A 57671-nucleotide genomic window follows, 5' to 3' on the forward strand; every position below is an offset into this window, starting at 1 on the left:
GTACACGTCCGGCTGGGTCGGTGGCTATCTCAACCGCCAGGGCTACTACTCGGCCTGCATGGACACCGCCAAGAACTTCATGACGGCCGACGAGTGGGGCTACTGGATCGAGGGCAAGGCGGCGCAGGGCGATATCCTGTCTCCGGAAGGCAAGGTCATGGAAAAGGCCGGTGCAGTCCGCGACGGCGGCTCCTTCGAAGAGCGCATGGGCCACGTCGCCTGCTGGAACTCCGTCATGGATGAGGACCGCTACATGGTCCGCCGCTGGAACGAGTTCATCGCCGCTTGAGGTGATTGCGGCTTTCCCCTCCGTTCGGGGAGGGGAGGTCTTGCCATGAAGCACCCCCCTCTGCCCTGCCGGGCATCTCCCCCACAAGGGGGAGATCGACCAATGGCCCGCTTCTCGCCACTCATCGAAGGTGGAGTGAGCGGGCGCGCCCAGCCAATCTCCCCACCTGTGGGGGAGATGCCCGGCAGGGCAGAGGGGGGCGCCACCGAGTGCAATGCTAACTGGAAAAGAGATCAGCAATGGCGACGATCGCTTCAGCAGAGACACACGAGAAGGTTGACCGCGTCCGACGCCGCAGCGCCCGTCTGCCGTCGGTGGCGATATCCTATCTGCAGGCGCTGCCGCTCTTCGTCATTCTCGGAGCCTTCTTCCTGCTGCCGATCGCGATGATAGCCGTCGTCAGCTTCTGGGACTACGATTTTGCCGGTCTCTATCCGGCCTTCCTGACCATGAACTACACCGATACGCTCGGTTCCTGGGTCACCTGGAAGACCTATCTCAACACGCTGAAATTCACCGTAATCGTCTGGGCGCTGACGCTCTTCATCGGCTTCTGGGTCGCCTATTTCCTGGCGTTCCATATCCGCAAGACCTCGACGCAGATGATCCTGTTCCTTGTCTGCACCGTCCCCTTCATGACCTCGAACATCATCCGCATGATTTCCTGGATCCCGGTGCTCGGCCGTAACGGCCTCGTCAATCAGGCGCTGGTCTCCGCAGGCATCGTGCCGCAGCCGGTCGAGTGGCTGCTCTATTCCGATTTTGCCGTCGTGCTCGCCATGGTCCACCTCTACACGCTATTCATGGTGACGCCGATCTTCAACACGCTGATGCGCATCGACCGTTCACTGTTCGAAGCGGCGCGCGATGCCGGCGCCAGCGGTTGGCAGGTGCTGTGGAATGTCGTGCTGCCGCTCGCAAAGCCCGGCATGGCGATCGGTTCGATCTTCGTGATCACCCTTGTCATGGCGGATTTCTCGACTGTCCAGGTCATGTCCGGCGGCCAGAGTGCCTCGGTGGCGCTGATGATGAAGAACCAGATGTCGCTGCTGCAATATCCGGCGGCGGCCGCCAATGCCGTCGTCCTTCTCGCCGTCGTGCTCCTGATGGTCGCCGCCATCCTGCGCGTCGTCGATATCCGCAAGGAGCTCTGAGATGAACCGCGAAACGCGCAGCCTCGAATTCTACGTGCTCGCCCTGTTCTTCATCGTCTTCGTGCTGTTTCTCTATGGCCCGCTCTCGGCGATCCTGATCCTGTCCTTCCAGGGGCCGGATGGCGGCCTGACCTTCCCGCTGAATGGCGTCTCGGTACACTGGTTCTTCAATCTCTTCGAGAAGCAGGCGGTCGGCGATTTCGGCGCCTCCTTCACCCGCTCGTTCACGCTTGGCCTGATGGTCATGGTGGTGACGGTCGTGGTCTCGCTGCTCGCCGGTCTCGCTTTCCGCCGGAAGTTCCGGGGATCCACCGCGCTCTTCTATGCAACGGTTGCGAGCCTCGTCGTGCCCTCGATCATCATCTCGCTCGGCATCGGCGTCGTCTTCCAGCAGAGCGGCCTCAAGCCCGCCTGGTATTCGTCGGCCTTCGGCGCCCATCTCACCTGGACGCTGCCCTTCGGCGTGCTGATCATGTTTGCCGTGTTCAACCGCTTTTCGCCGGCTTACGAAGAGGCGGCGCGCGATCTTGGCGCCAGCTCCTGGCAGACGTTCCGCCATGTGGTTCTGCCGATGATCCTGCCAAGCCTGATCGGCGTCGGCCTGTTCGGCTTCACGCTTTCCTATGATGAGTTTGCCCGCACGCTGATGACGTCAGGCAGCTACAACACGCTGCCGCTCGAAATCTACGGCATGACGACCAACGTCACGACGCCGGTGCTCTATGCGCTGGGAACGGTCACGACGGTCTTCTCCTTCACTATCATCCTTGGCACGCTCGGCATCATGACAATGCTCGGCCGCCGTCAGGCAAAGATCAAATAAGATGCGCATATTGCTGGTTAATCCGAATACCACGGCCTCGATGACCGAAAAGGCTGCGGTTGCCGCCCGCGTGGTCGCCGCATCCGGAACAGAGATCATCTCCGCCACCTCCCGCATGGGGCCGGTGTCCATCGAAGGGCATTATGACGGCGCCCTGGCGATCCCCGGCCTGCTGGCAGAGTTGAAGGAGCGGCAGCCGGACGGCTACGATGCGGCGATCATCGCCTGCTTCGACGATACCGGGCTGGAGGCGGCCCGCAGCTTCTGCGATGTGCCCGTGCTCGGTCTCTGCGAATCCGCCGTGGCGACCGCCGGCTTCCTGGCGCAACGCTTCACGGTGGTGACGACGCTGGAGCGCTCGCGCGTGCTGATCGACAATCTCGTGCGCCGCTACGGCATGGGCGACCGGGCCAAGGTTCGCGCCTCCGATATTCCGGTGCTCGAGCTCGAAAACGAAGCTTCGGGCGCGATCGGCAAGCTGCGCGCCGAGATCGAGCGGGCGCTTGCCGAAGATGGCGCGGAGGCCATCGTGCTCGGCTGCGCCGGCATGACCGATCTCGCCCGGGAACTCCAGGCGCATTACGGTGTGCCCGTCGTCGATGGCGTCGCCGCCGGCGTCAAACAGGCGGAAGCGCTGGTTTCGCTCGGTCTTTCGACGAGCAAGCGCGGCTCCTACGCCTCGCCGCTGGCGAAGTCCTTCACCGGCGCAATGAGCCATTTCGCAACGGCCGGATGATGCCGGCCGCGTCACCTTGACGCCCTAGCCGCATCCCCGATCACTCTCTCCTCGACAGCTTCCGCGTCAGATGCTTTCCTGATGCCTCGCGCGCACTATCTTCACTGCGCCGAAGCCCAAGACGGAGGATCAGGTCAGTGTCGCAGCCATCCACCCCTCCGGGCGCGCCGGGCATAGAGCCGCGCTGGACCTCCAGCGACAAGACCGCCGTCGGACGGGCTGCGGGGGAGGCGGGCAATCTCTGGTTCACCGCCAGCCACGGCATCCTCAACGAGGTCTACGCGCCGCGTCTCGACCAGGCGAGCATCCGCGATTTCGGTTTCGTGGTCACAGCCAAGGACTATTTCTCGGAAGAGAAGCGCGATGCCGATCATCTTGTCGAAACGCTTGAAGACGGCGTTCCCGCCTTTCGCCTGACCAACACATCCAGAGACGGCCGTTACCGGATCACCAAGGTGATCCTCGCCGATCCCGATCGTGAAGTCGTGCTGCAGGACATCCATTTCGAAGCGCTGCTCGGTGATCTCCAGGATTATCAGCTGCACGCGATCGTCTCGCCACATCTCGTCAATGGCGGCGCCAACAACACCGGCTGGTACGACGATTTCAAGGGGCATCCGATGCTCTTTGCTTACGGTACCGGCCGCTCTCTGGCGGTTGCCTCGTCCGTGCCGTGGCTTGCGCGCTCGGTTGGCTTCGTCGGCTTTTCCGATGCGTGGCAGACTTTGTCGCGAGGCCAAGGTCTGCGCGAGGACTATCAGCGCGCCGAGGACGGCAATGTCGCGCTTGGCGGTACGATCGACCTGTCTCAGACGGGTGGGCGCGCCCTGCTTGCGCTCGGCTTCGGAACGCAGCCCGAGGAGGCGGCCTTCCGTGTGCTGCTCAGCCTGCAGCAGGGCATCGAACCGGCGCTGAAGACATTCAAGTCAGGCTGGCGGGAATGGCAGGGCAAGCTTCTACCGCTCGACGAGCCGCATGATCCGCGTGAGCTCAACCGCTACCGTGTCAGCACCGCTGTCCTCGCCACCCATCGCGACGATGCCTCGGGCGCGATCATAGCCAGCCTGTCGATCCCCTGGGGTTCGGCGAAGGGAGACGACGATCTCGGTGGCTACCATCTGGTCTGGACGCGCGATCTCGTGGAGACGGCAGGCGGACTGCTGGCCGCCGGTGCCAAGAAGGATGCGCTTGCCGTTCTCGATTATCTCGTGGCGACGCAGGAGGCCGATGGTCACTGGGTGCAGAATTCCTGGCTGGACGGGCGTGCCTACTGGAAGGGCATCCAGATGGACGAGACCGCCTTCCCGATCCTGCTTTACGATATGCTGCTGCGGGCAAAGGTGATCAGCCCCGCCGATGCAGGCCGCTACACGGCGATGATCCGGGCTGCCGCCCGCTATATCGTTCGGAACGGTCCCTGCACCCAGCAGGACCGGTGGGAAGAGGATGGCGGCTATTCGCCTTTCACGCTTGCCGTCGAGATCGCCGGGCTGCTTGCTGCCGCCGATGCCATGGATGCTTCCGGCAAGGCGGATGTGGGGCGCTACTTGCGTGAAGTCGCCGATAGCTGGAACGAGCAGATCGAAAGCTGGACCTACGCGACCGGCACGGAGCTGTCGAAAAGCCTCGGTATCCACGGCTATTACATGCGGATCGGCAGTTTCACCGGTGAAGGGCACAAGCGCTCCCCGGCGCTAGTGCCAATCAAGAATCGCAGCAATGCGGACATGACGCTGGAATCCGGACTATTGGTTAGCCCGGATGCACTGGCGCTTGTCCGCTTCGGCCTGCGGGCGGCTGATGATCCGCGGATCGTCAATACGGTGAAGGCGATCGACGCGCTGCTGAAGCGCGATCTTCCGGCCGGTCCCTACTGGTATCGCTACAACGAGGATGGCTACGGCGAGAAGGAGGACGGCTCGCCCTTCGATGGGGCCGGTATAGGCCGCCTCTGGCCGCTTCTGACCGGCGAGCGGGCGCTTTTCGAGATAGCTGCCGGGCGGACCGCAGAAGCCACCAGGCTGCTGGCGACGCTGGAAGCATCCGCGAGCCCCGGCGGGCTGCTGCCGGAGCAGATCTGGGACGAGGCCGATATCGCCGACAAGGAGCTGTTCCTCGGCCGCCCCTCGGGCAGTGCGATGCCGCTCGTCTGGGCGCATGCCGAGCATATCAAGCTGTTGCGCTCGCTGAAGGACGGCGCCGTTTTCGACATGCCACCGCAGACGTTGGCGCGCTACGTCAAGGGCAAGCCCGCGCCGGCGCCATGGATCTGGCGCACCAACTCGACCTACGACACCATTTCGGCCGGGCGCCTGCTGCGCTTCGAGCTGTTCGAGCCCGCCTATGTCCACTGGTCGGCGGATGGCTGGAAGACGGTACATGATGTGACGGCGCGGGACACGTCGATGGGCACCTGGATCGCCGACCTCCCGACGGACGGTATCGCTGTCGGCTCGGTCATTTCCTTCACGATCTTCTGGACCGGCCGAAACGACTGGGAGGGCCGGGATTTCCAGATCGCGGTCACGACCTAGTTCTTCCCTCCCCGGCCTATCAACGCGACATTTCAAAGCAGGATTTCCCCATGGACGCCCCCTCCGATAGCTCCACCACGCAGAAGACGGTCCTCGCCATCGATCTCGGTGGTTCGCATGTCAAAGTGCTCCTCAGCACCGGTGGCGAAAAGCGGGCGATGGTCTCGGGTCCGGACATGTCGCCGGACAAGATGGTCAAGGCCGTCAAGGAAATGGCGAAGGGGCTGGAATTCGACGTGATCGGCATGGGCTATCCCGGCCCGATCGAAAATAACCGGCCGTCGCTCGATCCGCATAACCTGGCGCCCGGCTGGAAGGACTATGATTTTGAAAAGGCCTTCGGCAAGCCGCTGAAGCTCGTCAACGACGCGCTGATGCAGGCGATCGGCAGCTATGAGGGCGGGCGCATGCTGTTTCTCGGTCTCGGCACCGGCCTTGGCGCGGCGATGGTCGTCGACAAGGTCTGCCTGCCGATGGAGCTTGCGCATCTGCCCTACAAGAAGAAGCAGACCTTCGAAGACTATGTCGGCCTGCGTGGGCTGGAGGCACATGGCAAGGCGAAATGGCGCAAGTCCGTTGGCGATGTCGCCGCCCGGCTGAAGGCGGCGCTGCAGCCCGACTACATCGTCATCGGCGGCGGCAATGTCGACAAGATCAAGGACCTGCCGGAAGACTGCCGCCGCGGCGACAACGAAAACGCCTTCAAGGGCGGCTTCCGCATCTGGCAGGATCCCGAGCTGAAGCTGTGACCCCGCCGGTGCGGCCGGCTATTGGCCGGCCGCTGGCAGCACCTCGAACTTCCAGAATTTCTCCGGCTTGAGATAGTCGTTGGCGAAGGCGCGGACGTCCTTGGCCGTGATCGTGTCGTAGCCGGTAAGATTGGCGCGCACGCGATCGAGACCACGCGGATCCGTCTGCGCGTTCTGCAGATATTCGATCCAGTATTCGTTGCTCTGCTGGCGGTGTTTCAGGGTTTCGATGATCGGCGCCCGGGCCCGGGCGAGCTCGTCGTCCGAAATGTCCTTTGCCTTCAGGTCGGCCGAGACTTGGTCGACGAGCTCGAAGAAGCGGGGGAGCTTCGCCGGCGTGGTGTCGACATAGATATAGGCATAGCCGTAGCCCGGAATGTCCTTCGACAGATCGACATCCGCCTGCACGCTGTAGCTCGCGCCCTCGGCGATGCGGAACTGGTCGATCAGCCGGTTCTGGATGACCTGCGAGGTCAGATTTGCGGTGAAGGACCGCGGCAGATCGGAGAGCATGTCGCCGACTGGCGTAGCGACGATCGCCGCGGCATTATCCGGGCGTCCCGTATGCGTGCCGATCGCAGGCGCCGCCTGGGCTGCCGGGAAGCTCGCCGTCTCGTCATGCGGAGCGCTGTCGGGGCGGGCGGGCAGGGCGCCGAATGTCCGCGCCGTCAGCGCGATCGCTTCGTCGGCCGTGATGTCGCCGACCACGGTCAGGCTGATCGGCCCCGTCGTGACCGCCGGCTTGAAGAGTTTCTCGAATTCGCCCGGCTGCGAGGAGGCCAGCTCGGCTCGTTCCGGGAAGGTCCAGCGTGGATCGCCGCCGTGCACCAATCCGGCAAAGTCGCGGCTGATGACGCCGCCGGGCGTTGCGGCATATTGGTTGAGCCCGTTCAGATAGGCCTGCTTGACGCGGTCGAAGACCTCCGGGCGGTATGCCGGGTCAGACGTATAGGCGGTCATCAGCTGCAACTGGATCAGGAGATCCCTGGTCCGCGTCTGGCCGTTGAACCGGAACGCACCGTCCTCCACCGAGAAGTCGATGTTGAACATGTTGGCTGCCAGCGCCCGTTGAATGTCAGGATAGTCCAAGGCTTTCACGCCTGAGAGAACGACGGCGGGCGACGCCCAGAGCACGGATGCCTGATCCTTCGGCAGGCTGGTGCGGCCATAGCCGATATCCTCGCGCACCAGAACCTCGTCGGCTCTCAGCTTGGTGGGTTTGACTGTCAGGCGCACGCCATTGGCAAAGCGCACCATCGTCAGGCCGAGATCGCTGACCTCACGGCGCTCGGCAACCGTGCCGGGCGTGCCGAAATCGGTATAGGGCCAGACGAGGTTTGCAGCGGTTTCGGGGGGCGGCGACCGTCACCGCACGGGAGGCCTCGTAGGCTTTCTTGATCTCATCGGTACCGCCGTTCGGCGGCTCCGCCGTCATCAGCACGACCTGTGGGCCGTTGCCGGAAAAGGTGGTGGGCAGGGCGTCGTTGACTTCCTTGGCGCTGATATCCTTCGTCATCTTCTCGAACAGCGCGAGATCGTCGGCCGGAGACGTAAAGACCTGGTCGCTATCGACAGTGTAGGCGAGCGAAGAGGCGAGATCGGTGCTCGTACGCGTCGCCGCACCCGAGGCCGCTGATTGCAGGTAGGCGCGATATTCGGTGACCTCGCGGTCGAGCTCCTGCTGCGATACGCCGAATTGCAGGAGACGGCGCTGCTCCTGTTCGATGCTGCTTAGGGCAACCTGCCACTTTTCCGGATCGCTGTTTGCGGTGATCATCACCGCGTGGGCAGATTCCAGAATGTCCTGCGAGCCGGCATTGGCGCCGGTAAAGGGCGCGTTGGGCTTGCTGGCGATCGTCGAGAAGCGCCGCCGCAGCACGGAAAGACCAAGATCTTCCACCATCTGCTGGCGCCGTTTGGCGTAGGTGTCCGGGGCGGCATCGAAAGGACGCGTCCAGACGATCTGGGCGCTCGTCATGCCACTCGGGATGGTCAGGAGATCGACGGTTTCCGTCTTCGGTTTCAGGGCGCCGAGATCAGGTGCAGGTGCTGGAGCACCATGAGCCTGCCAGTCGCCGAACCGCTTGCGGATATCGGCCTCCAGCGCGGCCGGATCGACGTCGCCGACGACCATCAAGGCCGCCCGGTCCGGACGGTAATTGGCGTTGTAGTAGTCGCGGACGCGATCGACCGGTGCCGTCTTGATGATATCGACCTTGCCGATCGGCGAGCGCGAAGCGGCGCGCTGTCCCTCAAGCAGGATGTTGGTAATGCCGATCGCCGCGCGATATTGCGGCGTGTCGCGTAACCTTTCTTCCGACAGGATCACGCCGCGCTCGCGATCGAAGGCGCCGGCATCGAGCGTCAGTTCGCTGGCGGTTTCTCGCATCAGCATCAGGCCGGTCGAGAGCGTGTCGCTGTCGACCTCCGGCAGATCGAGCGAATAGACCGTTTCGTCATAGGCGGTATTGGCGTTGGTATCGGGGCCGAAGGCCAGTCCCTTGCGCTGCAGGATGCGAATCATCTCGCCTTCGGGAACATGGGCCGAGCCCTTGAAAGCCATATGCTCGAGAAAATGCGCCAGTCCCTGCTGGTCGTCGTTTTCATCGAGCGAACCCGAACCGATGCGGAAGCGAATCGCCGCCTGCCCGGGCGGGGTGGCGTTGTGCATGATCGCATAGCGCATGCCGTTCGGGAGAACCCCGAAGCGCACATCCGGGTCTGCGGGAATATCGCTCTGCGTCTGCGGCCACGGGTGGGACGGCTGTTCCGCAAGGACCGGAGTGCTCGAGACCGCAATGGTGCCGAGGGCGACTGCTGCGATGAGGCGCAAACAGCTGAGGTAACGCATCTGGATCAAGTCCTGCCATTGATGGGAACGGTGTCAGGCGTGAAACCTCGCATAGCCCTTGGCGCGCAGCAATATGCGCCATTCGAAATGGATAAAGCTTGGTAACGAAATTCTCAATTTAAGCGATACAGAAAATGTCGCTCTACAACCGTTTTCGTGCGGCAGTTGCTCGGCCGAAATGGAGCTTAGATCGCTTTGAAATGCTAACTAAAACTGATTTTTTGATATAAAACAAAAAGCTTGATTTAAAAAATCTCCCAGAATAGCGTGGCAAAAAATCAAATTCAATAAACGAGGAACACCAAGCATGCGGGCTAAAGCCACCCTGAACCGGGAATTCACGATTTCGAACGTCGACAAGCGCGTCTATGGCTCATTTCTCGAGCATATGGGCCGTGCCGTCTACACCGGTATTTATGAGCCGGGTCACGAAAAGGCTGATAAGGACGGTTTCCGTACCGATGTTCTTGATATGGTGCGCGACTTGGATATGCCGATCGTGCGTTATCCGGGCGGCAATTTCGTTTCGGCCTATCACTGGGAAGATGGCATCGGCCCGCGCGACCAGCGTCCGACGCGCCTCGATCTGGCCTGGCGTACCCGCGAAACCAACCAGATGGGCGTCAACGAATTCGCCGACTGGTCGAAGCTTGCCAAGACCGAGATGATGCTGGCGATGAACCTCGGTTCGCGCGGCCTGAACGACGCCCGCAACTTCCTCGAATATTGCAATCATCCCGGCGGCACCTACTGGAGCGACCTTCGCGCCAAGCATGGCTACAAGGATCCGCACAATGTCCGCATCTGGTGCCTCGGCAACGAGATCGACGGTCCCTGGCAGGTCGGCCACAAGACGGCTGCCGAATACGGCCACCTCGCCAACGAAGTGTCCAAGGCTTTCAAATATTTCGACAAGACGCTCGAAACCGTGGTCTGCGGCTCGTCCAACGACAAGATGAAGTCCTATCCCGAATGGGAAGCGACCGTTCTCGACGCGAGCTATGACAGCGTCGACTACATCTCGCTGCACAAGTATTTCGGCAACGAGGAAAACGATACGCTGAACTACTACGCCAAGGCGATAGAGCTCGACCGCTATATCGTCACGATCGGCGGCGTCATCGATTACATCAAGGCCAAGAAGCGCTCGAAGCGCGACGTGAAGATCTGCTTCGACGAATGGAACGTCTGGTATCACGACCGCAAGGAAGACGACCAGCGCTACAAGAACTGGGATTGGCCGGAAGCCCCGCCGCTGCTCGAAGAGCTCTACAATCTCGAGGACGCGATCTTCGTGGCGTCGCTGATCAACGTCTTCATCCGCCGCTCCGACCGCGTCAAGATCGCCTGCATGGCGCAGCTCGTCAACGTCATTGCGCCGATCCTGACCAAGGCCGGCGGCCCGGCATGGCGCCAGTCGATCTACTATCCGCTGCAGTTCGCCTCGAAATATGGCCGCGGCACCGCGCTCTCCGTTTCTGCGTCAGGCCCGACTTACGATTGCGACGTGGCGCAGGACGTTCCCTATCTCGACCTCTCGGCGGTTCTGCATGAGGACGGCAAGACGATCGCCGTCTTCGCCATCAACCGCAGCCTCGACGAGGCGATGGATATCGACCTCGATCTCCAGGGCTTCAAGGGCGCAAAGATCCTCCAGCATCACACGATGGCCGGCGATGATCTGAAGGCGCGCAACTCGGTCGAGGACCAGAACCGCATCGTTCCCAAGGCGGGTTCCGGGCTGCAGATCACCGATGAGGGCAAGCTCACCGGCTCGCTGCCGGCGAAGTCCTACCATTTCATCCTGCTCTCTGTCGCTTCGGCGTGAACTGATTGCCATCGGGGCAGCGGAGGAGGCTGCCCCGATGGGAGTTCCAACCGGGAGGACATATGTCTGGGATCAAACTGACCGAGGTCAGCAAGTCGTTCGGAGCCTTCAAGGTCATCCACGGCGTCGATATCGAGATCGAGCAGGGCGAGTTCGCCGTCTTCGTCGGCCCGTCCGGCTGCGGAAAGTCGACGCTTCTCAGAATGATCGCCGGGCTCGAGGAAACGAGCGGCGGCCAGATCAGCATCGAGAACGAGGACGTCACGCATCGCGAGGCGTCGAAGCGCGGCGTGGCGATGGTCTTCCAGTCCTACGCGCTCTACCCGCATCTCTCGGTCTTCGAGAACATGGCCTTCAGCCTGTCGATCGCCAAGCGGCCGAAAGCGGAGATCCAGCAGAAGGTGAAGGCTGCGGCCGATATCCTGCGGTTGACCGACTATCTGCAGCACAAGCCAAGCCAGCTCTCCGGCGGCCAGCGCCAGCGCGTGGCGATCGGTCGGGCGATCGTGCGCGAGCCGCGCGTCTTCCTGTTCGACGAACCGCTCTCCAACCTGGATGCCGAACTGCGCGTCAAGATGCGCATGGAGATTGCCCGCCTGCACCGGCAGATCGGCGCCACCATGGTCTACGTCACCCATGACCAGGTCGAGGCGATGACGCTGGCCGACAAGATCGTCGTGCTGAAAGACGGCGTCGTCCAGCAGGTCGGCGCGCCGCTCGATCTCTACCGCGATCCGCAGAACATGTTCGTGGCCGGCTTCATCGGCTCGCCGGGCATGAATTTCCTGAAGGGCAAGGTTGTTGCGGCAGGGCAGGGCTCGGCCCGTGTCGAACTCGACGATGCACCTGGCCAGGCCTTCGATCTGCCGACGCGGGCGCCGGTCGAAGCCGGCGCGCCCGTCCATGTCGGCGTTCGCCCTGAACATATCGGCCTTGGCGCCGGAGAGGGTGGCGTGACGCTGCCCGTGACGGCTGAATTTACTGAGGAGCTCGGCGGCACGGGCTATCTGCATGTGCTGACGGCAACCGGTGCGGAAATGACGGTCGAGTGCCGCGAGAGTAGGCCTCAGCCGAAGGAGAAGATCAGCCTCTCGCTGAGAGTGCCTGAAATGCTGGCTTTCGATGCCGAAGGCAGAAGGCTCAGCTGACGGATGGCCGCCGAGGGGATCGGCGGCCGGAGCATGAATGCAGAAATGTGATCCGCAAACCTTGGAGGAGGCGCGCGGAAAGCGCCATCCCGCGACCCGGGGTGACCCGTAACCCATGTTTAAGAGGAGGAACAAACGTGAGAAAGCTAGTGAAACTCGCCGTTTCGGCGGCCATTGCATTGCTGCCCTCGGCGGCCGCATTCGCGCAGACAGATGTGACCTGGTGGGACTTCCTGAGCGGCGGCGACGGCGTTCGCATGAAGGCGCTGATCAAGGAATTCAACGACACGCACCCCGATATCAAGATCAACGCCACGACGCTGGAATGGGGCGTGCCCTTCTATACCAAGGTGCAGACGGCAGCTGCCGTCGGCCAGCAGCCCGATATCATGACCTATCACATGTCGCGCTATCCGCTGGCCGTTCCGACCGGCATCCTGCGCCCCTTCAGCGATGAGGAACTGGCATCCGCCGGCATCAAGAAGGAAAACTATGTCGATGCGGCCTGGAAGCAGGCGACCTTCGACAACAAGGTCTATGGCATCCCCTTCGACGTCCACTCGATCGTTCTTTACTACAACAAGAACATCCTGAAGGAAGCCGGTCTCCTCGGTGACGACGGCCTGCCGAAGGGTCTCGACGGCCTCGACAATTTCAATGCCGCGCTCGAGAAGATCAAGGCAACCGGCAAGGTCGAATATCCGCTGTCGCTGCATACCGATGAAGGCGGCTCGATGTGGCGCGTCTTCTATACGCTGATCGCCCAGCAGGGCGCCAAGTTCATGGACGGCGACCAGATCCTTCCAGGTGATGCCGGCGTCAAGGCGCTGCAGACCATGGCGAACTGGGTTTCGACCGGCTATTCGCCGAAGCTGATCTCCTATGAAGCCTCCATCGCGCTCTTCACCTCCGGCAAGGCTGCGATGCACGTCAACGGCGTCTGGGAAGTGCCGACTATGGCTGACCTCGCCAAGAAGGGCGAACTCGGCTTCGAATGGGGCGCGATCGAAATCCCGAACCTGATGGGCACGCAGGCCACCTGGGCTGACTCCCACTCCTTCGCCGTGCCGAACAGCGAGAGCAAGCCGATCTCCCCCGAGAAGCTGAAGGCCGTGCTGCAGATCATCGCCTGGATGAACGAGCACAGCATTTCCTGGGCCAGCGCCGGTCACATCCCCGCTTATAAGCCGGTGACCGACAGCCAGGAATTCAAGGGCATGCAGCCGAACGCCACCTATGCAAAGCTCGCTGATACCGCCGTCTTCGACCCGGTTTCCAAGCTCGCAGGCGTTGCCGGCCCGATCTACGAGGCAACCCAGAACTTCGTGGTTCCCGCCCTCAACGGCCAGCTCGATCCGGCAGACGCGATCGATCAGATGCGCGAAGAGCTGGAAAGCCAGAAGTAACGAGCGGCTGGCCGGGGGGGCTTCCCCGGCCAGCACTTCCGCCGTGGGAGATGATCTGTGGTCAATACCGAGAAGAGACGCAAGACGCTGACGGCGATCGCCATGATTGCGCCGTTCCTGATCGCCTATGCGACCGTCTTTGCCTATCCAGTCTACAAGATGTTTGAGCTGAGCTTCACCGATGCGCCGCTGGTCGGCGAGGGTCAGTGGGTGGGCTTCGACAATTACGTGAAGCTCTTCCACCAGAAGCTCTTCTATACGTCTGCCTGGAATACCGGCTATTTCGTCGTGCTGACTGTCATTCCGAACACGCTGATCGGGCTCGGCCTGGCGCTGATGGTCGTGCGTCTCAAGGGCTGGGTGCAGAGCCTGATGCTGGTGCTCTTCTTCATCCCCTATATCCTTCCCGTTTCCGTCGTCACGCAGATTTGGAAATGGGTTCTCGACCAGCAGTTCGGCGTCGCGCAGTTCGTCATCGAGGCCGCGACCGGTAAGCGCGTCAGCGTCTTTCGCGATCCGATCTGGGCCATGCCGATGGTGGCGCTGGTGACCGTCTGGTGGACCAACGGCTTCAACCTGCTGCTCTTCATCGCGGGGCTCCGCAACATTCCGAACGATTATTACGAGGCGGCGATGCTCGATGGGGCGACGCGCTGGCAGTGCTTCAAGCGCATCACCTGGCCGCTGATATGGCCGGTCACGGCGCTGGTGCTGACGCTGCAGCTGATTCTGCAGCTGAAGATCTTCGACCAGGTCTATCTCCTGACCGAGGGCGGGCCGTTCAATTCGACCTACGTGCTTCTGCAGCTCGTTTATCGCGAAGCCTTCCGCTCGAACCATGGCGGTACGGGCTCGGCCGTCGCTGTGATCCTGTTCATGATCATCGTCGTCGTATCGGTGCTGCAGTACCAGCTGCTGCGTGTAAGGGAGCGCTGAGATGCCCGGCAAGACAATCGGCAATGCGCTGCTTCTCGTCCTGACGCTCCTGATCGCCTGCATGTGGGCCTTCCCGATCTATTGGGCGGTCATCACCTCGATCAAGCCGGAACAGGAGGTCGTGGCAAAGACGACCTTCATCCCCGACGTCCTGAACTTCTCGGGCTATTATTACGCGTTGTTCGAGACCAAGCTCTCGACCTGGTACCTGAATTCGATCGTGACCTCGGTCACGGTGACCATCGTCGTCATCCTGATCAGCGTCATGTGCGCCTATGCGCTGTCGCAGATCGTCTTTCCCGGCCGCAAGCTGCTTTACGGCATCATCCTGGCGAGCTTCATGGTGCCCTCGCAGGCGCTGGTGATTTCGCAGTTCGTGCTGATGCACAAGCTGAACCTGATCAACACCTGGGGCGGCATCATCCTACCGCAGCTGATCGTCCCCGTCGTCGTCATCGTCTACAAGCAGTTCTTCGATTCCGTGCCGAAAGAGCTGCGCGAAGCCGCCAAGCTCGATGGCTGCGGCGAGTTCCAGATCCTCTTCAAGCTCTATCTGCCCCTGAACTGGGGGATCACGACGGCGCTGGCGATCATTACCTACATCATGGCGTGGAACGCCTTCCTCTGGCCGTTCCTCGTCACCAACTCCGACGACATGATGACGATCACGGTCGGCATCACGCAGACCCGTGATGCCTTCGGCGTCAAATATGCGCGCGACATGGCGGTCGCCATTCTCGCCGCGATGCCGGTGGCCGTTGCCTATCTGCTGTTCCAGAAGCGGGTGACGCAGGCGCTGATGCTGTCGTCCGGCATCAAGGGGTGACGTGCATGAGACTTTGCTTCCGGGCCGAGGTGAGAAGGCCCCTGCCGGTCCGCGAGAGTTCTCCCGAGGCGCGGACCGGCCCCTAGTAAAATTTGAGCAGCGACACAGTGCATGTGGCCATGATATCAGCTGAAACCAACAAGAAAGACTGGAGAACCAGTATTATAATATGGAGACGAAGCTTCTAACCGTCGATCCGATGAGGGACGCCGATGTCGTCCAGGCACTCGGTTCTCCGACGCGCATCGAAATCCTCAACCTGCTGCGCCAGAAGGGGCCGCTGAATGTCAACGACATCGCGGCACAGATGGGCCTGCCGCAATCGACGACGGCGACGAATTTGAAGTCGCTCGAGCAAGCGGGCCTGATCCAGACCCAGACGATGAAGGCGACGAAGGGCAACCAGAAGGTCTGCTCCAGCATCTATGACGAGATCCTGATCCGCTTCGACAGCAGCGGCACCAAGGCGAGCGAAGACGTCGTCACCGTCAGCATGCCGATCGGCCTCTTTACCGAGTTCGAGGTGGGGGCGCCCTGCGGCCTCTGTTCCGTCAACAATGTCATCGGTATGCTCGATGTGCAGGAGGTCTTCCTCGATCCGCAGCGCATGCAGGCGGCATTGCTGTGGTTCACCCGCGGCTATGTCGAATACAAGTTCCCGAACAATGCCAAGGTTTCCGGCAAGAAAATCCGCAAGGTCGAATTCTCCGCCGAGCTCAGCTCCGAGACGCCGGCGACCAATGCCAACTGGCCGTCCGACATCTCGATCTGGATCAACGGCATCAAGGCCGGACACTGGACCTCGCCCGGCGATTTCGGCGACCGCCGCGGCATGTATTCGCCTGCCTGGTGGAAGCTCTCGGGTTCGCAATACGGCAAGCTGAAGACCTGGACGATCGACGAAACCGGCACCTGGATCGACGGCGCCATGGTCTCCACCCAGACCATCGCCTCGCTCGGCATCGCCGACCACCACTCGATCCGCTTCCGTATCGGCATCGACGAGAAAGCAGACAATCCCGGCGGCATGAATATCTTCGGCAAGGGTTTCGGCGATTTCGACCAGGACCTGTTGATGTCGATCTATTTCTGAGCCTGGGCGTTCGCACATGCCGGCTCGGAGGCTGCCGCTAGGCCCGGCCTGGCGGAGCCGTGGCTCTTTCCTCGCCCATCCTCATTAAGGCTCTCGATCGAAGGGACGCGCGCCAGCGGACGTGCGCCCGCTTCGGTCGGCTGACGCGGTGATTTCCGGTTGTCCCGGCGGCCTTGAAAGTTCAACTTACATTCCGACTAGTATGTATTTACATTCCGACTGATATGTATTTATATCGCCTCATGACCGATCAGCCCCGCCAAGTCAGACGTACCCAGGCAGACCGCAGCGCGGAGACGCGGGTCCAGCTGATCCGCGCGGCAACGACGCTGCTGCACAAGATCGGCTTCTCGGGATTGACGACCGCCAACGTCGCCAAGGAGGCGGGGCTGACGACCGGTGCGCTGCACCACCATTTCCCGACCAAGTTCGAACTGCTGTTCACGGTCTATGATCACCTGGCCGAACGGGTACTCGACGACTTTACCAAGCAGAAGAACCTCGCAGCCCACGGGCGGCTGAATGTCGGCAAGCTGGTGCGCTATTTCTGGGGCGTCTACGGCGATCCGGAATATTGGGCGATCTGGGAGATCCTGATCGGCACGCGCGCCGAGGCCGAGGTACGGCCAAGCACCGTTTCGGACCGCATGGAAGCGATCCGCGAAGTCCGCTACCGCTGGCTCGAAGAGCATGTCGACATGGGCAAGAACAAGAGGGAGATCTTCGAACTCCTGGAGTTCACGCTCATCGCCATCCGCGGCCTCAGCCTGGAGCGGCTGTTCCACAAGGAGGAGGCCTATTTCGAACGCCACCTCCAGACACTGACCTCCGTCATCTCGGCCCGCTACGAGGCGCTGACAAGCGAGGCCGGGATCACCTCGATCAGACCGGCACCGCGCGAGAGGAACCGGTCGAAGACATGATGGGCTAACACCAGCATCCGGTCGCCCGCTTCGCAGAACAGGTCGGCCGGCAAGTCACGGCAACTGCGGAGTAGTGTTGAGCGATGAGTAAAATCAGCAGTAATTTCGATTCCGGGCGCATCAAGGTCATCGACGAAAGCGATTGGGCGGCGATGCGGCTGGCGATCCTTCCCGACCGCGAAGGATCCGACGAGTTCATGGGCTTCTATTTCGCCGCCACCGGCGCAAAGGGCAGGGACTGTCACTATACGCTGGAGGATGCCGGCAAGAGCCGTTGGTCGCGCGGCTTCAAGGACTACCGGATCGTCGCCTCCTATGACCGAAAGGACTGGTTCCGTATTCCCGCGACATTCGACGGCTCCTCATTGAAATGGAGCCACCGGCCGGAGCAGGACCGCGTCTCCTACGCCTATCATGCGCCCTATACCGAGACGGAACGCTTCTCGCTGATCGAACGCTGCGCGGCGAGCCCGCTGGCGCAGGTCGAAAGCGTCGGCAAGACGCTCGAGGGGCGCAGCATCGATCTCGTCACCGTTGGCAAGCCCGGCCCGGGCAAGAAATCCTGCTGGGTGCTGGCGCGCCAGCATCCCGGCGAGTCGATGACCGAGTTTGCCGCCGAGGCGCTTCTCGACCGGCTGATCGATGCCGCCGACCCCCTGTCGCAGTCGCTGCTTGAGCGCGCCGTCTTCTACGTGGTTCCGAACATGAACCCGGACGGCAGCATCAAGGGCTTCCATCGCTACAATGCCGGCTATGTCGATCTCAACCGTTCCTGGAGCACGACGACCGTCGAGGAAAGCCCGGAGACCTGGTTCGTGCGCGAGCGGATGCGCCAGACCGGCGTGCATTTCTGCTACGACATCCATGGCGATGAGAGCAATCATCATCCCTGGCCGGTACGGCCGGTTGGCGTGCCGTCCTGGTCGAACAAGCAGGCGACCCTCTTGAAGCGTTTCGAGGATGCCTTGCTCGTCGCCTCGCCGAACTACACGCCCGACCTGCCGAAGCCGAACTACGACCATGCGCCCGGCACTGATCCGCTCGCCATGGCGATCTCCTGGACAGCAGAAACCTTCGGCTGCGTCTCCTTCATCATCGAGCTGCCCTTCCTCGACGACATCTTCCATCCCGACGAGCGGAACGGCTGGTCGCCGCGGCGCTCACGGCTGTTCGGGGCGGCTTCTCTGGATGCGCTCGCGGCCGTCGTCGACGACCTCTGAGAGACTGCAGGCTCCGGGGGCGGAGCCTGTCCGGCAACAAGCATAAAGCGGGAAGCCGGCGTGACCAGGCAAAGCCGGGCCTGGATCATGCCGGAAGCAGGCAGTGGATAATAAAACCCAACTCACTGACGACTGGGAGACTTCGATGTTTCAGAAAATAGCCTTGGCCGCAGCGATTGTGCTCGCGCCGGCTTGGGCCACGAGTGCGAGCGCAAAAACCTTCGTCTACTGTTCGGAGGCCTCGCCCTCCGGCTTCGATCCGGCGCTGAGCACCAGCGGCACCACCTATGATGCCGTCGGGCAGACGATCTTTGACAGGCTCGTCGAGTTCAAGAAGGGAACGACCGAGGTCATTCCGGCGCTCGCAGAGAGCTATCAGGTGTCGGATGACGGGCTGCAATATACGTTCAAGCTGCGCCCGAACGTGAAATTCCAGACGACGGACTATTTCACGCCGACACGCGACATGAATGCCGACGACGTGATCTTCTCCTTCGTGCGCCAGTGGAAGGCCGACAATCCCTGGCATCAATATACCGGCGCCGCCACCTGGGAATATTTCGACGCGCTGGGGATGGGCGATCTGATCCAGTCGATCGACAAGGTCGACGACATGACGGTGCGCTTTGTCCTGAAGCGCAAGGAGGCGCCGTTCATCGCCAATATAGCCACGCCTTTCGCCTCGATCCTGTCGAAGGAATATGCCGACAAGCTGCAGGCTGATGGCAAGATGGCGCAGATGAACCAGCTGCCTGTCGGCACAGGTCCCTTCGGCCTCGTCAGCTATCAGCAGGATGCCGTCATCCGCTACAAGGCCAATGCCGGATATTGGGCGGGCAAGCCGAAGATCGACGATCTGGTCTTTGCCATCACGCCCGATGCCACGCAGCGCTACCAGCGGCTGACCGCAGGCGAATGCAATCTGATGTCCTATCCGAACTCGGTCGATGTCGCGGCGATGAAGGCCAATCCCGATCTCAAGGTCTCCGAGCTCGCCGGCTTGAATGTCTCCTTCCTCGCCTACAACACGATGCAGGCGCCGTTCGACAAGCCGGAGGTCCGCCGGGCGCTCAACATGGCGATCAACAAGCAGGCGATCGTCGATGCGGTGTTCCAGGGGGCGGCGACGGTCGCCAAGAACCCGATCCCGCCGGGCATGTGGTCCTATAACAACGCCATCAAGGACGATCCCTATGATCCCAAGGCGGCAAAGGCGGCGCTCGATGCCGCCGGCGTCAAGGATCTGTCGATGAAGATCTGGGCGATGCCGGTCTCGCGGCCCTACATGCTGAACGCGCGGCGCGCAGCCGAGCTGATGCAGTCGGACCTCGCTGCCATCGGCGTCAAGACGGAGATCGTCACCTACGAATGGGCCGAGTATCTTAAGCGGGTCAAGGCGAAGGATCGCGACGGCGCCGTCATCCTCGGCTGGACCGGCGACAATGGCGACCCGGACAATTTCTTGGGTGCGATGCTGAGCTGCGATGCCGTCGGCGGCAATAACTGGGCGCAGTGGTGCAACAAGGACTTCGATGCGCTGGTGATCAAGGCGAAGGAAACCACCGACACCGCCGCCCGCACCAAGCTCTATGAGGAGGCGCAAGCCCTCTTCAAGCGCGAAGCGCCCTGGGACACGCTGGACCATTCGCTCGCGGTCGTGCCGATGCGCAAGAATGTGGTCGGTTTCGTCCAGAGTCCGCTCGGCGCCTTCCAGTTCGATACGGTCGATCTCTCCGATTAAAGCCATCGGCCCGGCAACCGGACACCGGGCCGGTCGTCTTCCAGGATGCTTCGCTCCGCCCGGGCATCCTGGAAGACATTTCACGGTGGCTGTTCGGATCAAGGTGGCTGTTCAGCGCGCTGCGAAACATCTATGGGAGGAGAAAAACGGGAGGATGAGATTTGACCGACAAGAGCGCCGAACTCGCCGGCACGCTGGTTGCCGAGCATCGCAGCGGCACGAATTTTCACCGGCTTGAGGGCATCAACGACCTCGCCGACGCCTATAATGTGCAGGAAAAGTATATCGCCGCGATCCGCGACGGCGACGAGACCGCCGGCTACAAGATCGGCCTCACCTCGAAGCGCATGCAGGACATGTGCGGTATCGACCAGCCGATCCACGGCACGATCTTCAAGCGCCGCGTCGCCTTCACCGGCGCGCATCTGGCGCATGCCGACTATCACCGTCTCGGCCTCGAATTCGAGATCTGCGTCCGCCTCGGCCAGGATCTCTTGCCGTCAGAGGTGCCGTTCACGCCGGAAGCGGCGGGGGCAGCCGTCGATGCGGTCGCGGCAGCGATCGAGATCGTCGACGACCGGCATGCCGATTACAGCGTTCTCCATTGCGGCACGCTGATCGCCGACAATTCCTGGAATGCCGGCGTCGTGCTCGGCGCCTTCACGCCGCCGCCGGCGAAGATGGAGGAGGCGACGGGTGTTGCCTATCTCGACGGTAGCGAATTTGCCCGCGGGCTGGGCGCCGATGTTCTCGGTCATCCCTACGTGCCGCTTGCCTGGCTTGCGAACCATCTGGCGGCATCCGGGCGGATGCTGCGCAAGGGCGATATCGTCATGACGGGCAGCATCGTCACCACGCGCTTCCCGACAGGGCCTTTCACCTACCGCTTCGATGTCTCCGGCATCGGCAGTGTCGAGGTCAGCGGTTCCTGATTTTTGAGACGAAGAACGATTTGAAGAAGAGGCTGCCATGGATCTTGGCTTGAACGGTAAAACGGCGCTCGTGATGGGCGCTTCGAAAGGGCTTGGCTTTGCGATCGCCAAGGAGCTTGCGGCGGAAGGCGTCAAGGTCGCGATCTGCGCCCGTGACGAAGAGCGTCTGAAGGATGCCGCCGGGCGGCTCGGAGCGACGCCGTTCGTGGCCGATCTGCGCCAGCCCTCGGCCGGACGCACTGTCGTCGATCAGGCGGTGGCGGCGCTCGGCAAGGTCGATATTCTCGTCGTTAACACCGGCGGTCCGCCGACCATGCCCTTCGAGAACATCGCCAGCGACGACTGGCGCAATGCCTTCGAGGGCCTGTTCGTCAGCGCCACCGACGCGATCGGCGCGGCACTGCCGGGCATGCGCGAGCGCAACTGGGGCCGCGTCCTGCTGGTCACCTCGATCGCCGCCAAGGAGCCGATCAACAATTTCACGATCTCCAACGCCTTGCGCGCCGGGCTTCACGGCCTGACCAAGACGCTGAGCCGCGAATTCGCCGCAAACGGCATCACCGTCAACGCGCTGATGCCCGGCTACACGATGACCGAGCGGCTGGCCGAAGCCAAGCTCGACCTCGACAAGGTCAGCAAGATGATCCCGATGGGCCGCATCGGCCGACCAGAGGAATTCGCGGCACTCGCGACCTTCCTCGCCTCAGACAAGGCCGGCTACATCACCGGTCAGGCCGTTGCCTGCGACGGCGGCGCGCTCTGGTCAATCTGATGATCGGGCGAGGGGCGGCCGTGGCCGTCCCGACGCCTACCGGCTGCGGCCGATGCTGGCATACATGCCGGTGGTGCGGAATTCGGTCGGCGTGATGCCGTAGACGCGGCGGAAGACTTTTGCGAAATAGTTGGCGTCCTCGAAGCCGCACATGATCGACACTTCCTTGACCGGCAGGAAATCCGCCTTGGTCAGCAGCTTGGCTGCGCGCTGCAGGCGCTGCTGCAGCACGTATTCGGCGGGCGGCACACCTTCGCTGTCGGCGAAGCTGCGGGAGAAGTGGGCGCGGCTCAAGCCGACGATAGCAGCAAGCTCGCTGACCGGGAGCGGTTTTTCCAGATTGGTGTTGATGTGGTCGATGACCGGCTGCATCAGGCTCTGCTCGGCCATGAATGACGGTGAGCCGAAGACGTCGTCATAGAGCGCCATCGCCGCCTCGTAGGCGATCGCCGAGGCCGAGCCCGGGGTCGTGGCGCCCTTGACGAGACGCAGGCTGCAATCGGCGAGGTGATCGATGGTTGATTGCTGCAGTTTGAGGACCGGGCCGGACAGCGCCATCACCATCTTGTGGATGCGCAGCGTCTCGTCGCCGTTCATCGAGATCCAGAAATACTCCCAGCGCTCGCCCTTTTCGAGCCAGTAGCGGTGATTGTGCGGCACCAGCACCATCATCGTGTCGCCGCCCTGGAGCTTGTAATTGCGGTTCTGGTAGCGCAGGTGGCCGCTGCCGCTGATTGTGTGCTGCAGCACCGTGAACGGCGTCTGGCCGCGCTTGCGGCCGTCCCAATCGTAGGTCTCGTTCTCGCGCACTTCATAGCCGGCGCTGGTCGGCATGGCGTGCAGGCGCTGGCGTCCGCGGGGCAGCGAAACGGTCCTCATGGCCTGTCCGTTGGCGATCAAATCCTGCAGCACAAAATTACCCTCGAAAGCATAATCCTTCTCTGGCCGCCTCATCGAATATACGCATAATCCCCTCGCATAAGAGGAAGAGATCGCGGCTGGGCGAACGGCCGGGAGGAATACAGGTTTCATTTCCAGTGATTTTCGATCGCCTGCGCCAGCAGGCGGCCTGGTACCCTTTTGTCTTCTTTCTACGTAACATTCGATCGGACCGAGGTGAAGGACATGAGTTTCAAAATCGCTATCATCGGGGCAGGCAGCGTCGGCTTCACCAAGAAGCTGTTCACGGACATCCTGTGCGTTCCGGAATTCAAGGACATCGAATTCGCGCTGACCGATCTCAGCGAGCATAACCTGCAGATGATCAAGGCGATCCTCGACAAGATCGTCGAATCCAACAAGCTGCCAACCAGGGTGACGGCGACGACCAACCGCCGCGAGGCGATTGCGGGTGCGCGCTACATCATCAGCTGCGTGCGCGTCGGCGGCCTCGAAGCCTATGCCGACGATATCAGGATCCCGCTGAAATACGGTATCGACCAGTGCGTCGGCGATACGATCTGCGCCGGCGGCATTCTCTACGGCCAGCGCAACATCCCGGTCATTCTCGACTTCTGCAAGGATATCCGCGAGCTCGCCGAACCCGGCGCAAAATTCCTCAATTACGCCAACCCGATGGCGATGAACACCTGGGCTGCGATCGAATACGGCAAGGTCGATACCGTCGGCCTCTGCCACGGCGTCCAGCATGGGGCCGAACAGATTGCCGAAGTGCTCGGCGCCAAGTCGCAGAGCGAGCTCGACTACATCTGCTCGGGCATCAATCACCAGACCTGGTTCATCGATCTGAAGCTCAACGGACGCAAGATCGGCAAGGACGAGCTGGTTGCCGCCTTCGAGGCGCATCCCGTCTTCTCGCAGCAGGAAAAGCTGCGCATCGACGTCCTGAAGCGCTTCGGCGTCTATTCGACGGAGAGCAACGGTCACCTCTCGGAATACCTGCCCTGGTACCGCAAGCGTCCTGACGAAATCACCAAATGGATCGACATGTCGGACTGGATACACGGCGAGACCGGCGGCTATCTGCGTCACTCGACGGAGACCCGCAACTGGTTCGAAACCGAGTTCCCGCAATTCCTCGCATCGGCTGAAAAGCCGATCGATCCGGCCAAGCGCTCCAACGAGCATGCGAGCCATATTCTGGAAGCGCTGGAAACCGGCCGGGTCTATCGCGGTCACTTCAACGTCAAGAACAACGGCGTGATCACCAACCTGCCGTCGGACGCGATCATCGAGTCGCCCGGCTTCGTCGATCGCTTCGGCATCAACATGGTCTCCGGCATCACCATTCCGGAAGCCTGCGCCGCAACCTGCATGGCGTCGATCAACGTCCAGCGCATGTCGGTTCACGCGGCGATCTCCGGTGACATCGATCTGCTGAAGCTCGCCGTGCTGCACGACCCGCTGGTCGGTGCGGTCTCGACGCCGGAGGAAGTCTGGCAGATGGTGGATGAAATGGTCGTCGCCCAGGCGCGTTGGTTGCCGCAATATGCCGACGCCGTACCGGCGGCCAAGGAGCGTCTGGCGAATTCCAAGGTCAAGACGAAGGAATGGGCCGGTGCTGCCCGCCGCAACGTCCGTTCGATCGAAGAGCTTCGCGCCGAAAAGGCAGCACTGAAGCAGGCGGTCTGATTTTCCGATGAGGCAAGCCGCGGCGGTTCTTCGGGAGGAAGGCCGCCGCGCCAAGGCTTGCTTCATCATTCTTTGAGGAGAAGCGGAGACGCGTGCAAGCGCTCCGGAACAAGAGGGAGAGACGATGACGAATTTCCGCAAGATCGGCATCCTGGCAGGGCTGGCGCTCGGTGTTTCAGTTGCTGCCTTGAATGCCTACGCTTCCGAGCCGACAACGCCGCCTGCGCCACCGCAGTTTCCGGCGGAAGGCAAGATCAAATATGTGTCCCGCGACTCCATTGAGGAGTTCAAGGCGCTTCCTTCGTATAACGAGCCCGATTGGGTGAAGAAGAATTTCGTTGACACCGGCAAGCTGCCGCCGGTCAAGGATCGCCTTCCCAAGGAGCCGCTGGTTTTCAAGACCGGCAACATGCCTGACGGTATCGGCGTCTATGGCGACACGATGCGCCATGTTATCGGCGGCCGTCCGGAAGGCTGGAACTATGGCGCCGGCCAGACGCAGGGCTGGGGCGGCATCGATATCGGCCTCTCCGAATGCCTGACGCGCACCGCGCCGCTCTTCCAGGTCGAAGCCAAGGACACCGAGCCGCTTCCGAACCTAGCCAAGGGTTGGGAATGGTCTGCCGACGGTCACAAGCTGACCATGCATCTGATCGAAGGTGCGAAATGGTCGGACGGCGCGCCGTTCAACGCCGACGACATCATGTTCTACTGGGAAGACGAGGTCATCGACCCGAACGTTTCGCCGCTTGGCGGCGGCGCATCGCCTGAGGCCTTCGGCGAGGGAACGACGCTCAAGAAGATCGATGACTACACGGTCGAGTGGACCTTCAAGGATGCCTTCCCGAAGCAGTATCTCTATACGATGGCCTACCCGAACTTCTGCCCGGGTCCGTCGCATATCCTGAAGCCGCAGCATCCGAAATATTCGAAGAACACCTACGACCAGTTCAAGAACGCCTTCCCGCCGGAATTCATGAACATGCCGGTCATGGGCGCCTGGGTGCCGGTCGAATACCGTCCTGACGATATCATCGTCATGCGCCGCAACCCCTACTACTGGAAGGTCGACGAGAAGGGCAACCAGCTGCCTTACCTCAACGAGCTGCACTACAAGCTCTCGACCTGGGCAGACCGCGACGTTCAGGCGGTTGCCGGCTCCGGTGACTTCTCGAACCTCGAGCAGCCGGAAAACTTCGTGGCGTCGCTGAAGCGCGCTGCCGAGAAGACCGCTCCGGCGCGTCTCGCCTTCGGCCCGCGCCTGATCGGCTACAACATGCGCATGAACCTCTCCGCCAATGGCTGGGGTGACCCGGACGAGCGCGGCGAGGCGATCCGCAATCTCAACCGCAACGAGGACTTCCGCAAGGCCGTCACCATGGCGGTCGACCGCAAGGCGATCGGCGACTCCCTCGTCAAGGGTCCGTTCACGGCGATCTATCCGGGTGGCCTGTCTTCGGGCACGAGCTTCTACGATCGCAACTCGACGGTCTACTATCCCTTTGATCTGGCAGGCGCCAAGGCGCTGCTTGCCAAGGTCGGCCTCAAGGATACCGATGGTGATGGCTTCGTGAACTTCCCGGCCGGGACTGCCGGTGGCAAGGACGTCGAGGTCGTGCTGCTGGTCAACAACGGCTATGCCACCGACAAGAGCCTTGCAGAAGGCGTCGTCGGCCAGATGGAAAAGCTCGGCATCAAGGTCATCATCAATGCGCTCGATGGTCCCAAGCGCGATAATGCCCACTATGCCGGCCAGTTCGACTGGCTGATCCAGCGCAACGCGACGGAACTCGCATCCGTGGTGCAGAATACCGAACAGCTCGCAGCCGTCGGTCCGCGCACCAGCTGGCATCACCGCGCCGGCAAGGATGACCAGCTCGATCTCCTGCCCTACGAAAAGGAGCTTGCCGACATCGTCAACAAGTTCCGTACCACGCAGGACAATGACGAGCGCGTCAACCTGATGAAGCAGTATCAGAAGACCGCGACCGAGCATGTCGATACCGTCGGCCTCACGGAATATCCGGGTGCGCTGATCGTCAACAAGCGCTTCTCGAACGTCCCGCAGGGTACGCCGATCTTCATGTTCAACTGGGCTGAAGATTCCGTCATCCGCGAGCGTCTGTGGGTCGCTGCCGACAAGCAGGGCAAGTACGAGCTGTTCCCCGAACAGCTGCCCGGCAAGCCCGGAGACAAGGGTCCGATCAACTAAGAGCTCCCTCCCAACCGAATGAGCTTCCGGCCGCGCGTGCTGCGCGCGGCCGGGCATAATCAACAAGCCGGCCGCGCTAGACGAGCGACTGGCGGCAAGGAGAAGCGAACCGTCCGATGCTACGATTCCTGCTCATGCGCATCGCCTCGGCGATCCCCGTCCTCTTCATTCTGAGCGTGGTGACTTTCGCGATCATCCAGGCGCCACCCGGCGACTATGCCGATTACATCCGCTCGCAGCTGATCAATCAGAGTGGCGCGTCCTTTGCGCAGGCCGAGGAACAGGCGCAGGCCTACCGCGTCGAGCATGGCCTCGATAAGCCGATGGTCGTCCAGTATTTCAACTGGATGAAGGGCATCATCACCGAAGGCGATTTCGGCTACAGCATGTTCTACAACAAGCCGGTTGCCGATGTCGTCGGCGAGCGCCTGCCGCGCACGCTGGCCCTGGCGCTGGTCTGCCACATCTTTGCATCGATCCTCGGCATAACCTTCGGTATCTGGGCGGCAACGCGCCAGTACACCTGGATCGACAGCCTGCTGTCGGGCATCTCGTTCCTCGGCATGACCGTGCCGCGCTTCCTGATGGCGCTGATCATCGTCTATCTGCTGGTCTTCCAGTTCAATGTCAGCGAAATCGGCAGCTTCTTCTCGCCGCAATATGGCGGAGCGCCGTGGTCCTGGGCGAAATTCGTCGATCTCGTCAGCCATGTCTGGCCGGTGGTCGCGATCGCCACCTTCGGGGGGCTCGCCTACAACATGCGCGTCATGCGCGGCAATCTGCTCGATACGCTGAATGCGCAATATGTCGAGACGGCCCGCGCCAAGGGTCTCTCGGGCAGTGCCGTCGTGATGCGCCATGCGGTTCCGAACGCGCTCCATCCGCTCGTCATGTATCAGGGCGTCGTCCTGCCCTACATGCTGACCGGCGAAATCGAGACAGCGATCATTTTCGCCCTGCCGACCGTTGGCCCGGCCATCGTGGGATCGATGGCGATCGGCGACGTCTATGTGACTGCTACCTTCATGCTGGTGCTCTCGGCCACGCTGATCGTCGGCAATATCATCGCCGACATGCTGCTTGCCATGCTCGACCCGCGCGTCCGCCAATATGGAGGTGCCTGAGATGCTGGCATTCGATTCTTCTCCGCCGCCTCCGCACGAGGAAAACGTCAAGGCGGTCGCTCATGGCAACGAGAGCTATCTCGCTCTCGTCTGGCGCCGCCTGCGACGCTCCTGGACCGGCATGATGGGGCTGATCCTCGTCGGGCTGCTGCTGATCATGGCGATCTTCGCCGATTTCTTTGCGCCGCTCGATCCGAAGGCGACCGATGTCGGCTTTGCGCCGCCGCAGGTCATGAGCATCCATGATAAGGACGGCAATCTCGTCTGGCCGCGCGTCTATGCGCTCGCCGATTCCGAGGAGCTCGACCCCGTCACCTTCCAGCCGATCGTCGGGCCAGACTATGACAATCCGCGCGTGCTCGGCTTCTTCGTCAAGGGTGCGGAATACAGGCTGCTCGGCCTCATCCCCGCCGACCGCCACTTCTTCGGCTCGGTCGATGGCCAGCCGGTGCATTTCCTCGGCACCGACAAGTTCGGCCGTGACGTTCTCTCCCGTGCCATCGTCGGCTCGCGCATCTCGCTGATGATCGCGCTCACCGTCGTCTTCATCGTCACCATCGTCGGCACGACCGTCGGCATGGTCTCCGGCTATTTCGGTGGTTCGTTCGACGTCTGGGTGCAGCGTTTCGTCGAGCTGGTGCTCGCCTTCCCGCAGCTGCCGCTCTATCTGGCGCTGACCTCGCTGATCCCGATCACCGCGCCGACCAATATCTTCCTCGCCTTCGTGATCTTTGTCATGTCGGCGCTCGGCTGGGCGCAGATGTCACGCGAGGTGCGCGGCAAGACGCTGGCGCTGGCGCGCATCGACTATGTGCGCGCCGCAATGGCAGTCGGGGCGACTGACCGGCGCATCATCTTCCAGCACATCCTGCCGAATGTGATGAGCCATGTGATCGTGGCGGTGACGCTGCATATCCCGAGTGTCGTGCTGCTCGAATCCTTCCTTGGCTTCCTCGGCTTCGCCGTGAAACCGCCGCTGATTTCCTGGGGCCTGATGCTGCAGGATACGGCGAACTATTCCGTCATCGGGACCTATCCGTGGATTCTCGCCCCCGTCGGCTTCGTGCTTGTCACCGTCTTCGCCTTCAATGCGCTGGGCGACGGTCTGCGCGATGCGGTCGATCCTTACTGAGGTGATGAAGATGGCTCTTGCTCTTGTCAGTTCCTTTGCTCCGCCCGTCCGTCATGATCATGACGGCCGCAAGGAAAGCCCGATCATCGACGCCCGCAATATCGGCGTGAATTTCAAGGTCGAGCACGGTCTCGTCGAAGCGGTGAAGGATATCTCCTTCCAGCTCTATCGCGGCGAGACGATCGCCATCGTCGGCGAATCCGGCTCCGGCAAGTCGGTGACGGCGCGTACCGTCATGGGGCTCTTGTCGAAGCGTGCCGTGACCTCGCCGAAATCGACCGTCGAGTACGAAGGAAAGAATATCCTGAAATTCTCCGAGCCGGCGCGCCGCAAGCTGCGCGGCAACCGGATCTCGATGATCTTCCAGGAGCCGATGAGCTCGCTGAACCCGATCTACACGATCGGCAGCCAGATCGTCGAGGCGATCCGCGTCCACAACAAGGTCGGCCGCAAGCAGGCCGAGGCGAGGGCGCTCGAACTCCTGAAGCAGGTGCAGATCCCGGATCCGGAAGCGCGGCTGAAGCAGTATCCGCACCAGCTCTCCGGCGGCCAGCGCCAGCGCGTGATGATTGCCATGGCGCTGTCGAACAACCCCGATGTGCTGATCGCCGACGAGCCGACGACGGCGCTCGACGTCACCGTTCAGGCGCAGATCCTCAACCTCATCCGCAACCTGCAGAAGGAATTGCGGATGGCGGTGATCCTGATCACCCACGACCTGACGGTCGTTCGCCAGTTTTCCGACTACGTCTATGTGATGCAGCACGGCGAAATGCGCGAGCACAATACGACCGAGCAGCTCTTCGCCAATCCGCAGCATCCCTATACCAAGCATCTTCTGGCCTCGGAGCCGCGCGGTCAGGCCAATCCGCTGCCCGAGGGATCGGATATCATTCTCGATGCGCGCGGCGTGCGCGTCTCCTTCATGATGCGCCATGGCGGCTTCTTCAAGCCGGAGCTCAAGGAACTGGTCGCCGTCGACAGTCTCAACCTGACTCTGCGCCGGCACGAGACGCTGGGCCTCGTCGGCGAGTCCGGCTCGGGCAAGACGACCTTCGGCCAGGCGCTGGTGCGCCTCAACGATCCCGATACCGGCGAGATCTTCTTCGACCGGCAGCCGATCCACGGGAAATCCCGCGCTGAAATGCGGCCGCTGCGCGCGCGTATGCAGATCGTCTTCCAGGATCCGTTCTCGTCGCTCAACCCGCGCATGACGATCGGCCAGATCATCGAGGAGGGGCTCGTCGTCAACCGGCTCGGCGCCACCAAGGCGGAACGTCTCGACCGTGTGCGCGACGCGCTTTCGGCGGCCGGCATGCCGGGTAATATCCTGTCGCGCTTCCCGCACGAGTTTTCGGGCGGCCAGCGTCAGCGTATTGCGATCGCCCGCGCCATTGCCCTCGAGCCGGAGTTCATCCTGCTCGACGAGCCGACCTCGGCGCTCGATCTTTCCGTCCAGGCGCAGATCATCGAGCTGCTGCGCAAGCTGCAGGACGAGCGCGGCCTCAGCTACCTGTTCATTTCGCATGACCTGAAGGTCGTACGCGCCCTCTGCCACCGCGTGATCGTCATGCAACATGGCAAGATCATGGAAGAGGGTCCCGTCAACGAAGTTCTCACCAATCCCAAGACCGCCTACACCGAACGGCTCGTCAAAGCCGCTTTCGAGGTAGCCTGATTTGCATCTGCCGGAGGTTTATATGGCAAATCCCAGAATTACGTTCATCGGAGCTGGCTCCACCGTTTTCATGAAGAACATCGTCGGCGACATCCTGCAGCGCCCGGCGCTGTCGGGCGCCACGATCGCGCTGATGGACATCAATCCGCAGCGCCTCGAAGAAAGCGCCATCGTCGTCAACAAGTTGATCTCGACGCTGGGTGTCAGCGCCAAGGCCGAGACCTATTCGGATCAGCGCAAGGCGCTGGCCGGCGCCAATTTCGTCGTCGTCGCCTTCCAGATCGGCGGCTACGAGCCCTGCACGGTAACGGATTTCGAAGTGCCGAAGAAATACGGCCTGCGCCAGACGATCGCCGATACGCTCGGCGTCGGCGGCATCATGCGTGGCCTGCGCACCGTGCCGCATCTCTGGAAGATCTGCGAGGACATGCTCGCCGTCTGCCCCGAGGCGATCATGCTGCAGTACGTCAACCCGATGGCGATCAATACCTGGGCGATTTCGGAGAAGTATCCCACGATCAAGCAGGTCGGCCTCTGCCACTCCGTGCAGGGTACGGCGATGGAGCTCGCCCATGACCTCGATATCCCCTACGAGGAAATCCGCTACCGCTCGGCCGGCATCAACCACATGGCCTTCTACCTGAAATTCGAGCATCGCCAGCCCGATGGCTCCTACCGGGATCTCTACCCGGATCTGGTGCGCGGCTACCGCGAGGGCCGGGCGCCGAAGCCTGGCTGGAACCCGCGCTGCCCGAACAAGGTACGCTATGAAATGCTGACCCGTCTCGGCTATTTCGTCACCGAAAGCTCGGAGCATTTTGCCGAATACACGCCGTACTTCATCAAGGAAGGCCGCGAGGACCTGATCGAGAAGTTCGGCATCCCGCTCGACGAATATCCGAAGCGCTGCATCGAGCAGATCGAACGCTGGAAGGGCCAGGCCGAGACCTACCGCTCTGCCAACACGATCGAGGTCAAGCAGTCGAAGGAATATGCCTCCTCGATCATCAACTCGGTCTGGACGGGCGAGCCCTCGGTCATCTACGGCAATGTCCGCAACAATGGCTGCATCACTTCGCTGCCGGAAAATTGCGCGGCCGAAGTGCCCTGCCTCGTCGATGCCTCCGGCATCCAGCCGACCTATATCGGCGCCCTGCCGCCGCAGCTGACGGCGCTGATGCGCACCAATATCAACGTCCAGGAACTGACGGTTCAGGCGCTGATGACGGAAAATCGCGAGCATATCTACCATGCGGCGATGATGGACCCGCATACAGCGGCTGAACTCGATCTCGACCAGATCTGGTCGCTGGTCGACGATCTCCTCGTTGCCCATGGCGAATGGCTGCCGGAATGGGCACGCGGCGGCCGCAAGGTCCGCGCCGCCTGATCGAAGGACCGGCGCTGGCGGATGTCAGCGCCGGTCCTGCTCTTGACGGGAGGCGTCAAAGCATCTCGTATGGCTATATTAGCCATGTGATGGCGGCGCTGCTTGGCGGTGCCGGAACCAGATGAAGGCAGTGAGGCAGTCATCACCGCGTTGGTTGGCGCTCTTCGCAGCGGTTCTCGCTGCATGGTCGCCGGCCCCTTCCGCTTTCGCGGCGGGCGAGCCGGAAGGACCGGCGCCTGCCGGATGCCTCTATACGCGCTCCGCGGCCGGAACGGGCGAGACGCTCTGCATCCGCAAGGACAGCTTCAACCGTGACCTCTGCAGCGCCATCGAGCGCTCCGCCGCTGATTTCGAGCTGCCGCCGGATTATTTCGCGCGGCTGATCTGGCGCGAGAGCCGGTTTCGCGCCGATGCGCTGAGCTACAAGGGCGCCGAGGGGATTGCCCAATTCATGCCGGGTACGGCGAAGCTGCGCGGTCTGCAAAACAGCTACGATGTTCTGGAGGCGCTGCAAAAATCTGCGGAATATCTCGACGAGCTGCGTGACCGCTTCGGCAATCTCGGCCTGGCGGCAGCCGCCTATAATGCGGGCGAGAACAGACTTGCGAGCTATCTCGACGGCGGTGGCCTGCCGTCGGAGACCCGCGCCTATGTCATCGGCATTACCTCGCACAGTGTCGAGGACTGGAAGGGCGAGGCACCGGAGATCGCGGCCCCTGCGCTCGACAAGACCAAGACCTTCCTCGATAGCTGCGTTGCCCTTGCCGAAAGCCGGAAGCTGCGCGAGCCCGTCTGGCAGAACGAGGGTACATGGATGCCCTGGGGCGTACAGCTGGCCGCCCATGCCAATCCCGATGCGGCGCGCCGCCTGTTCATGGCAGCCGTCGAACGGCTGCCGGTGCCACTCAACGCCGAACAGCCGCTGATCATGCGCCAGCGCGACCGCAGTTTCGGTTTCCGCCCGCGCTATGTAACGCGCATCGCCCGCCAGACCCGCGCCGAGGCGGACCAGCTCTGCGCCGAGATCCGCAAGAACAACGGCACCTGCCTCGTCTTCCGGAACTGAGCCCCGCAGATACGTTGTGATACAAAGTTTAGCCTTGGGATGACCTGACAAACTGCGAGGCGGATGCCTATATAGCGCTTAACGATCCGCCACCCTCGTCCAGTCCCGACCCCACGTTTCCGGACGCTGGTGCAGGCGATCGATCGCTAGGAGAAGAAACATGCAGCACTACACCAAGAGTGCCGACGCCATCGCCAAGCTGACGCCGGAGCAGTACCGTGTGACCCAGCAGTCCGGGACCGAACGGCCCGGAACGGGCGAATATCTCGACAACAAGGAGCCCGGCATCTACGTCGACATCGTGTCCGGCGAGCCGCTCTTTGCCTCGTCCGACAAGTATGAATCCGGCTGCGGCTGGCCGAGCTTTACCAAGCCGGTCGAGCCCGCCAATGTCGCGGAACTCACCGACGTCTCGCACGGCATGGTTCGCACCGAAGTGCGCTCCAGCCACGGCGACAGCCATCTCGGGCACGTCTTCCCCGATGGCCCGCGCGATCGCGGCGGCCTGCGCTATTGCATCAACTCGGCATCGCTCCGCTTCGTCCATCGCGACAGCATGGAAGCGGAAGGTTACGGTGCCTATCTCGACCAGGTGGAGGAAGTTCAATGACGACGGAACGCGCAGTTCTCGCAGGCGGCTGCTTCTGGGGCATGCAGGATCTCATTCGCCGTTACAACGGCGTTATCTCGACCCGCGTCGGCTATAGCGGCGGCGAGGTGGCGAATGCGACCTATCGCAACCACGGCAACCATGCCGAAGCGATCGAGATCATCTTCGATCCGGCCAAGATCAGCTATCGCGAGCTTCTGGAATTCTTCTTCCAGATCCACGATCCGTCGACGCCGAACCGCCAGGGCAACGACCGCGGCCCGAGCTACCGCTCGGCAATCTTCTATACGAGCGACGAGCAGAAGCGCGTAGCCGAAGACACGATCGCCGATGTCGATGCCTCCGGTCTGTGGCCGGGCAAGGTGGTGACGGAAGTGACTGCTGTCAGCGATTTCTGGGAAGCCGAGCCGGAGCATCAGGATTATCTGGAGCGGATCCCGAATGGCTATACCTGCCATTTCGTCCGCCCGGGCTGGAAGCTGCCGAAGCGCAGCGCCGCCTGATCCGGCAAGAGTTTAAGCATGCAAAGGGCGGCCGGCGGTCGCCCTTTTTGTGTGATCACAAATATTAGCGATCCGGCTTTTTCGTTGGCGCGAATATGCGGTTCGCGGTATTCGGATTCCAAACGGGATTCGACTCATGGCCAACAAAGACCAAGTTCTCGTGACGCTGCGCACCTACATGCAGGTCAAGCGCGCGCATGATCAGAACCAGGCCGAATATCTCGAAACGCTTCAGCAGAAATCCCGGGAAGAACCGATCGACACTGCGGCGATCGCCGAACTGACCAATGCCTATCACGAGCTCCAGCATCCCTTGCTCGATGAGATGAGCTATCGCTGGCAGGTGCTGGAGGCATGGTTCGACGATATCGAGGTCGATCTCGTCAGCTGGGCGATCCGCAATCCGAAATTCGCGAGTGCCGTGCGCGGCTGACGAGAGATCGTCAGTTCGCCATCAGATGCTGGCGCACCAGATCGGCGGCGACGGGACGGCCGAGATGATAGCCCTGGACGAGATCGACGCCGAGATCGCCGAGCGTGCGCAACTCCGATGCCGTCTCGACACCCTCACCGACGACGAGGCTGCCGGTATGATGGGCGAAGGTCACCAGCGCATGGGCCAGCGCCCGCTTGACGCTGTCGGTCTCGATATCCTTGGTCAGGCTGATGTCGAACTTGATGATGTCAGGCCGGATGTTCAGGACGTGGCGCATGCTGGCATAGCCCGATCCGGCATCGTCGATGGCGATGCGGACCCCGCGTTCGCGCAGGGGATGGAGGGCGGCGGCGAGTTGCTGGTAATCGTAGATCTTCTCGTGTTCGGTGACTTCGAGAATGACCCGGTCCAGCGGCAGATGGCGCAGCACGATATCGAGCGAACTGTCGACGATGGTCGCCGCCGAGACGTTCAGCGACAGCGAGATCGTGTCATCGCCGATGGTCGTGAACTCGTCGATGGCGTTCTCGATCGCCTGGCGCTCGACGCGCGAGCGCATGCCGACATCGGCCGCTTCCGAGATCCAGATATCCGGCGAGCGTTTCGGTTCGCCGCCGAAGCGCGCCAGCGCCTCGAGCCCGACGATCTGGCGGTCGGCCATGGCGAAGATCGGCTGGAAGACGATCGCCGGCTCGCGCAGCGCCAGCGCCTCGGTGATGCGCAGCAGGCGCTCCGAGAAATCGAGATTGTGGCGGATCTCATCGCTGATCTGGCTGGCGATGAGCTCGGCGAAGGCATTCATGATCTCGAGGTCGCGCTCGTTCAGCGTCGGATCGGCATGTTTCGAAAAGCAGCAGAGCGTTCCGTAGATACGTCCGTCATGAAGCAGCAGCGGCACGCTGACATGGGCGCCGATCGGCATTTGATGCGTCGCTGGGATCTCCATCGCTTCCGGGCAGAGCGACGTATCGGGAATGAGCCGCGGCAGCTGGCCGGTCACCACCTTGTAGCAATAGCCGTCATGGAGCGGCAGAAGGTCGCCTGCCTGAAGCGGCGAAGGATAGGCGGCGCTATCGACGTTCCGGAAGAGACGGTGGTCGGGCATGAAGCGCGAGACGAAGGCGACATCCATCTTCAGGTGCCGGCGCAAGGTTTTCAGCGCCCTGTCGATCGTCGTCAGCGCCGCGCTCTGCTGCGCCAGCTCCACATTTTCGCGTTGTTGCGCTTGAAGCAGCTGTGGTATCGCCATGCCCGGTTCCCGTTTTGGTGGCTCAACCTTCACGCTTATTATTAAATACTCATTTAACGCTCGATCGTTAAGGTCCACATATCGACGTACGATTTAGGACACAGACTTTCGTGCAGGCGAGATTTCGACATGCGGATTAGCACGATCACCAACTGGGCTTACGGCGTGACGGTCGGTCTGACACTGCTGTCAGGCGGTGCCTTCATCCTGTCGGCGCGCAGCGCCGATCACGAGCGGCAGGCGGTCGTCGAAAGCCAGGCGCTGGACGAGCTTTCCGAGCGGCTGACGATGGCCGCCGAGCAGACCAGCGAGGATGCCCGTCTCTTTGTGATGCGTGGCGAAGACCGCCATCTCCAGGCCTTCCGTGGCGACGAGAAGGGAGAGCGCGATCGCGAGCAGGCGCTGAAATCCTTCAAGGCCGCCGCTTTGCTGCCGCAGGAAATGGCTCTGATCCAGGAGATCGAACAGGATGGCGAAGCGCTCGATGCGATCGAGGAGCGCGCGGTAACCGCCTATGCGAATGGCGATCAGGAAGGCGCGCGCCAGATGCTTTTCGGCGCCGAGCACGAGCGGGTTCAGAGCGATCTGCTGACCAGCGTTCGCCAGCTGACTGACCTCATTGCCACCCGCACCAACGATGCTCTCACTGACGCCAAGCAATGGAGCGACTTCTGGGGTGCGGTGGCCAAAAGCCTCCTGGGCCTTACGGCGGCGGTTTTCCTCGGCGTGCTCTATTTCGTGCTGCGGCGGCGTGTGGCCATGCCGCTGATGCGGATGACCGGGATCGTCAACCGGCTGGCGCGGCAGGATTACGCCGTCGAGGTCTTGACCGATAACCGGCGCGATGAGATCGGCGAGATGAACGACGCCATCCAGATTTTTCGCGATAATGGGCTGGAGCGCGAGCGGCTGGATGCCGAGCGCCGGGCCGACCAGCGCACCAAGGATCTCATCCTGCAGATGATGCACCGCCTGCAGGCCTGCCAGCGGCAGGAGGAGCTCGCCGAGGTCGTCTCGCTCTTCGCGCCGCAGATTTTCCCCGACTTCGCCGGCCATCTCTATGTGATGAACGACAGCCGCACGGCGCTGAGCTCGATCGGCAGTTGGCGCGAACCGCGCCGCGCCGGCCCCGTGCTGACGTCGGCTGAATGCTGGGCACTGCGGCGCGGCCGTCCGCATGTCAGCGATGCCGCTGCCGGCGATATTCCTTGCCAGCATCTGGAACATGCCGACGAGATGGGCATTTGCGTTCCGCTCTCGGCGCAGGGCGATACGGTCGGCTTGCTCTATTTCGAAGGCGCTTCGGACAGTCAGGCAATTGCCTCGGCGCGTCTCTATTTCGAGCTGATCGCCGAGAATATCGGCCTCGGCGTTGCCAATCTGCAGCTGCGCGACCGGCTGATGAGCCTCGCGATTCGCGACGGGCTCACAGGCCTCCTGAACCGCCGGTCGCTGGATGATGCGCTGAACCGGATCGCCAGAGACGAACAGGGCGATGTGATCGCCATGATGGTGGATATCGATCACTTCAAGCGCTTCAACGACGAATTCGGCCATGACGCGGGCGACGAGGTGATGCGCCGCGTCTCCGCGATCCTGTCGGAGACGGTGGGCGAGGCGGGCACGGTCTATCGCTTCGGTGGCGAGGAGTTCGCGATCCTGCTTGAAGGTGGTGCCGAAGGCAGCGCGCTCGATCTCGCCGAGAAACTGCGCACGCTGATTGCGGCAACGCCGGTCACCTATCACGGCCGCCTGCTCGGCGCCGTGACGATCTCCCTCGGCGCAGCCTCGACGACGGCCGACATGCCTTCGGCGGATGTGCTCCTGCGTGCCGATGCCGCGCTGCTGAGCGCCAAGGCCAAGGGACGCAACAGGGCGGTGGCCGATTGGGTCGAGCGGTCCGCGACAGATCGGCGGCGTGCGTAGGGCTAGTTGGTCAGGCGGCTGACGGATTTGGTCGCGGTCTCGGCGATCGAGGCGAAGGCGGCAACCAGCCCGTCCATCGTGTTCGGTTCGTAGTAATTGGCCGGCGACGAGGCACAGTATCTGAGCAGGTTCTTGCCGTTCTCGGGCGCCATGAAGGCTACAGTATAAATGACAATGCCTGCGCTCTTGGCGGCCGCGCATTCGTCTCGCACCGACTGGTCGAGGGTTTTGCTCCACTGGTCGGAATTGCCGGTCATTTCCCCATCTGTCATCAGGATGATGACCCGATCGGAATTGGCATTGTTTTTCTTCATTTGTTCGACACTCTCGGTGTCGGTCCCATAACCGTTCTTCTTGATCGCAGTAGTCGCAGTGTTGACGGCCGTTGTCGCATCAGTGCCACCTGTCGGCGTCAGCGTCATGTTCGTGACGTAGCGCCGGGAGTCGCTCGTTCCCCAGGCCATTGCCGATTTGCCCTTGATGCCATTCGTATAGGAGATCACCCCTGTCCGGACATATCGGGGGGTGGGGTCAGATTTGTCCAGTGCGTCGAAGAGTGCGGTGGCGGCCTGTTTGAGGGCTTCGATCTTGGTGACGTAAACGGGCGGGCCGTAAAGCAGGCAGCCGTTCAAGAGCGGGATGAGGCAGGGTGTGTTTTTCACCGTTGTCGTATTCTGCGCCATCGATCCGGACTCATCGACAAGCACCTCCATCGAGAGCCCGTTCTTGGTGCTGCCCGATCCGCTGGCGCTATTGCTCGACGCGGTGATGGTCCGCGTATTGCCGGCCAGGAGCCCCATCAGCGGTGTCAAGTTGATGTTCGCCGATGAACTGACGGCGACCGTGAACGATTTGGCAGTGCCGTTGGTCGTTGTCGTGATTGTCGTGTTCGTCGCACTCTTGATGGCGGAGGCTGCCGCTGCGCTCACCGTGTTCGCCATCTGGCCGCTGACAAAGTCCTTGGCGAGCGCCTTTCCGCCGGTGTCGTCGACCTTGCCGTCGGCGAGGGCCGTGGCGACTGCAAGAGCCGCGGAATCGGTTGCCTCCTGAAGCTGCCGCTGGGACAGCATGATGTTACCGAGATCGATCGCAAGTCCCGCGCCGCCGATGAGCACAGGCAAGACGATCGCGGTCATCATCGCGAAGTTGCCGTTGCGGTCGCCGTTCAGCTGCCGCATATGGTGCAGAAAGCCAGACATGCAGCGAAAACGGCGTACATCAGAGATTGTGCCATTCGATCTCTGTCTGTGCTTAACACAAGGAAAACGTGCGTCGCGCGGACGCATATCTTTGGCACAGGCGCAAACTTTCCCTGCCTCATTGGCAGATGAAAGGGGCGGACTATATCCTTTCCAGACTCCATAGCCGGTGATTGGATTGCCGATGTTTGAGACGCTCGCGATACTCATGAGTCTTTCGGGAAGCGTGCCTGTCCTGGCGCAGGCCGGGTCGAACGAGGTCGATGTCAAGCTCGTACTTGCCGTCGATACATCCCGGTCGATGGATTTCGAGGAGGTCCGCATTCAGCGCGAAGGCTATGTCGAGGCGCTCAAGCACAGGGAATTCATCGATGCGGTCAAGGGCGGGCTGACCGGCCGGATCGCCATCAGCTATTTCGAGTGGGCGGGCTATGTCGTGCCCGGCTCGGTGATCGACTGGCATGTCATCGAGAACGAGGACGATGCGCTCGCCTTTGCCAACAGGTTGGAGGAACGGCCACTGAATACACAGCGCCGCACCTCGATTTCGACGGCGATCACGCAGGGCGCGACGATGATCGTCACCAGTCCTTATTCTGCGATGCGGCAGGTGATCGACGTCTCGGGCGACGGTACCAACAATGCCGGAAGCCCGGTTGCCCCGACGCGCGACAAGGCGGTGGAGGCGGGCTTGATCATCAACGGACTGGCCTTGATGCTGCGGCCCTCGGGCGCTCCCGGCGGTCTCGACAACTATTATGCCGATTGCGTCATCGGCGGTCCCGGCGCCTTCGTGCTGCCGGTCTATAAGATCGAGGATTTCGGCGTTGCCGTGCGCCGCAAGCTGGTCCTCGAAGTCAGCGGGCTGACCCCGCCGCCAGAAATCCAGAAGGCTGCCACGGCGCCGAAGAGCGATTGCATGGCCGGCGAAAAGCAGTGGCAGGAATTCTTCGACCGCTAATGCAGGCGCGCGCCGTGATCGCTGGCCAGATCGGCGGAGGTAATCCAGACGCGGCCGTCGAAGGCGACTTCGCCGCGATCGGTCTTGCCGCTGGCGATGCGCTCGATCAGTCCGAGATGCTGGCGCACCGCATCGACGCGATTGGCCGCCTTCAGGGCTTCGTCGAGGACGCAGACGGCTTGGCGCGCCGCGCCGTCGCCCATGATGATTAGCGTATGGTTTGCCTTGGCGAGTATCTTTCCGGGCAGTGTAACGAGCCGCATCTTACCACCTCAACTTAGCTTGGAAGCGCGCCTCCGGGGAGGCCTCGATAGCGGCAAGGCTGGTCCAATATAGTTAACGAAGGGTTAACGGCGCGCGGCCAGGAGCGATGGCGGTACGCTCCGGGCCGCGGCTGCCGATACGTTTCGCGGAAGCCAATCACTCCTCGCGATACGCCCGCATCATCTGATCCGTAAAGGGTTTGGCGAGGTAGGAAAGCGCGCTGCGCTCCTCCGTCTGGACATAGACCTCGACAGGCATGCCGGGCATCAATTTGCGCGATCCGAGCGCCAGAAGATCGGCGGGCGTGATGGTCGCGAGATAATAGGGGCGGCCGGTTGCGCGGTCGGTTGCGGTCGCCGCGGCGACCACGTCGACGGTGCCGTGGAATTCCGGCGTGGTGCGCTGGTTGAAGGCGGTGAAGCGCATGCGGGCGGGCTGGCCGGGGGCGATACGGTCGATATCGGCCGGTGGCACCTGGATCTCGACGCTCATCTCTTCGCTATCGGGGACGACGGACATCACGGTCGCGCCAGCGCCGACAATGCCTCCGATCGTGTGGATCTGCATGTCATAGATCAGGCCGTCGACCGGGGCTCGCACTTCCATGCGGGTCAGCCGGTCGCGGGCGGCGACTTCGCGTTCCCTCAGTTCCGCCACCTTGGCTTCGAGCGCGACGATCTCCGTCTGTGCTTCCTTGCGGTGGTTCTGGTCAAGCGACAGCAGCTTGATGCGGACTTCGCTGATCTCGTTTTCGGTCTCGGCCATGCGCGCCATCAGCTCGCCCTTGGCGCCTTCGTTGCGGGCCTTCTGCCGGGCGAGATCGCGCTGCTGAGCCACCTGGATCAGGCCCTTGGCAAGAAGGTTGTTGGCCTTCTGCAGCTCCTTGTCGATGATCTCCTGTTCCGCGTCGTTCGACTGCGCCTGGGCGCGATAGGCGGCCACCTGCTGCTCCAGCTGAATGATCTGCAGTCGCAGCTGCTCCTTCTGATTGGTCAGCATGCCAAGATTTTCGCTGAACAGCTTTGTCTCGCTTTCGAGGAGCGGGGCGGAAATGTCGAGGCCCTTGAAATCAAGGGATTTGGCGCCATCGCGCTCGGCCGTGAGGCGGGTCATCATCGCCAGCATCTGCTGCAGCTGGCCCTGGACGATGGTCAGCTCGACGCGCGTCTGCGTCTCGTCGAGGCGGAAGAGCACCGAGCCCTTGCGCACCGCATCGCCGTTGCGCACGAGGATCTCGGAGACGATGCCGCCATCGCGGTGCTGGATCACCTTGACTTGTTGCGAGACGGCGACCTGCCCCTGCGCGATGACGGCACCCGAGAGCTTGGCCTGCGCCGCCCAGCCGCCGATGCCGAAGACCAGCGCGCCTGCCAGGAATGCGGACAGATAGATGCGCCCGGATATGCCGAACTGCTTCTGGGTTTCTTTCTTTGCCGGTTGCATGTGCTTTCCCCTCATTGTCCTTGTTCTTGATCAGCCCTGATGCGGCGTGACGCCGTCCTGGCCGGGCTCGCGTGCTGCGAGAATGAAGTCCTGTTCGGTCAGTTCGTGGCGGCCGTAGAGAAGGATCTCGAAATCCTCGTCCCGGTCGAAATCGATGATCGCCTTGACGATCGTCCGGTCGCCGCCCTCGAAATTCTCGTGATAGAGGACGATGCGGTTTGGCGCCGCCTGCGGGCCGCCGCTGTCATCGCCGCCGAAGACCAGACCGCCGATGCCGGCAGCGATTTCCGAGAAGTCGATCCGGTCGCCAACGGCGAAATCACGGATCTCGTCGCGGCCATCGCCATCGTTTTCGAGTGCCGCGAGGCTGCGGAACACGAAGACATCGGCGCCATCGCCGCCCGCCAGGAAATTCAAGCCGTTGCCGGCGATCAGCATATCGGCGCCACTGCCGCCGATCGCGGCTTCGAACCCGTCGAGCGTGTCGGCGCCGATATCGACGCCGGTCGCGGTTCCACGGTCGAGGTCGATGATGACGGCATGGACGGCGCCTGCGGCGCTGTAGGTGTCGAAGCCGTCGCCGCCCTTGTAGCTGTCGTCGCCATCGCTGCGGCCATCGCGGTCTTCGTCGGCGGCATGAACGGCGGCCAGCACGATATCGTCGCCGTCATCGCCGGAAACGGTGTCGTTGCCATCGCCACCGGTCAGCACGTCGTCGCCGTCGCGCCCGGAGAGGCGGTCGTTGCCGTCACCGCCGACGAGGATGTTGTCGGCGGAGTTGCCAGAGAGACGGTCGTGACCGGCGCCGCCGATGACGGCCTCGAAGCCAATGATCGTATCGCGGCCGATCTCCTGGCCTTCGGCGAGCTGTGCTTCGAGATCGGCGATGACCTCCTGCACGAGCGCGGCGAGATCGAGCGTGTCGAAGCCGTCATCGCCGCAATAGTCGTCGTCGCCATCGTCGTCGTCTTCATCATCATCGCCGGTGCGGCCGCGCACGACGACGACATCGTCGCCCTTGCCGCCGGAAATGCTGTCGTCGCCATCGAGGCCGCAGAGGACGTCGTTGCCCTCGCCGCCGGAAAGCAGATTGGCTTCGTCATTGCCGGTCAGCGTGTCGTTGCCCGAGCCCGCGAGCACGCCTTCGATCTCGGTGAGGCGGTCGCTACCGATCTCCTCGCCTGTCGCAGTGCCCTGCGACAGATCGGCGGTGATCGCCTTGCGGGCGCTCCTGACATCATAGACGTCATGGCCCTCACCGCCGGAATAGGTGTCGTTGCCGTCGCTGGAGGGCGCGGTCGAAGCGCGCGCTTCTTCGCCGGCGAGTCCGGCCTTGATGACATCGTCGCCCTTGCCGGCAATCACCACGTCATTGCCGCTGCCGCCGGTCAACGTGTCCGCGCCGTCGCCGCCGTCGAGATAGTCGTCGCCGGCTTCGCCGAGCAGGTCGTCATTGCCTTCTTCGCCGAACATGCGGTCGGCGCCGGTGCCGCCGCTCAGCTGGTCGTCGCCGCGCCCTGCGATCAGGATGTCGTTGCCGGCCTCGCCGAACAGGCGGTCGTTGCCGTCTTCGCCGAAGAGCACGTCGTTGCCATGACCGCCGAACAGCGTGTCGTGACCGGCGCCGCCATAGAGCGTGTCGTTGCCGTCGCCGCCGAGGATCAGGTCGTTGCCCGCGCCACCATTGATGACGTCGTCGCTCTCGCGGCCGTAGATCGTGTCGTTGCCGCCGAGGCCGGCGATCAGGTCTTCGCCCGGCGTGCCGGTCAGCGTGTCGTCGCCTTCAGTGCCCTGCAATTCATGCGGCGGCGCCTTCTGCAGCCGGAAGATCGCGGCGGTGCGGATCTCGGCTGCGCCATCCGAAACGTCGTAAGTGAAGGTGACGTCGCCGACGAAGCCGCGCTGCGGCGTATAGAGCCAGACATCGGCACCATAGGAGCGGATCTGGCCGGAGGTGACGCTGATATCGTTGATGCTCAGCGTGTCGCCATCGGGATCGTAGATATGGGCGAGCAGATCGTCGAGCAGCACCAGCGCCGACAGATTGACGAAGCCGCTCGAAAAGATCGGCCGTCCGAAGCTCATCGGTGCCCGGTTGGGATCGTCTTCTGACGTTTGGCTGCCGCCATGCCCGGGATTGCCGCGCGACGGGCGTGGCTGGAAATCGAGGCTGAGCGGCGAGCGCGGCGAGGGGAACTCAAAACCCTCGCCGGTATCGATGATGCTGCGGCGGTTGTCGTTGGCGGTGATGGTGACGACGCCGCGCTGGACGCGTTCCGGCAGTTCGGAAACGTAGAAGAGCGTCGTGCGAAAGCTCAGGCGCACGGCGGGCTGCTGCTCGGTCTCGACAGGATATTCCTCGCTGGCGAGCTGCTGCAGGAAGGCGGTCACATCCTCGATGACTTCGTAGTCGTCGCGGGCTGCCGGGCCTTCTTCCTTCTCGCGGCTTTCCGTCTGCTGGTTCTTCGCCTCCGGCTCGGCCTTGCCGAACATCATGGCGAGGGCGGAGAAGGCGGTCAGCGGCACGAAGAATTTGCGCGCGCTGCGCTTCTCCTCTTCCTTTTCCCGATACTTGTTGATCGGGGCGATCGCTGCCTGCGCATCCGGCAGGCCAAGGGTGAGCTTCTCCTCCATGATGCCCTCCCTATTCCGCCGCAGTGGTGCGCGCCGGCCGTTCGGCGAACGACTTCTCGACGGCGATCGGCCGGGCCTTCGGTTGCAGCAGCGTCTCCTTCGGACCGAAGGAGACGAGCTTGCCGTTCTGCAGCAGGCCGACCATGTCGACCGCCTGCAGCGCGCTCGGGCGGTGGGCGATGATGACGACGATGCCGCCGCGGCGCCGGACCGAGAGAATGGCCGTCGTCAGCGCCTCTTCGCCTTCGGCGTCGAGATTGGAATTCGGCTCGTCGAGCACCACCAGGAAGGGCTCGCCGTAGAGCGCGCGGGCAAGCGCCACGCGCTGGCGCTGGCCTGCGGAAAGCGCGGTGCCATGCGGACCGAGTTCGGTCTGGTAGCCGTCGCGCAGGTGGACGATCATGTCGTGGATGCCGGCGGCCTTGGCGGCAAGGATGATCTTGCGCGGATCGGGCTCTTCGGCAAAGCGGCAGATATTGTCCGAGATCGTGCCGTCCATCAGCGCCACGTCCTGCGGCAGGTAGCCGACGTGATCGCGGAAGAAATCGGTGTTCCACTGGCCGAGATCGGCGCCGTCGACGCGTACCGAGCCGCGCAGCGCCGGCCAGATGCCGAGCAGGCTCTTGACCAGCGTCGTCTTGCCGCCGCCGCTCGGGCCGATGAGGCCGAGCGCCTGGCCGGCCTTCAGCTCGAAGCTGACTTCGCTGAGCAACACGGCGCCGGTGCTCGGGGCAACCGTCGTCAGCCCCTCGATCTTCAGGCTTTCCTTCGGTTCGGGAAGCGGGATGAACTCGTCCTTGCCGTTCAGCACGGCCAGCGTTTCCTGGATGCGGTGATAGCTGCGGCGGGCCGAGACGACGCTCTTCCACTGCGCGATTGCCAGATCGACGGGAGCAAGCGCGCGGCTGGTGACGATCGAGGCGGCAACGATGGCGCCGGCCGAGAGTTCGCCGCCGATCGCCAGATAGGCGCCGAGACCGAGGATCGCCGATTGCAACATCATGCGCAACACCTTGGAGAGGCCTGACAGCGTGCCGCCGATATCGGAGGTCTTGGTCTGGTGTTCGAGGTGGTAGCGGTTGGCGCGCTCGAAACGGTCGACTGCACGCTGGGTCATGCCCATGGCATGCAGGACTTCGCTGTTGCGGGTGTTGGAGTCGAGAACAGCGTTGCGGGTGACGGCCGCCTTGATCATCGTCTGTGCATGGCGGCGGGTCAGTACCTCGGCAAGGATCGTCAGACCGGCGAGAACGGCGGCGCCACCAAGCGTCAGCATGCCGAGTACCGGATGCAGCAGCCAAACGAAGACGAGGTAGATCGGGATCCACGGCAGGTCGAAGAGGGCGATCGGGCCCTGGCCGCCGAGGAAGCTGCGCAGCGTGTCGACATCGCGGCCGCGCTCGGCGGCTTCGGCGGTCGAGTAGCCGTAGCGCGGCATTTCGACGACGACCTGGTGCGTCAGCGGCGCCAGCGTCGTGTCCATCCGGGCGCCGAGGCGTACCAGGATCTGCGAGCGCAGGATGTCGAAGACGCCCTGGAAGAGATAGAGGCCGATCGCCAGGACCGAGAGGGCGATCAGGGTGGAGATGCTGCCGCTGGCGAGCGCCCGGTCGTAGATCTGCAGCATGTAGAAGGCGCCGGTGAGCGCCAGGATGTTGATCAGACCAGACAGGCCGAACAGATAGGTCAGGATGCCGCGTGCCTTGTCGATCTTGTACTGCGGCTCTTTCTTCTTCGTTGCCATGATTTTCCCCTCCGGCAATTCATTCGGCGTGCCCCATGGCCATCAGCGGCCATGGGGCAGAGCCATCGATCAGGAGACCCCGTTGAAGTCCGATGCCTTCAGGTTATGGGTGCCCGCGATCATCAGTTCGAAGTCTTCTTCCGGATCGGCGTTGACGTTGCCGCGCAGCACCGTGAAGGCCTCGCCATCGATGGTCTCGTGGCTGACGGCGATCTGGCCTGCAGCGGTGATCGAGCCTGCCTTCAAGGCGAAGCCCTGAACACCGGCAACCGACGTGTTGGCGTCGATGGCCGAGAAGTCGATCTTGTCGCCCGGCTGGAAGCCGTAGATCTTGTCGCCGTTGGCTGCTGCCGCAGAGGTGAAGCGGAAGATGTCTTCGCCAGCGCCGCCATCGATGATGTTGACGGCGAGCGACGCGGTGATCGTGTCGTGGCCGGAACCGCCGATGAAGTTTTCGAAGCCGTAGACGGTGTCGTTTCCGGTGCTCGATCCCACGACGCTGCCTCTGCCCATGAAGCCGTTGCCGAGATCGACCGTGAGATTGGTCGTGGCCGCTGCATAGTCGAGCGTGTCGTTGCCATCGCCGCCCCAGTAGGTATCGGAGCCGTCGTTGAGCTTGGCGAGGATGAGGTCGTTGCCGGCACCCGCCCATACCTGGTCGTCGCCTGCGCCGCCTTCGATGACGTCGTCGCCATCGTCGCCATAGAGCCGGTCGGCACCCGCATCGCCGAAGATATGGTCGGCATCGGCGCCGCCATGGATCTCGTCGTCGCCGTCGCCGCCCGAGGCGACATCGGCACCCGCGCCGCCGGTGATGAGGTCGTTGCCGCCTTCACCGCGAAGGATGTCGCTGCCGGCTTCGCCGACGAGGATGTCGTTGCCATCGCCCGCCAGGATGATGTCGGCCGCTGCCGCACCAAGCAGAGCTTCCCCGGCTCCGGTGCCGATCAGTGTGCGGGGCGTGGCCGGAGCCGTGCCTTCGCCGCCGGACGGCTGCTCGCCGTTGTCGTCGTCATCACCGTCATCGCTACCTTCCTGCTCTTCTTCCTCCTCCTCTTCGTGGTCGTCGTCACCGGGATCAACCGGCGGTACGGACCCTTCAGGACCGACGAAGGTGATCGAGCTGCCGTCACGGGTCATCACCGTGCGCCCTTCGTCATCGACAGTCGTTTCGAAGTCTGCGGCGGTGAGGCCCTCAGGCAGTTCGATGACATCCTGCGGACGCAGCGTGCCGACGATCGTGTCGTGACCGCCGTTCGAGCGGAAGACGATACGGTGGGCGGACTGCAGCGCCGAGATGTCGATGACGTCGTCGCCATCGGTGCCATCGATGGTGATGGTGTTCAGCGCCAGGCTGGTCTGCGAGAAGTCGCCGATGACGGTGATGGTGTCGCCACCGGTCACACCGCCAGTCGGCGTGCCGTCGTCGAGCGTGATATTGCCGACGGTGATCTCCTCGATATTGTCGAGCTCGGCGATGACGGAGGCGTTGTCGGTACCGTTGCGGGTGATGACGATTTCAGTCGTCGCCATCAGCCCGGTGATGCCGGCAAGTTCGGCGGCCTGCCGCGTATAGATGCGGAAGGTCTCGTTGCCGCCCTGGCCGGTGCGGCCGTTGAGGTCGAACGTATCCGTGCCTGCGCCGCCATCGACGATGTCGCGGCCGTCTGTTGCGCCGTTGTTATTGGCGTTCCAGACGATGGTGTCGTTGCCGCCACCGGCGAGGATAATGTCGTTGCCGGTGCCGCCGTCGAAGGTGTCGCCGTCGTTGTCGCCGATGAGGATGTTGTCACCGGCGGTGCCGTTGACGCTGCCGGTATCACGGGTAACCGTGACGCTGGCCGTGTCCGTCACTGCACCGTCGCTCACCGTGTAGGTGAAGGTGCGCTGCTGCGTCGTCGAATGGGTGACGTTGACATCGCCGGCCGCATTGACCGAGACGGCAAAGCTCGTCTGGTTTTCCGTCGCGCCGGTAATGTTGAGAACGCTATCGACGTCGGTGTCGTTGGCGAGCAGCGCCCATTCCGGAACCGTGAAGTTGCCGGTTTCGACGTTGGTGATGATGTTGTCATTGCCCGCAACGGGTGCATCATTGACCGCGGTGACCGAGATCGTCGCCGTCGATGGATTGCTGTTCATCAGGCCGTCATTGACGACGACGGTGATGACGCGGGGCACGGTTCCCGGCTGATCGGAGTTGTTGCCGAAGGAGATCGCCTGTATCGCCGCCTGGTAAGCAGCAAGGGTGGCAGTACCCGTCAGCGTGATCGCGATCTGGCCGGCGACCGACGTGTCGGTCTGCGCCGTGATGCCTGCCGGAAGCGTGCCCGCGCTCAGCAGGTCGCCATTCTGGGCGTTGGTCAGAACTATCCTTGCGGAGACGATCTGGCCGTCTTCGTCGGTGATGGTAGGGCCGGAGGCGATGGCGATCGGGTCGCCATTCTCCACAAAGGTCGCCGCGTAGTTCGTCGAGGGTGCGGCTGCCGGGCGGGTGAACTCGATCGCGACATTGTCGATATTGACGATGTCGTTATTGCCGAGTGCGGTTGACGTGAAGCGGATGATCGCGCCTGCCGTAAAAGGGCCAGTCAGGTCGATGCTCCGTTGGTCGCTGTTGGTGCTGGAGTTGATGAGATCGACCTGGATGAAATTGACGCCATTGGCGGCAAACCAGACCGTGACGCTGTCGCCCTGATCGAGGCCGCTTTCGTCGACATCGTAGGTCAGGCGAGCCGATGTTGCTCCGGCAAGGTTGGCGACACGCTGGACCGTGGCACCGTTGCCATTTTCGTCGAAGACGAGTTCGCCACCAGTGACGAGTACATCTCCACCTGTTGCGCCACCGCTATCGCTGCTCTCGGTCCACGGTGTGGTCCAGGGCGTCGTGCCATCGGAGCCGGTGTAGTTCGACGGCTCGAAGTTATCGAGGTACTGGCCACGTTCGAGGGTATAAAGCTGCAGCTGCGGAGGGCTGAGCGAGTATTCGCCGTCGGCAAAGCGCAGCTTCTCGATATTGAAGAGGCGGTCGGTGCCGTCGGAAACCGGGTTGCCGACGGTTTCCTCTTCGCCATCCGGGCCGCCGTCTTCGTCGAAGCCGGTATGGGCGACGGTGATGCTGCCATCCGCATTCTGGGTGATCGTGTAATTGGCGCGGACGTCGGTATAGACAGCCGTGTCGATGTCGCCTTCCTCCTCGCCGTCGATGATCTCGCGGACGATCTCCAGCTGGCTCGGGTTGAGCGTGCGGTCGAACATCAGGTCGCTCAGCGACCGTCCACCGAACATCGCGTTACCGTCGTCGTCGAAAACGCCCTTCGACAAACCGTCGGACGAGCCGATCTCGTTGCCGTTGAGGTCGTTGATGCGGATGCGGACGTTGAGCCAGCGGTCGCCGTCGATGATGTCGTCGCCGGCGAGGCCGGTGATGACATCGTCACCGCCACCGCCGAGCAGAATGTCGGAGGCATCGGCCGTATCCATGACAATGGTCTCGGTGACGCCGTTGACCGTCACACTGGTGCGGGCGCGGTGCGCCACGAGCTCGGAGAGACCGGCGATCAGGCTGAGGTTCTTCTCAAGCAGCGCGTTCGAGTAGCTTTCGAGCGGGCTGCCGGTGCCGGGGATCGCTGCGGTGTTCTGCAGTTCCGCCCGGGCATTGGTCGGGGCGACGCGGCCGGTGAGCACATCGTCATGGATCCAGCCGGACAGGCCTTCGACGAGATCGAAGCGGTCGCGCAGGATGAAGGCTTCCTGGGTGGCGAAGAGCGGGATGCCGAGATCGGAATTGGCCGCCGTGTCGTCGCCCTTGTGGATCGCCCAGTCGAAACCGGCCATGCCGTTGCTGCGCTGGATGCCATCGCCCTGGAACATGATGTCGTCGCCGGATTCGGCGTCGTAGTCGGTGTCGCTGCCGTCGCCGTTCAGAACGTCGTGACCGATGATCGAGGAGTTGAAGAACAGTTCGGAGTTTTCACCCGAGAGCGTGTCGAAACGCCCGCCGCCTTCGATCCAGTCGTTTCCTTCGTTACCCATCAGGAAGTCGCCGCCGTCGCCGCCGCGGATGAAGTCGTCGCCGAGGCCGCCGAGCACGTGCTTGCCGTCAGGACCGGCAATGATGAAGTCCTTGCCGTCGTTGCCGAAGATCAGCGCCAGACCGCTGCCGCCGTGGATGACGTCGTTGCCGCCTTCGCCATGCAGGAAGTCGGCCGCGCCGATATCGGTGCCGGCATTGGTGATGATGTCGTCGCCGTCGCCGCCGTGGACATGATCGACGCCGTAGCCTGCTTCGAGCGTGTCGTTGCCGCCATAGCCCCAGATGGTGTCGTCGCCGTCGCCGGCAATGATCGTGTCGTCTTCATCCGTGCCGCCCATGACGACATGATCGCCGCCGTGATAGGCCATGTAATCGAGATCGCCATCGCCATCGGTGTCGCGGCGCACGACCAGCGGGGTGAGGGCCTGCAGGATCGGATCGGTGAAGATCGGGTCATCGCCGACCTGTTTGCTCTCATCCATTTCAAGCGTGTAGTCGGGCGTCGAGAAGATGTCGCCCGGCAGAGAGGTCGTGCCTGCGCCGAGATCGGTGTTGCGCATGATGATCTTGCTCAGCGAGTTGTTTTCCAGCTCGTTGAGAAGGTTCAGGCCTTGAACGCGGGAGAGGTAGTAGAAGCGGTCGGCTTCCTGCAGGTTTTCCATCTGCAGTTCGAAGACGAAGGCGAAGGTGGAGCCCAGCATGCCGCCGAAGTCCATCTTCTTCTCGGCAAGGCCGCCGATCCAGAGGTCGATGTCGTTCAGGCCGGTCTCGGCATTCGCCCAAGCGCCGGTCGAGTTCAGGAAGTCGAGGCGGTCGGCCGGTGCGCCTGCCGTGTTGAGCACGATGGAGGCTGCTGCGGCGCGCTTGGCGTCGAGCGTCGTTGCACCGGTGATCGACGAATGCGTGCCGTAGGCGGCGATGAAGTTGACGATCGAGGCGGTGTTCTGCAGGTTCAGCGCAAAGTCCGTCCAGCTGACATAGGGCTTCAGCTGCGTGTCCTGGCCGGCGGCCTGATAGAACTGCGCACGTGCCTCGTTGAGCGTCGGCAGGCCGACGTCGCGGCCGCGGGCGATGTTGAGGGCAGCAAGGTCGAGCGGAATGCCGACCAGCTGGTTGCGCAGCACGTCGGTGACGAATTCGTCGATCTCGTTGCCGCCCTGGCGGGTCATGCCGCGGATGATCGCGCCGGCTGCCTGGTCGTGATCGATCAGTACGTCGCCGTTGGCATCGACCTCGCCGAGTTCGAGTGGATTCAGGAAGCCGTCGAAGAGGGTGATGTTGTCGAAGCTGAAAGTGCCGTCGGGATTTTCGACGAGACGGTCGATATCCTGGTTCAGCATCGAGTGGCCGAAGCGGTAAACCGCATGGGCGAATTCGGCAAAGATCGCCGGGTTGATATCGGTCGACGGCTCGAAGAGGAAAGCGTCGATATCCGGCTGCATCTTGCGGCCGAATTCTTCAAAGACCAGATGCTGATACTGCATCTCAGTCGTGAAGCGGCCGGCCTGGAAGAGGCGCTCGCCGTTCCAGACGAGTCCTTCGAGTTCGGCTTCCGTCGTCGGCAATGTGGTGATCGGCTCGAGGAGCCACTGGTTGATGAAGACCAGATCGGCGCTGTCGAGGACGACCTGCTTCGTCTGTTCGACGACGCTGTTGTGTTCCGAATGGAAGATGTGGTGGATCGAGGTGAGGCCGATGTTTTCGTTACCGCGGCCGTCGCCGGTGATGTAGTGGGCGTCGAGCAATTCGTTGTCATACTCGACATTCTGGCCGCGTGTGTTCGTCGCAACCGGATTGCCGGCGATGTCATCGGCATCGGCTACAAGCACGCCACCGACGACTACGGGAACGGCGGCATGGGCGATATCGTCGAGGAAGGCATGGCCGATGCGAACGGCGCCGGCTGTGCTGGCCGGGGCGCCCGGCGTGCCGGAGACGATGATGTCGTCAGCCGTGTTCGGGATGCCGTCGGCGCCAATGCCGGTGATGATCTGCGCATAACCGTTGGCATCGGGGATGAAGCGGCCATAGGGATCGGTGCGCAGCAGCGGGATGTTGGTGACATCGGCATCCGTCAGCTCGATGCCGAGCATCTCGCGGGCCTGTTCCTTGATGTCGGCCCAGGTCGGCAGGCCGCGGGCGCCGTCGAGCAGGTTGCCGGTCGCGACCGGCTTGCCGTCGTGCATGACATATTCGCGCAGGAAGACCTGATGCGAGGCATGCGACGTATAGGTCTGGTTCTGGTCGACCCAGGGCGTCGTGGTGTTGGCGGCGACTTCGCCGTCCGGGGTGCGGCTGGCGCGGGTCAGAACCATGAAATTGGTATGCGGCGATGCCGGATTGTAAAGCGGGTCATCCGGCGACAGCGGGATATAGACCGTGCCTGCGCCGCCCTTGGCGACGAGATCGAGGCCGTGGTCGAAGAACTGGCCGAACAGTGTGAACATCGAATTGTACGGCGCGGAATCGCCGATATCGGGCGAAACGTTTTCGAAGGTGTAGACGTAGACGGGCGTACCCGCCGCGGCGAGAATGCTGCCGTCGGGACCCATGACATTGTTCGCATGGACCACGGTGATACCGTTGGCGTCCTTCATTTCGGCGCGCGTCGCCGTCTTGCCCTCGGCGAGCATGGCGTCATAGACCATGATCGCGGCCGGGTTATTGCTGGTCTGATCGACGATCAGGTTGGAGATGATGCGCGGATCGGCATCGACGACGGTGCCCGGCGCCAGCATCGGGTTGCCGGTCGGCGTGCCCGGCGTATAGTTGCCGTTGGTCAGGTAAACCGGATTGGCCGGTGTCCCGAACATCTGTGTGTCGTCGTTCTCGTTGAGGTAGTTCGGCTGCACCAGCGGCGTGAACGGCTGGTCGGCTGCGCCCCAGGTTTCCTTGCCGTCGAGCAGATTATTGTAGCTGCCGTCGACTGTCCTGAGACCGTAAGGCAGGAGATGCGCCTGCGGCGCACCCGTTCCGGTCGCGCCAGCTGCTTCGCCGGCTTCGGCGACGAGAGCCGCGAGGTCGCCACCGGCCGCATGCTGTTCGGCGATGGCGATCTGCTTCAGGATGAATTCGAGATCGTGTCTTACCAGCGTTACCATTTTCCCCTCCGTCGGCGCGCTGTCCCGGCGCCTGATGTTTGCAAATTTCCCCTGTCCGCCGGATCGCTTGACGATTCCGGCGGCTCGATATGCCCTTGATCTGTCTAGAAGCCCGCCTTGCACGGCTGGCTTGGGATGATGCGATCTTGCGGAAAATTGCCGGGGTTTTGAACGGCGCATGGTCGGACGATGTTTTCGATGTTCGTCCACCGGCGGAGCAGGTCTTCGGTCCTTATTACTCCGGGAGCAAAGTCCTATGATGAATTGGCCTTTGGTCTGATAGAATCGGCCTGCGCCTATAGTATAAAAATGGTCCTTTCTTTCGCGCCGCAATACTGCGACGATAGAAGCCTGATCGGCATTGGGGGACGTTTTGCCGAGTGAATACTTTAGGGTGGGGATATTAACGTGCATGAAGAGGTGAAGGAGCCTGCGCAGCAGCGCTCGCGGCTGTTCACGCATGTGATCGCCTGGGTGGCGCACCGGACGCTTTCGACGCAGTTTCTGATTGCGAGCGGCCTCGTCATTCTGATCGCCACGCTCTCGGCCGGCTATCTGACGACGCGACTGGTGTCCGACAAGGCGCTGAACAGCAAGGCGGGGACGACAGCGCTTCTGGTGCAGAGCCTGACGGAGGCGGAGGTCCAGGCGCTGGCGCTCTCGAAGGTTCTTCCGGCTGCCAGCATCGAGCTTCTGGATTCGCTGTTCGACGATCCGGATTTCAAGGCGCGGTTTCCGCATCTGGAAATCTGGGCGACCGATGGGACAGTCGCCTATTCGCGCGCAAAGCCGATGATCGGCCAGCGTTTCGAGTTTCCCGATGGGCTGCAGCGGGCATTGAAAGGCGAGATCGTCGCTATCTATGCCGATCTCAAGGCCGCCGAGCACACGTTCCGCAACATCAATACGGAATATCTGGAGATCTACAGCCCGCTCCACGACCAGGCTTCCGGCCGCATCATCGGCGTCGCCGAGATCCATGAGGAGCCGAACAGCTTCATGGGCGAGCTCGCCCGGCTGCGGATCGTCACCTGGGCGACCGTGGCGCTGTTTTCCTTCGTTGTCATGCTCGGCCTGTTCCTGATCGTCAGGCGCGGCAGCCGGACGATTGAGACCCAGCGCCATGCGCTGAGCCATCGCGCCGAGGAGGCGGAACTGGCTTCCAAGGAGCTGATGGAGCTGCGCGATACGGCGCGGCGCGCCTCGATGGAGCTCGCCAACATGAACGAGACCTTCATCCGCCGCATCGGCGCCGATCTGCATGATGGTCCCGTTCAGCTGATGACGCTCGCCATCCTGCAGCTCGACGAGCTGCGGGACCTGACCCGCAAGGATGAACGCGACAGGGCTCTCGACGCGACGAACAAGGCGCTGGGCGAAGCGCTCATCGAAACGCGCACGGTGACGAAGTCGCTGCTCCTGCCGGAGATCCTGCATCTCTGGGCCAAGGATGTGGTGGCCGAAGCGATCAAGCAGCACGAGGCGCGCACGCGAACCAAGGTCGCATTCACCTCAAGCGGCACGAATGCCGATCTGCCCCCGGCGCTGAAGACCTGCATCTACCGCTTCGTGCAGGAGGGGCTCAACAATGCCTACCGACATGCCGGCGCCAACGGTCAGCGTGTCCGATGTCGCATCGACATGCCGGTCATCTCGATTTCGGTCGAGGATGACGGTCTGCCTCCGGGGACGCTGCCGCTTGCGGCGCGCGAAGGGGGAATGGGGCTTTACGGCCTTCGCCAGCGCATCGAAAGCTTCGGCGGGTCGCTGACCATCGGCAAGCGCCCGGATGGCGGGATGGTGCTGACAATGACGCTGGAACTGCAGCAGGCGGATGCCGCCGCCCATTGAGCCGGAACTAGCCGAATTGATAGGTAGCTATAAGCATAGATGTGGAATAGACACAAATACGATGAAGTTAACCAAGCATTAAAATCCAGCTTTATGTTTTGCTCTGATTACATTAGAGCTGTTGGATAGAAAGACGAGGGGGTTATTCGTCATCATGTCTATCTCGGTCGCGTTCGTAGATGATCATCCAATATTACTGGATGGACTGGTTAATCTTTACTCCGCTAAGGATGACCTCCGGGTCACGGCGCGCGGTGAGAATGCCATCGACGCCCTGAAGATCGTCGAGGAGCATCGTCCCGATGTCCTCGTCACCGATCTCAGCATGCCGGGCGACACGCTGGCGGCGCTTGAGCTGATCCAGAAGAATTACGAAGGCACCAAGGTCGTGGTCTTCACCGCGACCGCCAATATCGACACGGCGATCCAGGTTCTCAATCTCGGCGTCTGCGGCTATGTGCTCAAGGGCAGCACGGCGCGCGATCTCTACGAGGCGATCAAGACCGTCCATGACGGCAGCACTTTCATCACGCCGGGCTTCGCCACCAAGGTCATCCTGTCGATGAAGACGGCTGAAATCCGCCGCAAGGCGCAGATGCAGAAGCGGCTCAGCGCCCGCGAGGAGCAGATCGTCACCTACCTGCTGCAGGGCAAGACCAACCGCGAAATCGCCAGCATGCTCGACATCAGCGAGAAGACCGTCAAGCACTACATGACGCTGCTGATGCAGAAACTCGACGCCCGCAACCGCGTCGAAGTCGTGCTTGCGGCGCAGAAGCTGCAGGCGCCGGTCGAGACCAGCGCTCCACAGATGTTGTCATAGGCCTATGGCCTAACGCGGCTCCTGAAGTAGGGCAGGCTGGCCAATTTTCTTCGGTAGCAGAGTGTGAGAGGGGAGCAAACGCGGCTGGCATTGACCCCCGCGTTTACTCCCCATTCACCATGTTCGCTGGATTTCCCCACTTTCCTCCGTGCTGTTGGCAAACAAATTATTGACGCTGATTTTGACTCGCGTACTATATCTAGTGTTCGAGGTTCTCACGATTCGTAGGGGTCGTGGGCTAAGACGGGAATTCGGTGAGACCCGCTGCAAAGCGGGACAATGCCGGAGCTGCCCCCGCAACTGTAAGCGGCGAGCATCTGTCCCATTTCGGGTCACTGGGTCATGAAGACCCGGGAAGGCCGGGATGAATGTGATGATCCGCAAGCCAGGAGACCTGCCTTGAGCGAAAACGTCCACGGGCGGGGTGTCCGGCTGGCGAGCGATGAGATGCGCGCATGATGCGGCTCTTCGCTTCCTCCGGTGTGTCCTGCATGAGCCACTTCGGGGTGAAGTCTTATGTCTTTGAGTTTCAGATCATACCGGCGCGAATGACGGGCTGCTGACGCCCGGCAATCGGTAACGGCTGCCTTCCATTTCGGTCTTCCCAAACGCGGATATCGGCGGATGTCCGAACGATATCCCATGCCTTCCAGTCACGAGGTTTTCCCAATGAGCATCACCGTCTACAGCAAGCCCGCCTGCGTCCAGTGCACCGCGACCACCCGCGCCCTCGACCGCCAGGGCATCGACTACACGATCATCGACGTTTCCACCGATAGCGCTGCCTACGAGCTGGTGCAGGGCCTCGGCTACCGCCAGGTGCCCGTCGTCATCGCCGGCGAGCAGCATTGGGCCGGCTTCCGCCCCGACATGATCAGCGCGCTCGCCTGATCGGCCGCAGCGATGGGCGAGATCGTCTATTTTTCCAGCCGGTCGGAGAACACCCATCGTTTCGTCGAGAAGCTCGGCCTTCCCGCGCAGCGCATCCCCATCACAGGCGCGACCCTGCAGGCAGGGTCGCCCTATGTGCTTGTCGTCCCAACCTATAGCGGCGAGGGCGGCAAGGGGGCCGTGCCCAAACAGGTGATCCGTTTCTTGAACGATGCGGCAAACCGTTCGAACCTTCGCGGCGTGATCGCTGCGGGCAACAGCAACTTCGGCGAGACCTACGGGCTTGCCGGCGACATCATCTCGCGCAAATGCCAGGTGCCGTACCTCTACAGGTTCGAGCTTCTCGGCACGGCCGACGACGTCGCCAATGTCAAACACGGATTGGAACGATTTTGGACACGGCAGTTCTCGAGCGCCCCTTGAAGGCGCAGGCCGCTGACGCCGCGCTGGATTATCACGCGCTGAACGCGATGCTGAACCTCTATGACGGCGAGGGAAAGATCCAGCTGGACAAGGACCGGCAGGCGGCCAAGCAGTATTTCCTGCAGCACGTCAACCAGAACACCGTCTTCTTCCATAACCTCCGGGAGAAGCTCGACTATCTGGTGACCGAGGGCTACTACGAGCAGGAGGTTCTGGACCAGTATTCGTTCAATTTCGTCCGCGATCTCTTCGATCACGCCTACGACAAGAAATTCCGGTTCCCGACCTTCCTCGGTGCCTTCAAATATTACACCAGCTACACGCTGAAGACCTTCGACGGGAAGCGCTATCTGGAGCGCTACGAAGACCGCATCTGCATGGTGGCGCTGGCGCTGGCGCGGGGCAACGAGGCGCTCGCCCGCGAC

General features: G+C 62.4%; 42 protein-coding genes, 1 pseudogene and 1 riboswitch (2 of these 44 running past the window's edge). Of the genes and pseudogenes, 34 read left to right on the plus strand and 9 right to left on the minus strand.

The annotated features are described in order from the left end of the window. From ABIE40_RS22450 to ABIE40_RS22475, 6 genes are all read left to right on the plus strand, one after another. Positions 1-289, plus strand: the final stretch of a protein-coding gene (locus ABIE40_RS22450) for an ABC transporter substrate-binding protein (protein ID WP_112715067.1). Its footprint begins 1010 nt before the window's first position; the window shows 289 of its 1299 coding nt (coding positions 1011-1299); its start codon lies off the left edge, out of view; it ends in the stop codon at positions 287-289. 239 nt (positions 290-528) lie between these two features. Then, positions 529-1443, plus strand: a complete 915-nt coding sequence (locus ABIE40_RS22455) for an ABC transporter permease (RefSeq protein WP_199625818.1) — start codon at positions 529-531, stop codon at positions 1441-1443. Position 1444: 1 nt separating this feature from the next. Continuing rightward, positions 1445-2266 carry an ABC transporter permease gene (locus ABIE40_RS22460; protein WP_199625819.1) on the plus strand — a complete coding sequence of 274 codons (822 nt, stop codon included), beginning with the start codon at positions 1445-1447 and terminating at the stop codon, positions 2264-2266. A gap of 1 nt (position 2267) precedes the next feature. Next, positions 2268-3002 carry an aspartate/glutamate racemase family protein gene (locus tag ABIE40_RS22465; protein ID WP_199625820.1) on the plus strand — a complete coding sequence of 245 codons (735 nt, stop codon included), beginning with the start codon at positions 2268-2270 and terminating at the stop codon, positions 3000-3002. 137 nt (positions 3003-3139) lie between these two features. Further along, positions 3140-5536 carry a glucan 1,4-alpha-glucosidase gene (locus ABIE40_RS22470; protein WP_199625821.1) on the plus strand — a complete coding sequence of 799 codons (2397 nt, stop codon included), beginning with the start codon at positions 3140-3142 and terminating at the stop codon, positions 5534-5536. Between the two features lie 50 nt (positions 5537-5586). After that, positions 5587-6285, plus strand: a complete 699-nt coding sequence (locus ABIE40_RS22475; RefSeq protein WP_199625822.1) for an ROK family protein — start codon at positions 5587-5589, stop codon at positions 6283-6285. Positions 6286-6303: 18 nt separating this feature from the next. On the opposite strand, the pseudogene ABIE40_RS22480 reads toward ABIE40_RS22475, so the two are convergent. After that, positions 6304-9136: pseudogene (locus tag ABIE40_RS22480) on the minus strand (M16 family metallopeptidase). A gap of 307 nt (positions 9137-9443) precedes the next feature. Between ABIE40_RS22480 and arfA the strand changes: the two are divergent. From arfA to ABIE40_RS22535, 11 genes are all read left to right on the plus strand, one after another. Next, positions 9444-10964: an arabinosylfuranosidase ArfA gene (arfA, locus tag ABIE40_RS22485; RefSeq protein ID WP_199625823.1), complete on the plus strand. Its 1521-nt coding sequence runs from the start codon at positions 9444-9446 to the stop codon at positions 10962-10964. Positions 10965-11026: 62 nt separating this feature from the next. Further along, a complete protein-coding gene (locus ABIE40_RS22490; RefSeq protein WP_199625824.1) occupies positions 11027-12112 on the plus strand; it encodes an ABC transporter ATP-binding protein in 1086 nt (361 codons plus the stop codon). 137 nt (positions 12113-12249) lie between these two features. Beyond that, the gene (locus tag ABIE40_RS22495; RefSeq protein WP_112718632.1) at positions 12250-13518 is read left to right on the plus strand and encodes an ABC transporter substrate-binding protein; all 1269 of its coding nucleotides are present in this window, start codon (positions 12250-12252) and stop codon (positions 13516-13518) included. A gap of 102 nt (positions 13519-13620) precedes the next feature. Next, a complete protein-coding gene (locus ABIE40_RS22500; RefSeq protein WP_199625912.1) occupies positions 13621-14454 on the plus strand; it encodes a carbohydrate ABC transporter permease in 834 nt (277 codons plus the stop codon). A gap of 1 nt (position 14455) precedes the next feature. After that, entirely contained in the window at positions 14456-15280 is an 825-nt protein-coding gene (locus ABIE40_RS22505; RefSeq protein WP_112718630.1) for a carbohydrate ABC transporter permease, read from the plus strand. Positions 15281-15449: 169 nt separating this feature from the next. Continuing rightward, the gene (locus ABIE40_RS22510) at positions 15450-16373 is read left to right on the plus strand and encodes an ArsR/SmtB family transcription factor (RefSeq protein ID WP_130280809.1); all 924 of its coding nucleotides are present in this window, start codon (positions 15450-15452) and stop codon (positions 16371-16373) included. 242 nt (positions 16374-16615) lie between these two features. Continuing rightward, on the plus strand, positions 16616-17296 hold the full coding sequence (locus ABIE40_RS22515) for a TetR/AcrR family transcriptional regulator (protein WP_162708730.1): 681 nt from the start codon (positions 16616-16618) through the stop codon (positions 17294-17296). Positions 17297-17379: 83 nt separating this feature from the next. After that, a complete protein-coding gene (locus tag ABIE40_RS22520; RefSeq protein WP_199625825.1) occupies positions 17380-18516 on the plus strand; it encodes a M14 family metallopeptidase in 1137 nt (378 codons plus the stop codon). A 145-nt stretch (positions 18517-18661) separates the two neighbouring features. Further along, the gene (locus ABIE40_RS22525; protein WP_130280815.1) at positions 18662-20257 is read left to right on the plus strand and encodes an ABC transporter substrate-binding protein; all 1596 of its coding nucleotides are present in this window, start codon (positions 18662-18664) and stop codon (positions 20255-20257) included. 161 nt (positions 20258-20418) lie between these two features. Continuing rightward, the gene (locus ABIE40_RS22530) at positions 20419-21189 is read left to right on the plus strand and encodes a 2-keto-4-pentenoate hydratase (RefSeq protein WP_199625826.1); all 771 of its coding nucleotides are present in this window, start codon (positions 20419-20421) and stop codon (positions 21187-21189) included. 37 nt (positions 21190-21226) lie between these two features. Continuing rightward, positions 21227-21961: an SDR family oxidoreductase gene (locus ABIE40_RS22535; RefSeq protein WP_112718618.1), complete on the plus strand. Its 735-nt coding sequence runs from the start codon at positions 21227-21229 to the stop codon at positions 21959-21961. A gap of 36 nt (positions 21962-21997) precedes the next feature. Here the strand turns inward: ABIE40_RS22535 and ABIE40_RS22540 are convergent, their stop codons facing one another. Further along, positions 21998-22873, minus strand: a complete 876-nt coding sequence (locus ABIE40_RS22540; protein WP_199625827.1) for an AraC family transcriptional regulator — start codon at positions 22871-22873, stop codon at positions 21998-22000. A gap of 213 nt (positions 22874-23086) precedes the next feature. Here ABIE40_RS22540 and ABIE40_RS22545 point away from each other — a divergent pair, with 213 nt between their 5' ends. The 10 genes from ABIE40_RS22545 to ABIE40_RS22590 all read left to right on the plus strand — a co-directional run bounded on the left by ABIE40_RS22545 (position 23087) and on the right by ABIE40_RS22590 (position 34701). Continuing rightward, a complete protein-coding gene (locus ABIE40_RS22545; protein WP_199625828.1) occupies positions 23087-24553 on the plus strand; it encodes an alpha-glucosidase/alpha-galactosidase in 1467 nt (488 codons plus the stop codon). A gap of 124 nt (positions 24554-24677) precedes the next feature. Next, on the plus strand, positions 24678-26765 hold the full coding sequence (locus ABIE40_RS22550) for an ABC transporter substrate-binding protein (protein WP_199625829.1): 2088 nt from the start codon (positions 24678-24680) through the stop codon (positions 26763-26765). A gap of 116 nt (positions 26766-26881) precedes the next feature. Next, entirely contained in the window at positions 26882-27889 is a 1008-nt protein-coding gene (locus ABIE40_RS22555; protein ID WP_112718612.1) for an ABC transporter permease, read from the plus strand. Position 27890: 1 nt separating this feature from the next. Continuing rightward, positions 27891-29021, plus strand: coding sequence for an ABC transporter permease (locus ABIE40_RS22560; RefSeq protein ID WP_199625830.1), 1131 nt, complete (start codon positions 27891-27893; stop codon positions 29019-29021). A gap of 10 nt (positions 29022-29031) precedes the next feature. Then, complete coding sequence (locus ABIE40_RS22565; RefSeq protein WP_199625831.1) at positions 29032-30699, plus strand: ABC transporter ATP-binding protein; 1668 nt, start codon at positions 29032-29034, stop codon at positions 30697-30699. Positions 30700-30721: 22 nt separating this feature from the next. Beyond that, positions 30722-32089, plus strand: a complete 1368-nt coding sequence (locus tag ABIE40_RS22570; RefSeq protein WP_199625832.1) for an alpha-glucosidase/alpha-galactosidase — start codon at positions 30722-30724, stop codon at positions 32087-32089. Between the two features lie 121 nt (positions 32090-32210). Continuing rightward, complete coding sequence (locus ABIE40_RS22575) at positions 32211-33155, plus strand: lytic transglycosylase domain-containing protein (RefSeq protein ID WP_199625833.1); 945 nt, start codon at positions 32211-32213, stop codon at positions 33153-33155. A gap of 160 nt (positions 33156-33315) precedes the next feature. Continuing rightward, positions 33316-33765 (plus strand): peptide-methionine (R)-S-oxide reductase MsrB, encoded by a 450-nt coding sequence (gene msrB / locus ABIE40_RS22580; protein ID WP_112718604.1) that lies wholly within the window; start codon positions 33316-33318, stop codon positions 33763-33765. Next, complete coding sequence (gene msrA, locus ABIE40_RS22585) at positions 33762-34268, plus strand: peptide-methionine (S)-S-oxide reductase MsrA (RefSeq protein ID WP_199625834.1); 507 nt, start codon at positions 33762-33764, stop codon at positions 34266-34268. Before msrB ends, msrA begins: the two co-directional genes overlap by 4 nt. A 136-nt stretch (positions 34269-34404) precedes the next feature. Next, the gene (locus tag ABIE40_RS22590; protein WP_112718600.1) at positions 34405-34701 is read left to right on the plus strand and encodes a hypothetical protein; all 297 of its coding nucleotides are present in this window, start codon (positions 34405-34407) and stop codon (positions 34699-34701) included. Positions 34702-34711: 10 nt separating this feature from the next. On the opposite strand, the gene ABIE40_RS22595 is transcribed toward ABIE40_RS22590, so the two are convergent. Beyond that, the gene (locus tag ABIE40_RS22595) at positions 34712-35953 is read right to left on the minus strand and encodes a sensor domain-containing phosphodiesterase (RefSeq protein WP_199625835.1); all 1242 of its coding nucleotides are present in this window, start codon (positions 35951-35953) and stop codon (positions 34712-34714) included. 129 nt (positions 35954-36082) lie between these two features. Between ABIE40_RS22595 and ABIE40_RS22600 the strand changes: the two genes are divergently transcribed. Beyond that, a complete protein-coding gene (locus ABIE40_RS22600) occupies positions 36083-37879 on the plus strand; it encodes a diguanylate cyclase (protein ID WP_199625836.1) in 1797 nt (598 codons plus the stop codon). Positions 37880-37881: 2 nt separating this feature from the next. Here the strand turns inward: ABIE40_RS22600 and ABIE40_RS22605 are convergent, their stop codons facing one another. Next, positions 37882-39288: a vWA domain-containing protein gene (locus tag ABIE40_RS22605; protein ID WP_354541115.1), complete on the minus strand. Its 1407-nt coding sequence runs from the start codon at positions 39286-39288 to the stop codon at positions 37882-37884. Between ABIE40_RS22605 and ABIE40_RS22610 the strand changes: the two genes are divergently transcribed. Then, positions 39263-40039 (plus strand): DUF1194 domain-containing protein, encoded by a 777-nt coding sequence (locus ABIE40_RS22610; RefSeq protein ID WP_199625837.1) that lies wholly within the window; start codon positions 39263-39265, stop codon positions 40037-40039. The genes ABIE40_RS22605 and ABIE40_RS22610 overlap by 26 nt on opposite strands. Here ABIE40_RS22610 and ABIE40_RS22615 read toward each other — a convergent pair. The 5 genes from ABIE40_RS22615 to ABIE40_RS22635 form a co-directional block, all read right to left on the minus strand. Beyond that, a complete protein-coding gene (locus ABIE40_RS22615; RefSeq protein ID WP_199625838.1) occupies positions 40036-40302 on the minus strand; it encodes a hypothetical protein in 267 nt (88 codons plus the stop codon). The two genes, ABIE40_RS22610 and ABIE40_RS22615, sit on opposite strands and share 4 nt — an antisense overlap. A 157-nt stretch (positions 40303-40459) precedes the next feature. Next, positions 40460-41746: an HlyD family type I secretion periplasmic adaptor subunit gene (locus ABIE40_RS22620; protein WP_354541116.1), complete on the minus strand. Its 1287-nt coding sequence runs from the start codon at positions 41744-41746 to the stop codon at positions 40460-40462. Positions 41747-41776: 30 nt separating this feature from the next. Continuing rightward, on the minus strand, positions 41777-44380 hold the full coding sequence (locus tag ABIE40_RS22625) for a calcium-binding protein (protein WP_199625840.1): 2604 nt from the start codon (positions 44378-44380) through the stop codon (positions 41777-41779). Between the two features lie 10 nt (positions 44381-44390). Further along, positions 44391-46124, minus strand: coding sequence for a type I secretion system permease/ATPase (locus ABIE40_RS22630; protein WP_199625841.1), 1734 nt, complete (start codon positions 46122-46124; stop codon positions 44391-44393). Positions 46125-46193: 69 nt separating this feature from the next. Further along, on the minus strand, positions 46194-53258 hold the full coding sequence (locus ABIE40_RS22635; protein WP_199625842.1) for a peroxidase family protein: 7065 nt from the start codon (positions 53256-53258) through the stop codon (positions 46194-46196). A gap of 408 nt (positions 53259-53666) precedes the next feature. Between ABIE40_RS22635 and ABIE40_RS22640 the strand changes: the two genes are divergently transcribed. The 5 genes from ABIE40_RS22640 to nrdE all read left to right on the plus strand — a co-directional run. Continuing rightward, positions 53667-55109, plus strand: a complete 1443-nt coding sequence (locus ABIE40_RS22640; RefSeq protein WP_354541117.1) for a sensor histidine kinase — start codon at positions 53667-53669, stop codon at positions 55107-55109. A 154-nt stretch (positions 55110-55263) separates the two neighbouring features. Continuing rightward, positions 55264-55932, plus strand: coding sequence for a response regulator (locus ABIE40_RS22645; RefSeq protein ID WP_199625843.1), 669 nt, complete (start codon positions 55264-55266; stop codon positions 55930-55932). A 192-nt stretch (positions 55933-56124) separates the two neighbouring features. Further along, positions 56125-56348: riboswitch (cobalamin riboswitch) on the plus strand. Between the two features lie 253 nt (positions 56349-56601). Further along, positions 56602-56823, plus strand: a complete 222-nt coding sequence (gene nrdH / locus ABIE40_RS22650; protein WP_109462202.1) for a glutaredoxin-like protein NrdH — start codon at positions 56602-56604, stop codon at positions 56821-56823. A 12-nt stretch (positions 56824-56835) separates the two neighbouring features. Beyond that, the gene (gene nrdI / locus ABIE40_RS22655) at positions 56836-57246 is read left to right on the plus strand and encodes a class Ib ribonucleoside-diphosphate reductase assembly flavoprotein NrdI (protein ID WP_199625844.1); all 411 of its coding nucleotides are present in this window, start codon (positions 56836-56838) and stop codon (positions 57244-57246) included. After that, positions 57216-57671, plus strand: the start of a protein-coding gene (gene nrdE / locus ABIE40_RS22660; RefSeq protein ID WP_199625845.1) for a class 1b ribonucleoside-diphosphate reductase subunit alpha. Its footprint extends 1704 nt past the window's final position; 456 of the gene's 2160 nt are visible here — the first part of the coding sequence; its start codon is at positions 57216-57218; its stop codon lies beyond the right edge, outside the window. The genes nrdI and nrdE overlap by 31 nt, the downstream gene beginning before the upstream one ends.

It is taken from the genome of Rhizobium sp. OAE497 (assembly GCF_040546565.1).
Taxonomy (GTDB): Bacteria; Pseudomonadota; Alphaproteobacteria; order Rhizobiales; family Rhizobiaceae; genus Rhizobium.

Excerpts from the sequence above, each read along its gene's own strand:
- ABIE40_RS22510 (WP_130280809.1), top strand. The coding sequence starts at position 15,450 with ATGGAGACGAAGCTTCTAACCGTCGATCCGATGAGGGACGCCGATGTC.
- ABIE40_RS22600 (WP_199625836.1), top strand. The coding sequence starts at position 36,083 with ATGCGGATTAGCACGATCACCAACTGGGCTTACGGCGTGACGGTCGGT.
- ABIE40_RS22615 (WP_199625838.1), bottom strand. The coding sequence starts at position 40,302 with ATGCGGCTCGTTACACTGCCCGGAAAGATACTCGCCAAGGCAAACCAT.
- ABIE40_RS22555 (WP_112718612.1), top strand. The coding sequence starts at position 26,882 with ATGCTACGATTCCTGCTCATGCGCATCGCCTCGGCGATCCCCGTCCTC.
- ABIE40_RS22635 (WP_199625842.1), bottom strand. The coding sequence starts at position 53,258 with ATGGTAACGCTGGTAAGACACGATCTCGAATTCATCCTGAAGCAGATC.
- ABIE40_RS22515 (WP_162708730.1), top strand. The coding sequence starts at position 16,616 with ATGACCGATCAGCCCCGCCAAGTCAGACGTACCCAGGCAGACCGCAGC.
- ABIE40_RS22620 (WP_354541116.1), bottom strand. The coding sequence starts at position 41,746 with ATGCAACCGGCAAAGAAAGAAACCCAGAAGCAGTTCGGCATATCCGGG.
- ABIE40_RS22505 (WP_112718630.1), top strand. The coding sequence starts at position 14,456 with ATGCCCGGCAAGACAATCGGCAATGCGCTGCTTCTCGTCCTGACGCTC.
- ABIE40_RS22595 (WP_199625835.1), bottom strand. The coding sequence starts at position 35,953 with ATGGCGATACCACAGCTGCTTCAAGCGCAACAACGCGAAAATGTGGAG.
- ABIE40_RS22610 (WP_199625837.1), top strand. The coding sequence starts at position 39,263 with ATGTTTGAGACGCTCGCGATACTCATGAGTCTTTCGGGAAGCGTGCCT.
- ABIE40_RS22525 (WP_130280815.1), top strand. The coding sequence starts at position 18,662 with ATGTTTCAGAAAATAGCCTTGGCCGCAGCGATTGTGCTCGCGCCGGCT.
- ABIE40_RS22560 (WP_199625830.1), top strand. The coding sequence starts at position 27,891 with ATGCTGGCATTCGATTCTTCTCCGCCGCCTCCGCACGAGGAAAACGTC.
- ABIE40_RS22475 (WP_199625822.1), top strand. The coding sequence starts at position 5,587 with ATGGACGCCCCCTCCGATAGCTCCACCACGCAGAAGACGGTCCTCGCC.
- ABIE40_RS22605 (WP_354541115.1), bottom strand. The coding sequence starts at position 39,288 with ATGAGTATCGCGAGCGTCTCAAACATCGGCAATCCAATCACCGGCTAT.
- ABIE40_RS22625 (WP_199625840.1), bottom strand. The coding sequence starts at position 44,380 with ATGGAGGAGAAGCTCACCCTTGGCCTGCCGGATGCGCAGGCAGCGATC.
- arfA (WP_199625823.1), top strand. The coding sequence starts at position 9,444 with ATGCGGGCTAAAGCCACCCTGAACCGGGAATTCACGATTTCGAACGTC.
- ABIE40_RS22570 (WP_199625832.1), top strand. The coding sequence starts at position 30,722 with ATGGCAAATCCCAGAATTACGTTCATCGGAGCTGGCTCCACCGTTTTC.
- ABIE40_RS22500 (WP_199625912.1), top strand. The coding sequence starts at position 13,621 with ATGATTGCGCCGTTCCTGATCGCCTATGCGACCGTCTTTGCCTATCCA.
- msrA (WP_199625834.1), top strand. The coding sequence starts at position 33,762 with ATGACGACGGAACGCGCAGTTCTCGCAGGCGGCTGCTTCTGGGGCATG.
- ABIE40_RS22565 (WP_199625831.1), top strand. The coding sequence starts at position 29,032 with ATGGCTCTTGCTCTTGTCAGTTCCTTTGCTCCGCCCGTCCGTCATGAT.
- ABIE40_RS22645 (WP_199625843.1), top strand. The coding sequence starts at position 55,264 with ATGTCTATCTCGGTCGCGTTCGTAGATGATCATCCAATATTACTGGAT.
- ABIE40_RS22490 (WP_199625824.1), top strand. The coding sequence starts at position 11,027 with ATGTCTGGGATCAAACTGACCGAGGTCAGCAAGTCGTTCGGAGCCTTC.
- ABIE40_RS22590 (WP_112718600.1), top strand. The coding sequence starts at position 34,405 with ATGGCCAACAAAGACCAAGTTCTCGTGACGCTGCGCACCTACATGCAG.
- ABIE40_RS22630 (WP_199625841.1), bottom strand. The coding sequence starts at position 46,124 with ATGGCAACGAAGAAGAAAGAGCCGCAGTACAAGATCGACAAGGCACGC.
- nrdI (WP_199625844.1), top strand. The coding sequence starts at position 56,836 with ATGGGCGAGATCGTCTATTTTTCCAGCCGGTCGGAGAACACCCATCGT.
- ABIE40_RS22545 (WP_199625828.1), top strand. The coding sequence starts at position 23,087 with ATGAGTTTCAAAATCGCTATCATCGGGGCAGGCAGCGTCGGCTTCACC.
- ABIE40_RS22465 (WP_199625820.1), top strand. The coding sequence starts at position 2,268 with ATGCGCATATTGCTGGTTAATCCGAATACCACGGCCTCGATGACCGAA.
- ABIE40_RS22575 (WP_199625833.1), top strand. The coding sequence starts at position 32,211 with ATGAAGGCAGTGAGGCAGTCATCACCGCGTTGGTTGGCGCTCTTCGCA.
- msrB (WP_112718604.1), top strand. The coding sequence starts at position 33,316 with ATGCAGCACTACACCAAGAGTGCCGACGCCATCGCCAAGCTGACGCCG.
- nrdH (WP_109462202.1), top strand. The coding sequence starts at position 56,602 with ATGAGCATCACCGTCTACAGCAAGCCCGCCTGCGTCCAGTGCACCGCG.
- ABIE40_RS22455 (WP_199625818.1), top strand. The coding sequence starts at position 529 with ATGGCGACGATCGCTTCAGCAGAGACACACGAGAAGGTTGACCGCGTC.
- ABIE40_RS22520 (WP_199625825.1), top strand. The coding sequence starts at position 17,380 with ATGAGTAAAATCAGCAGTAATTTCGATTCCGGGCGCATCAAGGTCATC.
- ABIE40_RS22535 (WP_112718618.1), top strand. The coding sequence starts at position 21,227 with ATGGATCTTGGCTTGAACGGTAAAACGGCGCTCGTGATGGGCGCTTCG.
- ABIE40_RS22550 (WP_199625829.1), top strand. The coding sequence starts at position 24,678 with ATGACGAATTTCCGCAAGATCGGCATCCTGGCAGGGCTGGCGCTCGGT.
- ABIE40_RS22460 (WP_199625819.1), top strand. The coding sequence starts at position 1,445 with ATGAACCGCGAAACGCGCAGCCTCGAATTCTACGTGCTCGCCCTGTTC.